Annotated in this window: 57 protein-coding genes and 1 tRNA gene (1 of these 58 only partly in view); 47 read left to right on the top strand and 11 right to left on the bottom strand. The window is 39.9% G+C overall.

The window, feature by feature from the left end:
- The 29 genes from B9Y87_RS02555 to B9Y87_RS02415 all read left to right on the top strand — a co-directional run.
- Window positions 1–563: the 3' portion of an LpxL/LpxP family acyltransferase gene (locus B9Y87_RS02555; RefSeq protein WP_072862273.1), read on the top strand. The gene continues 319 nt to the left of window position 1, outside the view; 563 of the gene's 882 nt are visible here — the last part of the coding sequence; its start codon lies beyond the left edge, outside the window; its stop codon occupies window positions 561–563.
- Between the two features lie 164 nt (window positions 564–727).
- Window positions 728–1,654: an NADPH-dependent FMN reductase family protein gene (locus B9Y87_RS02550; RefSeq protein ID WP_085495852.1), complete on the top strand. Its 927-nt coding sequence runs from the start codon at window positions 728–730 to the stop codon at window positions 1,652–1,654.
- A complete protein-coding gene (locus tag B9Y87_RS02545; protein ID WP_085495851.1) occupies window positions 1,654–2,784 on the top strand; it encodes a dialkylresorcinol biosynthesis protein DarB in 1,131 nt (376 codons plus the stop codon). Before B9Y87_RS02550 ends, B9Y87_RS02545 begins: the two co-directional genes overlap by 1 nt.
- A complete protein-coding gene (locus B9Y87_RS02540; protein WP_085495849.1) occupies window positions 2,785–3,222 on the top strand; it encodes a hotdog family protein in 438 nt (145 codons plus the stop codon).
- Window positions 3,223–3,290: 68 nt separating this feature from the next.
- Complete coding sequence (locus B9Y87_RS02535) at window positions 3,291–3,683, top strand: hotdog family protein (protein WP_245808626.1); 393 nt, start codon at window positions 3,291–3,293, stop codon at window positions 3,681–3,683.
- An 84-nt stretch (window positions 3,684–3,767) separates the two neighbouring features.
- A complete protein-coding gene (locus tag B9Y87_RS02530; RefSeq protein WP_031442859.1) occupies window positions 3,768–4,169 on the top strand; it encodes a flexirubin biosynthesis protein DarG in 402 nt (133 codons plus the stop codon).
- A gap of 3 nt (window positions 4,170–4,172) precedes the next feature.
- The gene (locus B9Y87_RS02525) at window positions 4,173–5,174 is read left to right on the top strand and encodes a BtrH-related acyltransferase DarH (RefSeq protein WP_085495845.1); all 1,002 of its coding nucleotides are present in this window, start codon (window positions 4,173–4,175) and stop codon (window positions 5,172–5,174) included.
- A gap of 8 nt (window positions 5,175–5,182) precedes the next feature.
- Window positions 5,183–5,926, top strand: a complete 744-nt coding sequence (locus B9Y87_RS02520; protein WP_085495844.1) for an ABC transporter ATP-binding protein — start codon at window positions 5,183–5,185, stop codon at window positions 5,924–5,926.
- The gene (locus B9Y87_RS02515; protein ID WP_085495842.1) at window positions 5,919–7,187 is read left to right on the top strand and encodes an ABC transporter permease; all 1,269 of its coding nucleotides are present in this window, start codon (window positions 5,919–5,921) and stop codon (window positions 7,185–7,187) included. The genes B9Y87_RS02520 and B9Y87_RS02515 overlap by 8 nt, the downstream gene beginning before the upstream one ends.
- Window positions 7,177–7,614: an acyl-CoA thioesterase gene (locus B9Y87_RS02510; protein WP_245808625.1), complete on the top strand. Its 438-nt coding sequence runs from the start codon at window positions 7,177–7,179 to the stop codon at window positions 7,612–7,614. The genes B9Y87_RS02515 and B9Y87_RS02510 overlap by 11 nt, the downstream gene beginning before the upstream one ends.
- On the top strand, window positions 7,607–8,755 hold the full coding sequence (locus B9Y87_RS02505; RefSeq protein WP_085495840.1) for a beta-ketoacyl-[acyl-carrier-protein] synthase family protein: 1,149 nt from the start codon (window positions 7,607–7,609) through the stop codon (window positions 8,753–8,755). The genes B9Y87_RS02510 and B9Y87_RS02505 overlap by 8 nt, the downstream gene beginning before the upstream one ends.
- Entirely contained in the window at window positions 8,752–9,375 is a 624-nt protein-coding gene (locus tag B9Y87_RS02500) for a 3-oxoacyl-ACP synthase (RefSeq protein ID WP_085495839.1), read from the top strand. Before B9Y87_RS02505 ends, B9Y87_RS02500 begins: the two co-directional genes overlap by 4 nt.
- Entirely contained in the window at window positions 9,372–9,629 is a 258-nt protein-coding gene (locus B9Y87_RS02495; RefSeq protein WP_031442852.1) for a phosphopantetheine-binding protein, read from the top strand. The genes B9Y87_RS02500 and B9Y87_RS02495 overlap by 4 nt, the downstream gene beginning before the upstream one ends.
- Window positions 9,630–9,725: 96 nt before the next feature.
- The gene (locus B9Y87_RS02490) at window positions 9,726–10,922 is read left to right on the top strand and encodes a beta-ketoacyl-[acyl-carrier-protein] synthase family protein (RefSeq protein ID WP_085495837.1); all 1,197 of its coding nucleotides are present in this window, start codon (window positions 9,726–9,728) and stop codon (window positions 10,920–10,922) included.
- 84 nt (window positions 10,923–11,006) lie between these two features.
- Window positions 11,007–12,071 carry a beta-ketoacyl synthase N-terminal-like domain-containing protein gene (locus tag B9Y87_RS02485; protein WP_085495835.1) on the top strand — a complete coding sequence of 355 codons (1,065 nt, stop codon included), beginning with the start codon at window positions 11,007–11,009 and terminating at the stop codon, window positions 12,069–12,071.
- The gene (locus B9Y87_RS02480) at window positions 12,065–12,841 is read left to right on the top strand and encodes a polysaccharide deacetylase family protein (RefSeq protein ID WP_085495834.1); all 777 of its coding nucleotides are present in this window, start codon (window positions 12,065–12,067) and stop codon (window positions 12,839–12,841) included. The genes B9Y87_RS02485 and B9Y87_RS02480 overlap by 7 nt, the downstream gene beginning before the upstream one ends.
- Window positions 12,834–13,463: a flexirubin biosynthesis/transport protein LolA2 gene (locus tag B9Y87_RS02475; RefSeq protein WP_085495832.1), complete on the top strand. Its 630-nt coding sequence runs from the start codon at window positions 12,834–12,836 to the stop codon at window positions 13,461–13,463. Before B9Y87_RS02480 ends, B9Y87_RS02475 begins: the two co-directional genes overlap by 8 nt.
- The gene (locus B9Y87_RS02470; RefSeq protein ID WP_085495831.1) at window positions 13,444–14,052 is read left to right on the top strand and encodes a flexirubin biosynthesis protein LolB2; all 609 of its coding nucleotides are present in this window, start codon (window positions 13,444–13,446) and stop codon (window positions 14,050–14,052) included. The genes B9Y87_RS02475 and B9Y87_RS02470 overlap by 20 nt, the downstream gene beginning before the upstream one ends.
- Before the next feature lie 2 nt (window positions 14,053–14,054).
- Window positions 14,055–14,648, top strand: coding sequence for a porin family protein (locus tag B9Y87_RS02465; protein WP_085495829.1), 594 nt, complete (start codon window positions 14,055–14,057; stop codon window positions 14,646–14,648).
- A 5-nt stretch (window positions 14,649–14,653) separates the two neighbouring features.
- A complete protein-coding gene (locus B9Y87_RS02460; RefSeq protein ID WP_085495827.1) occupies window positions 14,654–15,022 on the top strand; it encodes an ApeI family dehydratase in 369 nt (122 codons plus the stop codon).
- Complete coding sequence (locus B9Y87_RS02455) at window positions 15,023–15,511, top strand: hypothetical protein (RefSeq protein ID WP_085495825.1); 489 nt, start codon at window positions 15,023–15,025, stop codon at window positions 15,509–15,511.
- A 109-nt stretch (window positions 15,512–15,620) separates the two neighbouring features.
- Window positions 15,621–16,790 (top strand): DUF2062 domain-containing protein, encoded by a 1,170-nt coding sequence (locus B9Y87_RS02450; RefSeq protein WP_085496629.1) that lies wholly within the window; start codon window positions 15,621–15,623, stop codon window positions 16,788–16,790.
- Window positions 16,783–20,478 carry a 1-acyl-sn-glycerol-3-phosphate acyltransferase gene (locus B9Y87_RS02445; protein ID WP_085495823.1) on the top strand — a complete coding sequence of 1,232 codons (3,696 nt, stop codon included), beginning with the start codon at window positions 16,783–16,785 and terminating at the stop codon, window positions 20,476–20,478. Before B9Y87_RS02450 ends, B9Y87_RS02445 begins: the two co-directional genes overlap by 8 nt.
- A gap of 128 nt (window positions 20,479–20,606) precedes the next feature.
- Window positions 20,607–22,142: a phytoene desaturase family protein gene (locus B9Y87_RS02440; protein ID WP_085495820.1), complete on the top strand. Its 1,536-nt coding sequence runs from the start codon at window positions 20,607–20,609 to the stop codon at window positions 22,140–22,142.
- 1 nt (window position 22,143) lies between these two features.
- The gene (locus B9Y87_RS02435; protein ID WP_085495818.1) at window positions 22,144–23,016 is read left to right on the top strand and encodes a cupin-like domain-containing protein; all 873 of its coding nucleotides are present in this window, start codon (window positions 22,144–22,146) and stop codon (window positions 23,014–23,016) included.
- Window positions 23,017–23,030: 14 nt separating this feature from the next.
- Window positions 23,031–24,701 (top strand): C45 family autoproteolytic acyltransferase/hydrolase, encoded by a 1,671-nt coding sequence (locus tag B9Y87_RS02430; protein ID WP_085495815.1) that lies wholly within the window; start codon window positions 23,031–23,033, stop codon window positions 24,699–24,701.
- A complete protein-coding gene (locus tag B9Y87_RS02425) occupies window positions 24,701–25,990 on the top strand; it encodes a flexirubin biosynthesis putative acyl-CoA ligase FlxY (protein ID WP_085495813.1) in 1,290 nt (429 codons plus the stop codon). Before B9Y87_RS02430 ends, B9Y87_RS02425 begins: the two co-directional genes overlap by 1 nt.
- Before the next feature lie 220 nt (window positions 25,991–26,210).
- Window positions 26,211–29,117 (top strand): PEP/pyruvate-binding domain-containing protein, encoded by a 2,907-nt coding sequence (locus tag B9Y87_RS02420; protein ID WP_085495812.1) that lies wholly within the window; start codon window positions 26,211–26,213, stop codon window positions 29,115–29,117.
- 1 nt (window position 29,118) lies between these two features.
- On the top strand, window positions 29,119–30,378 hold the full coding sequence (locus tag B9Y87_RS02415) for a serine hydrolase (protein WP_085495809.1): 1,260 nt from the start codon (window positions 29,119–29,121) through the stop codon (window positions 30,376–30,378).
- On the opposite strand, the gene B9Y87_RS02410 is transcribed toward B9Y87_RS02415, so the two are convergent.
- A complete protein-coding gene (locus tag B9Y87_RS02410) occupies window positions 30,368–33,223 on the bottom strand; it encodes an Npt1/Npt2 family nucleotide transporter (protein WP_245808624.1) in 2,856 nt (951 codons plus the stop codon). The two genes, B9Y87_RS02415 and B9Y87_RS02410, sit on opposite strands and share 11 nt — an antisense overlap.
- Before the next feature lie 126 nt (window positions 33,224–33,349).
- Window positions 33,350–34,294 (bottom strand): serine hydrolase, encoded by a 945-nt coding sequence (locus B9Y87_RS02405; protein ID WP_085495808.1) that lies wholly within the window; start codon window positions 34,292–34,294, stop codon window positions 33,350–33,352.
- Window positions 34,295–34,663: 369 nt separating this feature from the next.
- Between B9Y87_RS02405 and udk the strand changes: the two genes are divergently transcribed.
- The 13 genes from udk to B9Y87_RS02340 all read left to right on the top strand — a co-directional run bounded on the left by udk (window position 34,664) and on the right by B9Y87_RS02340 (window position 47,874).
- On the top strand, window positions 34,664–35,272 hold the full coding sequence (udk, locus tag B9Y87_RS02400) for a uridine kinase (protein ID WP_085495806.1): 609 nt from the start codon (window positions 34,664–34,666) through the stop codon (window positions 35,270–35,272).
- A 6-nt stretch (window positions 35,273–35,278) separates the two neighbouring features.
- A complete protein-coding gene (locus tag B9Y87_RS02395) occupies window positions 35,279–35,611 on the top strand; it encodes an FtsB family cell division protein (RefSeq protein WP_085495804.1) in 333 nt (110 codons plus the stop codon).
- Window positions 35,604–36,986 (top strand): methylmalonyl-CoA mutase subunit beta, encoded by a 1,383-nt coding sequence (locus B9Y87_RS02390; RefSeq protein WP_085495802.1) that lies wholly within the window; start codon window positions 35,604–35,606, stop codon window positions 36,984–36,986. The genes B9Y87_RS02395 and B9Y87_RS02390 overlap by 8 nt, the downstream gene beginning before the upstream one ends.
- Window positions 36,987–37,065: 79 nt before the next feature.
- Window positions 37,066–39,240 (top strand): methylmalonyl-CoA mutase, encoded by a 2,175-nt coding sequence (gene scpA / locus B9Y87_RS02385; RefSeq protein ID WP_085495800.1) that lies wholly within the window; start codon window positions 37,066–37,068, stop codon window positions 39,238–39,240.
- A 359-nt stretch (window positions 39,241–39,599) separates the two neighbouring features.
- Window positions 39,600–40,373 carry a ParA family protein gene (locus B9Y87_RS02380; protein ID WP_072862220.1) on the top strand — a complete coding sequence of 258 codons (774 nt, stop codon included), beginning with the start codon at window positions 39,600–39,602 and terminating at the stop codon, window positions 40,371–40,373.
- Window positions 40,373–41,299: a ParB/RepB/Spo0J family partition protein gene (locus tag B9Y87_RS02375; protein WP_085495798.1), complete on the top strand. Its 927-nt coding sequence runs from the start codon at window positions 40,373–40,375 to the stop codon at window positions 41,297–41,299. The genes B9Y87_RS02380 and B9Y87_RS02375 overlap by 1 nt, the downstream gene beginning before the upstream one ends.
- The gene (locus B9Y87_RS02370) at window positions 41,292–41,939 is read left to right on the top strand and encodes a DUF5683 domain-containing protein (protein ID WP_245808623.1); all 648 of its coding nucleotides are present in this window, start codon (window positions 41,292–41,294) and stop codon (window positions 41,937–41,939) included. Before B9Y87_RS02375 ends, B9Y87_RS02370 begins: the two co-directional genes overlap by 8 nt.
- A gap of 3 nt (window positions 41,940–41,942) precedes the next feature.
- Complete coding sequence (dapB, locus tag B9Y87_RS02365) at window positions 41,943–42,644, top strand: 4-hydroxy-tetrahydrodipicolinate reductase (protein ID WP_085495797.1); 702 nt, start codon at window positions 41,943–41,945, stop codon at window positions 42,642–42,644.
- 84 nt (window positions 42,645–42,728) lie between these two features.
- A complete protein-coding gene (gene lepB, locus B9Y87_RS02360) occupies window positions 42,729–44,459 on the top strand; it encodes a signal peptidase I (protein WP_085495795.1) in 1,731 nt (576 codons plus the stop codon).
- 104 nt (window positions 44,460–44,563) lie between these two features.
- Window positions 44,564–45,196 carry a WbqC family protein gene (locus B9Y87_RS02355; RefSeq protein WP_085495793.1) on the top strand — a complete coding sequence of 211 codons (633 nt, stop codon included), beginning with the start codon at window positions 44,564–44,566 and terminating at the stop codon, window positions 45,194–45,196.
- Window positions 45,189–45,497, top strand: a complete 309-nt coding sequence (locus B9Y87_RS02350) for a DUF6122 family protein (protein WP_085495792.1) — start codon at window positions 45,189–45,191, stop codon at window positions 45,495–45,497. The genes B9Y87_RS02355 and B9Y87_RS02350 overlap by 8 nt, the downstream gene beginning before the upstream one ends.
- Before the next feature lie 198 nt (window positions 45,498–45,695).
- Window positions 45,696–47,033, top strand: a complete 1,338-nt coding sequence (locus tag B9Y87_RS02345) for a Gfo/Idh/MocA family protein (protein ID WP_245808622.1) — start codon at window positions 45,696–45,698, stop codon at window positions 47,031–47,033.
- 91 nt (window positions 47,034–47,124) lie between these two features.
- The gene (locus tag B9Y87_RS02340; protein ID WP_085495790.1) at window positions 47,125–47,874 is read left to right on the top strand and encodes a 3-keto-disaccharide hydrolase; all 750 of its coding nucleotides are present in this window, start codon (window positions 47,125–47,127) and stop codon (window positions 47,872–47,874) included.
- 97 nt (window positions 47,875–47,971) lie between these two features.
- On the opposite strand, the gene B9Y87_RS02335 is transcribed toward B9Y87_RS02340, so the two are convergent.
- The 7 genes from B9Y87_RS02335 to B9Y87_RS02305 all read right to left on the bottom strand — a co-directional run bounded on the left by B9Y87_RS02335 (window position 47,972) and on the right by B9Y87_RS02305 (window position 54,154).
- Window positions 47,972–49,006: an endonuclease/exonuclease/phosphatase family protein gene (locus B9Y87_RS02335; RefSeq protein ID WP_085495788.1), complete on the bottom strand. Its 1,035-nt coding sequence runs from the start codon at window positions 49,004–49,006 to the stop codon at window positions 47,972–47,974.
- 3 nt (window positions 49,007–49,009) lie between these two features.
- Complete coding sequence (locus B9Y87_RS02330) at window positions 49,010–49,882, bottom strand: rhomboid family intramembrane serine protease (RefSeq protein ID WP_085495785.1); 873 nt, start codon at window positions 49,880–49,882, stop codon at window positions 49,010–49,012.
- Entirely contained in the window at window positions 49,882–50,628 is a 747-nt protein-coding gene (locus B9Y87_RS02325; protein ID WP_085495783.1) for a rhomboid family intramembrane serine protease, read from the bottom strand. Before B9Y87_RS02325 ends, B9Y87_RS02330 begins: the two co-directional genes overlap by 1 nt.
- Window positions 50,629–52,482, bottom strand: a complete 1,854-nt coding sequence (gene mutL, locus B9Y87_RS02320; RefSeq protein WP_085495778.1) for a DNA mismatch repair endonuclease MutL — start codon at window positions 52,480–52,482, stop codon at window positions 50,629–50,631. It abuts the gene before it with no gap.
- Entirely contained in the window at window positions 52,482–52,772 is a 291-nt protein-coding gene (locus B9Y87_RS02315) for a riboflavin synthase subunit beta (protein WP_072862199.1), read from the bottom strand. The genes mutL and B9Y87_RS02315 overlap by 1 nt, the downstream gene beginning before the upstream one ends.
- Window positions 52,773–52,908: 136 nt before the next feature.
- Window positions 52,909–53,388, bottom strand: a complete 480-nt coding sequence (gene ribH, locus B9Y87_RS02310; RefSeq protein WP_085495776.1) for a 6,7-dimethyl-8-ribityllumazine synthase — start codon at window positions 53,386–53,388, stop codon at window positions 52,909–52,911.
- Window position 53,389: 1 nt separating this feature from the next.
- Window positions 53,390–54,154: a tetratricopeptide repeat protein gene (locus B9Y87_RS02305; protein WP_085495774.1), complete on the bottom strand. Its 765-nt coding sequence runs from the start codon at window positions 54,152–54,154 to the stop codon at window positions 53,390–53,392.
- Window positions 54,155–54,279: 125 nt separating this feature from the next.
- Between B9Y87_RS02305 and recF the strand changes: the two genes are divergently transcribed.
- The 3 genes from recF to B9Y87_RS02290 are packed head-to-tail and all read left to right on the top strand — an operon-like array spanning window position 54,280 to window position 56,076.
- Window positions 54,280–55,359 carry a DNA replication/repair protein RecF gene (recF, locus tag B9Y87_RS02300; RefSeq protein ID WP_085495772.1) on the top strand — a complete coding sequence of 360 codons (1,080 nt, stop codon included), beginning with the start codon at window positions 54,280–54,282 and terminating at the stop codon, window positions 55,357–55,359.
- A gap of 1 nt (window position 55,360) precedes the next feature.
- Window positions 55,361–55,777 (top strand): hypothetical protein, encoded by a 417-nt coding sequence (locus B9Y87_RS02295; protein WP_085495770.1) that lies wholly within the window; start codon window positions 55,361–55,363, stop codon window positions 55,775–55,777.
- Between the two features lie 2 nt (window positions 55,778–55,779).
- Window positions 55,780–56,076 (top strand): DciA family protein, encoded by a 297-nt coding sequence (locus B9Y87_RS02290; RefSeq protein WP_085495768.1) that lies wholly within the window; start codon window positions 55,780–55,782, stop codon window positions 56,074–56,076.
- Between the two features lie 72 nt (window positions 56,077–56,148).
- Here B9Y87_RS02290 and B9Y87_RS02285 read toward each other — a convergent pair whose 3' ends face one another.
- Window positions 56,149–56,568, bottom strand: a complete 420-nt coding sequence (locus B9Y87_RS02285) for a nucleoside-diphosphate kinase (protein WP_031442810.1) — start codon at window positions 56,566–56,568, stop codon at window positions 56,149–56,151.
- 229 nt (window positions 56,569–56,797) lie between these two features.
- Between B9Y87_RS02285 and B9Y87_RS02280 the strand changes: the two genes are divergently transcribed.
- Window positions 56,798–56,950 (top strand): SsrA-binding protein, encoded by a 153-nt coding sequence (locus B9Y87_RS02280; protein ID WP_072862188.1) that lies wholly within the window; start codon window positions 56,798–56,800, stop codon window positions 56,948–56,950.
- On the opposite strand, the gene B9Y87_RS02275 is transcribed toward B9Y87_RS02280, so the two are convergent.
- Window positions 56,947–57,459: an adenine phosphoribosyltransferase gene (locus B9Y87_RS02275; protein WP_085495766.1), complete on the bottom strand. Its 513-nt coding sequence runs from the start codon at window positions 57,457–57,459 to the stop codon at window positions 56,947–56,949. The two genes, B9Y87_RS02280 and B9Y87_RS02275, sit on opposite strands and share 4 nt — an antisense overlap.
- Window positions 57,460–57,544: 85 nt before the next feature.
- On the opposite strand from B9Y87_RS02275, the gene B9Y87_RS22065 reads away from it, so the two are divergent.
- Window positions 57,545–57,618 (top strand) — tRNA-Arg (locus B9Y87_RS22065).
- Window positions 57,619–57,671: the final 53 nt, after the last annotated feature.

Raw genomic sequence — 57,671 nt, 5'->3', positions numbered from 1 at the left:
TAAATGAAACCTTGGCCAACAAAAAAGGTGGAATTCTGATCAGTGCGCATTTGGGCAACTTCGAAATAGCAGAGTTTTTTCTGGACGAATTGGAAGGAAGCGCCACTATTAATTTACTTACCACGGATGCCGAGCATAGGGCTATCAAGGAATACCTTGACAGGTATATTAAGAAATCATCTACCAAATTTATCATCCTACAGGACGATCTTTCCCATATCTTTGAAATGAATGCCGCCTTGGCAAAAAATGAAATTATTTGCATGACCGGGGATAGATATGCAACAACCGCCAAGTTAATGACCGCTCCGATTTTGGGTGAACAAGCACAATTTCCTTCCGGTCCATTTTTAATGGGATCCAGATTAAACGTACCGGTCCTGTTTGTATATGTAATGAAGGAAACCAATAAACACTATCATCTTTACGCCAGAAAAGCAGATTTTAAGAAAAGGGATGCCGAAGGATTATTAGCCAATTATATTAAAAGTATGGAATGGATTATAGAACAATATCCATTACAATGGTTTAACTATTTTGATTTTTGGGGTTCAAAGAACTAAGTTCGGTTAGGATAACACCTAGTTTTGGTTGCACTATACAAATCTGGCACCGATCCAAAAATTAAAATTAAATTTGAACCATGCCAAAAGTCAAAATGAAAGCCTTACAGGTACTAAAATAATGACAATCTTGGCGGTGTTATAATGAATATCAATAGCTTACCATGAAAGAAGTTCTTATAGTTTATTATTCCCAATCCGGGCAGTTGTTGGATATTGTTCAAAATGTAGCCTCTTCTATAGAAGGTAAGAACGTAAATATCACTTATTATAGGATAAGTCCCGAAAATGACTATAAATTTCCCTGGAAACAGGAAGATTTCTATGATGCATTTCCTGAATCCTTCCTTCAAATACCCTGTGAGCTAAAGCCACCAAAGGCCGATATCCTTGAAAGGAAATATGACCTCATAATTCTCGGTTACCAGGTTTGGTACTTAACCCCTTCCATACCCATTAATTCTTTTTTAAAATCCGATGTTGCCAAGAAATTATTGGACCAGACACCGGTAGTTACGGTAATTGCCTGTAGAAATATGTGGTTAATGGCACAGGAAAAAATGAAACGCCTTCTGGTTGCCTGTAATGCCAAGTTAGTAGGCAATATAGCTCTAGTAGACCGCCATATAAATCACATAAGCGTTATTACCATAGTACATTGGATGTTGGGCGGAAAAAAAACCAAATACCTTGGCATTTTTCCCAAACCGGGGGTTTCCGACGAGGATGTAAAAGCTTCTGAAAAATTTGGAACGCCTATCCGGAAGGCGCTATTAACAAATGATTACGCCAACCTACAGGATGAATTGTTAGCATTGGATGCCGTTAAAGTAAAACCCTTGCTGATACAGACTGACATAAGAGGCAATGTTTTGTTTACGAAATGGGCCAACCTTATTATAAAGAAAGGACCTTCGGGCAATCCGAAACGAAAAAAATTGCTGGTTTTGTTCAAATATTATTTGTTATTTGCAATTTGGGCTATAGCTCCAATAGTTTTTATTGTATTTTTGGCGACTTACATACCTCGGTACAATAAAATTAAAAGGGATAAAGCATACTATTCATCCGTTAGTTTAAAGAACAATTAATGAAAGACGTTTACATTACCAGGATTGCCAAGTTCTTACCTAATGAGCCCATTGACAATGAACAAATGGAAGAAAAATTGGGCATTATCAATGGTAAGAATTCCAAGGCTAGACGTATAGTCCTGCGGAACAATCAAATTAAGACCAGATATTACGCCATAGACGCAGATGGAAACATTACCCATAACAATGCCCAACTTACCAAGGAGGCCATTGAGCTTTTATGTGACGACACTTTTACGACCAAGGACATAGAACTCCTTTCTTGTGGCACCAGTAGTCCCGATCAAATATTGCCATCACACGCTTCTATGGTTCACGGCTTTTTAAAAAACGGGAATTTAGAGGTTAATTCCCCATCTGGGGCTTGTTGCTCAGGAATGAATGCCTTAAAATATGGTTTCCTGGCCATAAAGGCGGGACAAGTGAGCAATGCGGTATGCACTGGGTCGGAAAGAACCTCAACTTGGATGAAATCCGATATTTTTGAAACTGAGGTGGAGCACCTGAAGGAATTGGAAGACAACCCTATTTTGGCCTTTAACAAGGAATTTTTGCGCTGGATGCTTTCCGATGGTTCGGGAGCAGTATTGTTGGAAAGCGAGCCTAAGGGCATTGCTTTAAAAATTGAATGGATGGAAGGGTATTCCTATGCCTTTGAAATGGAAACTTGTATGTATGCCGGTGGTGATAAATTGGAAAATGGCCATTTAAAACCATGGAGCGAATATCCTGCCGAAGAATGGGCCAACAAATCCCTTTTCGCCATGAAGCAGGACGTTAAACTCTTAGGAGAGAACATATTGGGCAAAGGAGTGGACAGTCTAAAAATGGCCATGAACAAACACCATATCACAACAGCAGATATTGACTATTATTTGCCACATATATCTTCCTATTATTTTAAAGAAAATTTATACGAGGAATTAAAAGGACAAGGGGTAGAAATACCTTGGGAGAAATGGTTTATGAATTTGAGCAAGGTTGGCAACGTAGGTGCAGCCTCCATATTTGTGATGCTCGAAGAATTGGTAAGTTCAGGACAATTGAAAAAAGGAGACAAAATATTGTTGCACGTACCGGAAAGTGCTAGGTTTTCTTACTCCTATGCATACCTAACGGTTTGTTAAATGAATTTATTAAAACATACAATAGACGACAAAGGGCTAATTGAAGAACTGATCCCCCAAAAGGCGCCTTTTGTAATGGTAGACAAGTTGATACACTTTTCTGAAGAAAAGGTAATTACCGGTTTTACACCGCCATTGACCAATTTGTTTGTGTACAATAATAAATTTATGGCTGCCGGACTAATTGAACATATGGCACAATCTGTAGCACTTCACACAGGGTACCAATATTTCCTAAAAAATGAGCCTGCTCCAACGGGTTATATCGGGGCCATTAAACTGGCTGAAATACTGGAGTTACCAACCGTAGATCAAGAACTAATAACAACCGTCACAATTCTACATGAGATCTTAGGCGTTACTTTGGTTAAGATCCAAGTAACCAGCAATGACAGAATTATGGCAAATAGCGAAATGAAAACCGTATTGGCAAACTAAACTCATTGAATACAGCCCGTTCACATATAAACATACATAAGTTTTTGCCCCATAGAGCGCCAATGCTCATGGTCACCAAAATAATCGACCTTAATAAGGAAACGGTGACCACGGAATTTAAAGTAACCGAAGATTGTATCTTTGTGAAGGACAATAATTTTACCGAATCAGGGATTATAGAAAATGCTGCACAGTCATGTTCCGCCATTGTTGGGCAAGATTTCTTTGCAGCGGATGATCTTGAAGGGGAAGGCAACAGCGTAATTGGTTTTATTAGCGGCATTAAAAGGGCAAACATTTTTCTATTGCCCAGAACTGGAGACACCTTAACTACCAAGGCCAAACTCCTATCCAATTACAGTTCTGGTAATTTTAGCATATGTACTATGGAATGCAAAATATATACGGAGAAGGAATTAGTGGCAGACTGCATATTAAATTTTCTGATCCAGGAAGTTTAGTTACCACTGAGGATCGAATTTGAAAATGTATTAATAACTTTATAAGCCAGCAACCGTGGCCTGTAAATTATAAAGACCTAAGGCATGAAAAAGAATGAAGTACCACAGGACAAAAGCAATCTTGAGTCGGCCAATTTCAAAGAACTATGCTATGCCGTTGATGAAAACGGAGAATACACAACAGAATTAAGTACAGGTTGGAGCCCCAAGACCATTGCCCTTAACAATGCTATAGAAGCTTTGAACGAGCGTATTTCAGCTTCAAAACAAAGGGTAAAGGACCATAAGGTAAGCCCCTTGGAATATTATATGGAACTCCACAAAATGGATCTCCCAATCCTTGCGAGCTATGTGGGGATTTGGAAGTGGAGGGTTAAAAGACATTTTAGACCAGCCGTATTTAAAAACCTAAATAACAAAACATTACAAAAATATGCAGATGTCTTCGATATTACGATTGAAGAGCTACAGCGTACCGATCTCTAAACAATGGAAATAGATTTTAAACACAAGCAAGCTGCACACTGCGAGAACGGTGTAGTAGCCAACTTAATGACGTACAATGGGTTTACGGTAAGCGAACCCATGGTTTTTGGAATAGGCTCTGGGCTCTTGTTTACCTATATCCCCTTCTTAAAAGTTAACCATGCACCCGTAGTATCCTATAGGGCAATGCCAGGTATTATCTTTACCCGATTCGCCACAAGGGTCGGAATTAAAATAAAACGTGAAAAATTTCGAAATGCCCAAACTGCAAAGGCCAGATTGGACGAAAACCTACAAAGAAATAATCCGGTAGGACTTCAGGTGGGCGTATACAACCTACCCTACTTTCCGGATGAATATCGCTTCCATTTCAACGCCCACAATATGGTAGTATATGGTAAAAGGGATGGCATTTATTTAATAAGTGACCCTGTCATGGAAACCGTTACCTCGCTTACCGAAAAAGAACTGGAAAAAGTAAGATTTGCCAAAGGTGCCTTTGCCCCTAAAGGACATATATATTATCCAACCGCTTTCCCAAAAGAATTACATCTCGAAAAAGCTATCGTTAAAGGGATAAAACACACCTGTAGGGATATGTTGGCGCCCGTCCCGGTAGTTGGGGTTAAGGGAATACGGAAAATTGCCAAACTTATTCGCAAATGGCCAAAAGCCAAGGGTACCAAAATTGCCAATCATTATCTGGGACAAATTGTGCGTATGCAAGAAGAAATAGGTACCGGAGGCGGTGGGTTTCGGTATATTTATGCCGCATTTTTACAAGAAGCAGGAAAATTATTGACGAACAATCAACTTTTGGAATTATCCAAAGAAATGACCTTGATAGGTGACCAATGGCGCGATTTTGCAGTGGAGGCATCACGCATATATAAAAATAGGAGCAATTCCGTGGCTGTTGACCAGTATGATCATGTAGCCACCCTTCTTGAAGATATAGCCAACAAAGAGGAAGTTTTTTTTAAAAAACTTAAAAAGGCAATATAAAGCATCCCATGATCCAAGTATCCCATCTCTCCAAAAAATATAAAAATAACGCGGAATATTCGGTGGTAGACCTTGATCTAAAAATAGACGAGGGGGAAATTTTTGGGCTTTTAGGGCCCAATGGGGCCGGGAAAACAACACTGATCTCTATGTTAAGTTCCTTGATAAAACCTACCTCTGGCAGCTTTTCCATCAACGGGCTCACCTTTCAAAAGAATGCCAACCAACTAAAACAACTAATTGGCATAGTACCACAGGAATATGCCCTTTACCCTACCCTAACTGCCTATGAAAACTTGTATTACCTAGGTAGTATGTACGGCCTAAAAGGGAAGCAACTAAAGGAAAAGATCAATTACCATTTGGAAGTATTAGGGTTGGAAAAATTTTCCAACAAAAAATTGGACACTTTTTCTGGCGGAATGAAGCGCCGTGTCAACTTAATTGCCAGCATACTGCACGACCCAAAAGTGCTGTTCCTGGACGAACCCACAGTTGGGGTGGACGTACAATCCAAAAATGTAATTATTGAAAATTTAAAAAAATTGAACGCCCAGGGAACCACCATTATCTATACGTCCCACCATTTGAACGAAGCAGAACAATTTTGCTCCAAAGTGGCCATTATTGACCATGGTAGGATAATTATTGAAGGGGCTCCACAAGATCTTATTTCCCAATATCCGGAATCGCACAATCTAGAAGACGTCTTCCTGACCTTGACCGGAAAAGCACTAAGAGATCATGCATAAACTTTGGGCCTCCACATATAAGGAATTTCTTCTCCTATCCCGGGACATAGGGGGATTGGCCATCCTATTTGTAATGCCTTTGGTGCTTGTGATCACCATTACCTTAATTCAGGATAGTACCTTTAGGTCTATCAATGATAACAAGATCCCCATTCTTTGGGTGGACTATGACAAGGGTGAGGTTTCCAAAAATATTTACGATGGGCTGGCCGAGTCCCAATCCTTTAATATTATTGACAAAGAATCCGGCAGCGAGGCCAAAGAATTGGTTTTCAAAGGCAAGTATCAATTGGCCATTGTAATACCAGCCAACCTCAGCTCGGAACTTGAAAAAAAGGTAAATCTGAATGTAGAAGGCTTGCTATCCAAATTTGGTTTGGAAGAAGAAACGCCACCATCCCAAAAATCGGATTTGGAAAGAAAAGAGGTCATACTTTATTTTGACCCCGCAACACAAATGGCCTTCAAAAACTCCATAAAGAATGGAATAGACAAGATGATCTTTAAAATAGAGACCCAAACCATTTACAAGGCCTTCCAATCGCAAATAACGGATGATGAAGCCGAAGCCATATTCGACACCGAAAGTTTTATCACTTTTAAAGAAATTACGCCTAGTATTGGTGAAAACGAAATAATTCCCAATTCGGTGCAACACAATGTACCTGCCTGGACCTTGTTCGCTATATTTTTCATCATAGTTCCCCTGTCCATTAATATGGTCAAGGAGAAAAGCCAGGGTACCTTTGTCCGCCTAAGGACAAATCCCGTTTCCTATCTAACGGTATTAGGGGGCAAAACTGCAATATACCTTGCCGTATGTCTAATACAATTTGGGCTAATGTTGGGAATAGGAGTTTATCTTTTCCCTATCTTAGGCCTTCCCAGTCTTGAGGTCTCTGGAAAAATTCCACAATTATTCCTCGTAGCCATATTTGCAGGACTTGCGGCTATTGGCCTTGGATTGCTATTGGGGACCATAGCAAGAACCCAGGAGCAATCTGCTCCCTTTGGGGCTACTTTCGTGGTTATTTTGGCGGCATTGGGAGGGGTATGGGTGCCCGTCTTTATAATGCCCAAGTTTATGCAGACACTTTCAAATTTATCTCCAATGAATTGGGGCTTAAATGCCTTTTATGATGTTTTTTTGAGAGATGTAGGCCTAATGGATCTTGTACCTGAACTAACATTATTATTTTTATTTTTTATAACAACCACCGCAATTTCTATTGTGTATAATGAAAGAAAAAATGCCGTCTAATAACAAACCAGAGATAAGCTTTACCAGTGAAATTAGGGTTCGCTTTGCAGAAACAGACCCTTTGGGTATTGTGTGGCATGGGAATTATATCCAATATTTTGAGGATGGCAGAGAAGCCTTTGGCAGACACCATGGGATTGCCTATCTGGATCACAAGGCAGCCGGGTACACCACCCCGATCGTTAAATCATGTTGCGAACATAAACTTCCATTGCGCTATGGCGATGTTGCCACTATTAAAACAATTTTTGTAGATTCACCAGCGGCCAAAATGGTTTTTAAATACGAAATTTATGACCCGCAAAACAAATTGGTATGCACCGGGGAAACCATACAGGTTTTTGTGGAAGACGAAGGAGGTTTATCCCTGACCATGCCGACATTTTTCCTGGAGTGGAAACAAAAAGTTGGATTGTTGAATGAATAAGACCTATCTCTCATATAACAATATTGTATCTTCCTTAGGCTTTGATAGCCCTACGGTGGTACAGAAAATTCATGAGGGCTTATCCGGGGTAACATTAATTGAGGATGAAACGCTATTTCCCAATCCGTTCTATGCCTCGGTCATAGATTCCGATTACCTAGGAAAGGCGTTTGAAAAATTGCAACCAGCTGGTGGCTATACCCGTTTGGAGCAGATGATGATCCTATCCCTAGACAAAATCATTAAAGCATCAGGAGTAGCACTGACGGATAGGGTCGGCCTAATTCTGTCCACAACCAAAGGAAATATAGATACCTTGGACCCAAGGAATCCCATGCCTGCAGAGAGGGCCTATTTAGGAACTTTAGGGCATATAATCAAAAACCATTTTGGGTTTTCTACAGAACCCATAGTACTGTCCAACGCCTGTGTTTCAGGGATATTGGCCATTTCAACGGCCAAAAGATTCATTTCGCAAGGAACGTTCGATCAAGTTTTTATAGTTGGAGGGGATATTGTTTCCAATTTCATTCTTTCTGGCTTCAATTCTTTCCAGGCCATGAGCACCCTGCCTTGCAAACCCTATTGCAAGCAAAGATCAGGAATTAACATAGGGGAGGTGGCCGCCAGTGTATTGGTAAACAAGGACCAGGACAATTTACCTCCCGAAGCAGTGGAAATATTGGGCGAAGCTTCCTGTAATGACGCCAATCATATTTCCGGACCATCAAGAACAGGGGAAGGCCTTTATCGGAGTATTCTTTCGGCCTTTAAAGAAGCCAATGTAGGTCCCGGTGATATAGATTATATTTGCGCCCATGGCACTGCAACCATTTTCAATGATGAAATGGAGGCAATTGCCCTGAACAGATTAGGTCTGGACGCTGTTCCATTGAACAGCCTAAAAGGCTATTTTGGACACACCCTGGGGGCATCGGGCCTTTTGGAAACTATTGTTAGCATGCATTCCCTTTACCACAATACTTTATACCCATCCAAGGGGTTCACCGAGTTGGGAGTTTCACAACCCCTCAATATAATTACGGCACCCATTGCCAAGGATTTAAATTGTTTCTTGAAGACGGCTTCCGGTTTTGGAGGCTGCAATACGGCCGCCATATTTAAAAAGGTTAGATCATGAAGGCCCAACATCTCAAAATAAAGGAATATTGTAAAATATCCAACAACAGGGTACTGTTGAACGATCAGTTGCTTTATGAAGACCAAGGCAGCGATTTCACCACTTTTATAAAACTTGCCTATAAGAAGATGGATACCAATTATCCCAAGTTTTTTAAAATGGATGACCTTAGCAAACTTGGGTTTCTGGCCTCGGATATTTTGCTTAAGCCAATGACCCAAGATGCTGAAATAACTAAAAACATTGCCTTGGTATTTTCCAATAGTGCCTCGAGCCTGCAAACCGACAGAAAGCACCAAGAGTCCATTGTGGATAAGGAAAATTATTTTCCGAGTCCCGCCGTTTTCGTCTACACCTTGCCCAATATTTGCCTTGGAGAGATAAGTATTAAACATAGACTATATTCTGAAAATAGTTTTTTTATCTTTAACCACTTTAACGCGAAATATCTACACGACTACGCGAGCAGTTTAATTGAATCCGAAAAAGCGGACGAAGTGTTGTGCGGGTGGATAAACTGTGACGTGGAGGACTATGAAGCATTTTTATACCTAGTTTCCAAGAAAGGAAGCATTGAACATAATAAAGAAGAAATAATAAAATTGTACACAACCAAATGAGCGATTTAAAACAAGAACTAAAAGAAAAAATTATTACTCAATTAAACTTGGAGGATATTGCAATTGAAGAAATTGCAGATAACGATCCCTTGTTTGGTGATGGCCTTGGACTGGACTCCATTGACGCATTGGAACTTATAGTAATGTTGGACAAGGACTATGGTATTAAACTCACCGACCCCAAAGAGGGAAAAAAAATATTTGAATCCATTGAAGTAATGGCTAATTATATTGCTGAGCACCGCACAAAATAATTCTGCTACCATCAACAGTAAAAACCAAGGTGTTTATTCCCTGAATAACGCAATTGGTTAGATGCGAGGAAATCTATACCTTAAAATAAAAAATTCATGTCCACAGGAGTTGCTATAACGGGAATGGGTATAATTTCGGCTATTGGAAACAATGTGGCCGAGAATTACAGTTCACTTTTGGAGGGTAGAACAGGAATTTCCCATATCTCCAAAATAGACACCGTACACAAAGGCAGTATTATGGTTGGTGAAATTATATTCACCAACGCGGAATTGGAAGCGAAATTGGGTTTGGGCCCCAACAACAATTACTCCAGGACGGCCTTATTGGGAGCCATTGCAGCTAAAGAAGCCATTGAAGATGCCAAAATAACCAATATAAAAGCCTACAGGACAGGCCTTATTTCTTCCACCAGTGTGGGAGGCATGGATATGACCGAAAAGTTTTATTACGATTACTTGGAAAGCGAGGCTAATAGGAGATACATTGAAGGCCACCATGCTGGGGACTCTACGGAAAAAATAGCGGAACAATTGGGCATAGACCAAAGCCTGGTCACGACCATCAGCACAGCCTGTTCCTCTGCTGCGAACGCCATAATGTTCGGGGCAAGATTAATTAAAACCGGAAAATTGGATAGGGTAATTGTTGGTGGTGCAGACTGTTTGTCCAAATTCACTATCAATGGTTTTAATACCTTAATGATATTGTCCGACACCTACAATACACCTTTTGACGAAAATAGAAAAGGACTCAATTTAGGGGAAGCTGCTGCGTATTTAGTGTTGGAATCTGAATCCCTAGTAAAAAAGGAAAAGAAAAAAGTCTTGGGATATGTCGTCGGATATGGCAATGCCAACGATGCATATCACCAAACGGCCTCCTCCGAAAATGGGGATGGTGCCACCTTGGCCATGGAGAAGGCTCTTGCCGTTGCAGGATTGGAGCCAAAGGACATAGACTACATCAATGCCCATGGAACCGCCACCGGCAACAACGATTTATCCGAAGGAAGGGCAATTATCCGTGTATTTGGAGAAGATGTACCAGAATTTAGTTCCACAAAAGCTTATACCGGGCATACCTTGGCCGCAGCTGGTGCTATTGAGGCCGTGTATTCAATATTATCACTTCAAAACAACATTATCTATCCCAATTTAAATTTTAAAACTCCAATGAAGGAGTTTTCCCTGATCCCTCAAACCTCCTTAAAAGAAAAAGCATTGAACACCGTTCTGTCCAATTCCTTAGGGTTTGGAGGAAATTGTTCCACACTTATTTTTTCAAAATAGCCTTAAGAAGGATTTGTTATATTTACATTTGGACCATTTGATCTTTTTAGATAATATATTAGAAATCGGCATTCCCAACAACTAATGGAAAAAGTTTATATTAACAGTATCGGTTCCATATCTGCCCAAAAAACATTTGACAACAGTGATTTTTTGGAAGAAATAGTTACGTACGAAGACAATATCATCCCTGTAATAGAACCTAACTATAAGGACTTTATTCCCCCGGCAGCCGCTAGAAGAATGGCAAAGGGTATAAAAATGGGGGTAGTTGCCTCTAAAATAGCCTTGGAAGAGGCAAATCTAACAGATATAGATGCCATTATTACCGGAACGGGAATGGGATGCGTTAGGGATTCCGAAAAATTTGTAACCGCCATTTTGGACAACAATGAGCAGTTCCTTACCCCTACTTCGTTTATACAGTCTACCCATAATACGGTTGCAGGTCAGATTGCCCTAGGGATTGGCTGCAAGGGATATAATTTCACCTATGTACATAGCAGTGTTTCCTTTGAATCGGCCCTCATCGATGCCTTTATGCAGTTAGAACAAAAGGAAGCAGAAAACATACTTGTTGGTGGTGTTGATGAATCCGGGGAACATACCAATGCCATAAATAAACTAATACACCATATAAAACCGGAGAAAATAAATTCCAAAGAGTTGCTGCATTCCAAAACCGGTGGCGCCGTATTTGGGGAAGGGGCCAATTTCTTTGTGTTGTCCAATAAAAAACAAGATTACAGCTATGCCCAGCTACTGGGTGTAAAGACCTATAATACCTTGGCCAAATCAGATCTTTTGGCCAATCTTGAGGTGTTTTTAAAGGAAAACAATCTATCCTTCGCCGATATTGATGTGTTGATAATTGGCAATAATGGAGACATTGACTATGACAACTATTATTCAGAGCTTACCAATGGCCCTTTTAAAGACACCCAACAAGTGGCTTACAAACATCTAAGTGGTGAATTTAACACAGCCTCGGCATTTGGGTTTTGGTTGGGAGCCAAAATTCTTAGGACCCAGCAAATACCAAGCCCAGTTGCCCTAAACGCCATTAAAAACAAAGGATTTGAAAATGTTTTACTGTACAATCAGTACAGAGGTAAAAATCATAGTTTCACCCTTCTTCGCCGATGTTGAAGTATCCTATTATAAATGGTCTTATTAGTGCAGCTTTCGCCACCCTTCTTATATTGGATTTTATATGGGTAATACCTTGGTGGGCATATATACTGCTTGTTGCTGTTTGGGCAACCTTAACCATTATAGGCTCTTTCCACATCCGTTGGGACTATCATCTCCCCGCCTTACATTTCAACAAAAAAATTCGCGACAATTTGGTTGCCATTACCTTTGACGATGGCCCCCATCCCAATTTTACCCCCAGGGTATTGGAGCTACTTCAAAAATATAATGCCAGAGCATCTTTTTTTTGTGTGGGACAACAGGTAAACCAATATGGTGCAATTGCAAAGAAAATAGTGGATAGCGGGCATACTATTGGGAACCACACCTATACACATTCCAATAAATTTGGCTTTTTTGGAACACATAAAGTACTATCGGAACTCCAAAAAACTAATACTACCATAAAAGAAGTAACAGGTCTAGAACCCAAATTATATAGACCAGCCTTTGGGGTAACAAATCCTAGCATAAACAAGGCGGTCAAAAAATTGAACCTTACAACGGTGGGCTGGAATATTCGATCTTTGGACACAACCCAAAGATCTAAAAAAGTAATCCTGGAACGCATCACCAATAAAATAAATAAAGGAGACATTATCCTGCTGCATGACAGTAGTGAAAAAACAGTTGAAGTATTGGAACAGTTATTGCTATTTTTACAGCAGCACAAAATGCAGTCTGTAACCGTGGACCAATTGTTAGATATCGAAGCCTATGCGTAACCTTTTATTTTTAGCCGTCCTTATTGCCCATACTTCCCTATTGTTCGCTCAGGAAAGTAATATGAACAATACCGAAATTGCGGAGTTCAAGGCCAAGATCAACGAGACGTCCAAGGTCACCAGCACTATCCAAAGTAATTTTACGCAGTACAAGCATCTGGACTTTTTATCCAACGATATTACCACACAGGGAAAAATGGCATTTAAGGCTCCCAACCTGGTAAAATGGGAATATACAGAACCCTTTAAATACAGTATTATTTTTAAGGACGACAAATTATTAATAAACGATTCCGGAAGCAAAAGCAATATGGATCTGGGAAATAGTGCCTTGTTTAAAAAGATAAATCAATTAATTGTCAATAGTGTAAAAGGCAACTTGTTCCAAGATTCGGATTTCACAATGAGCTACTTTAAAAGCCCTGATTTTTACAAGGTCATCTTTGTTCCTAAAGACGAAAAAATAAAAAGTTATATAGCCTCTTTTATTTTGTTCTTCGATAAGAAACAGGCCGATGTTATGGAGGTTAAAATGGTGGAACCCACTAATGATTATACCAGAATTGTCTTTGAAGACCGTCAGATCAACAAACCTTTGGACAATGAAGTATTTTCTAATTAGCCTAACACTCTTGCTGTTTGGCTGTGCCTCCTTTCCAAAAAAGAATAATCTAGAAAGTATATCCGGCCATACGCCAACTATAATCAATCCATACTTTTCGGACCTTGCTATGGATTATATCTACAAGGCCAAAATAAATTTCGCCGATAAATCCTTTGGTGGAATATTTGTTATTAAAAAAATGGGACCAGAACACCATAGGGTAGTGTTCACCACTGAAATGGGAAATAAGTTATTCGATTTTTCGTTCTTCAAAAACGAATTCAGAATTAACTTTATTCCTAGTGAAATGAATAAAAAGATTCTTATTAATCTACTGAGGCAGGATTTATTTGTTCTGATCAATGAAAATCCAAAGATCTTGAATCAATACCGAAAAATGGGCGATAGTATATTCATAGAGACCAAGCTTAAGAACAACACTTACTTTTACCTCACGGCTGATGAACGACTATATAAAATATTGAAAACAAAAGGAAATAAGGAAAAATCAAGCTATATTTTTGCCGAAATAGAAAACGATCATGCAAAGGAAATTAAAATACGGCACAAAAACATTAAGTTAACCATTGATTTAAAAGCCATTTAGAAATGAAAAAATTACTGCTTACCAGTCTTTTGCTCACCATTTCCTATACCATATTTGCACAAAGCAAGTCGCAACTAGGAGTAAGGATGGGACTGAACAATGCCAAGGTCCTGAATTCGGGACTGGACAACAAATCCGGATTATACACAGGATTGTTTTTAGCGGTTCGTTTAACGGATAGCTATACTATGCAACCAGAAATCATATATTCCAACCAAGGGGGTAAGGCCAGCTATAGAAATGGGGAAGACCTAAATATAAATTACGTATCCATTGCCCTAGCGAATAAATTTTTTGTTAGTAAAAATCAGGGATTCCATTTTATTTTGGGGCCTAGTCTAGATATTAATTTCGATGACAATTTTATCAACCTTATTAACGACAACGGTGCTAATTTAGAAATCACTCCAATTGACCTAGCCGTATTTGGAGGGATTGGATATGAGTTCGATTTTGGTTTGGCATTGGAATTGAGATATAAACAAGGATTGATAGACCTCGATTTTAATGACTCCGGAGAATATGGAGGCAATGCGGAGGAGAATCAATTGAACAGGGTATTCCAAATTGGACTGGCCTATAAATTTAATATGTGACCATAATGTTAATAGAAGGACTTTATACAACCGAATCTTTTGATACAAACGAAGAAGGCATCTCGGCCCAAATCAAGTTGAATCCAAAGCATGAAATATTTAAGGGCCATTTCCCCGGAAAACCAATTATGCCTGGGGTTTGTATGATTCAAATCATAAAGGAATTAACGGAAAAAAGTCTCGGAAAGGATTTGTTTATATCCGTAGCCTCCAACGTAAAATTCATGGCCATTATAAATCCTGAAACCGACCCAGTTCTTTTAATAGATATCAGCCTTTCTGAAATAGATGGCCTGTTCAAGGTAAAAAGTACGACCATTTTTGGGGAAACAGTGGCCTTAAAATTAAGTGCAACCTTTAAAAGCGCGGCCTAAATGAAATTGATCTGTTTTCTCCTGTATGTAGTGTTCATTGGGCCTGCCACACCGGATCTAGACCAGATCCGCAAAGATTTTACATTGGCCACCAACGACCGTGAATCGGCCCTGGCCTTAAGGGATAAACTGAAAACTGTCTCAAAGGAAGACAATACCACATTAGTCGCTTACAAGGGTGCAGTTTCTGCATTAACGGCAAAATACACCAAGGATAACGCGGAAAGAAAAGACCTTTTCAAAAACGGGGTATTACTACTGGAATTTGCGGTATCCCAAAAACCGGAAAATATAGAAATTAGATGCCTAAGATTGAGTATACAGGAAAATTCCCCCAAGTTCTTAAAATATAGATCCAACATTGAGGAGGACAAAACTTTCATTTTAAACCACTACGAAAAGACCAATTCCAAAGCGGTCAGGGATTTTGTGAAATCATATATATTACAATCCCCAGGATTTAATACTGAAGAAAAGCAACGGTTTTAACTTCAGTAATTCCTATTTTTGCGAACCATGTCTTGTAATATTCTACAGGATGGAACAACCAAATTGCAATAAAACCGTGTCACAATCTACTACATCCACAACTAAAGCTATGGATCAGCTTAAATGCTGTGTGATAATACCTACCTACAACAATCATAAAACCCTAAAAAAAGTCGTTGAAGGGGTGCTGCAATACACCCAAAACGTTATAGTCGTTAATGATGGGTCTACCGATACCACTTCCGACCTTTTGACCAAATTCCCCGATATCCATACGCTTACCCTTCCAAAGAACATAGGGAAAGGTTATGCCTTGAGGAAAGGTTTTGAACTGGCCCTGGAACAGGGTTTTCACTTTGCCATCACTATTGATTCCGATGGCCAACATTTTCCGGATGATATACCCCTGTTTGTTAACAACCTCAGTAAGGAGAAGTCCAAAGTTGTACTGTATATAGGGGCAAGAAATATGGGACAAAAAGACGTTCCCAAAAAAAGTAGCTTTGGCAACAAATTTTCCAATTTTTGGTTTTGGGTCGAAACTGGGATTAGACTTCAGGACACCCAATCCGGATATAGGCTATATCCAATACTCGCCTTAAAGGATATCAAATTTTTCACAAAAAAATTTGAGTTTGAAATCGAAGCCATCGTAAAGGCGGCATGGAACGGCATAGAAGTGAAGAATATTCCCATAAAAGTAACCTATGATGTTACTGAAAGGGTATCCCATTTTAGACCCTTCACCGATTTTTCAAGAATCAGCCTTTTAAATACCTACTTGGTAATTCTGACCCTGTTATATATTTTTCCACGAGACTTAATCCGCAAAATAAAAAAAAAAGGGGTTAAAAGGTTTTTCCATGAAGACTTTCTTGGCAGTAACGATTCCCATGAAAAAAAGGCGATGTCCATTGCACTGGGAGTGCTGATAGGCCTATCACCATTATGGGGTTTCCAGACCCTGATCGTCATTTTCTTAGCCGTGTTATTCAAACTAAATAAGACCATTGCCTTCGCTTTTTCCAATGTCAGCTTCCCTCCTTTTATCCCTTTTGTGCTGTTTATCAGCCTTAAAATAGGCCACTGGGTCTTGGGTACAGAGTTCAATTTTACCTTTGAGGAGGCAGGGGCCAATTTTGAAGTAATTAAGCATTTAAAATCCTATATAATTGGTAGCATAGCCCTTTCCCTTATTGGAGCTTTTGCCGCGGGCATATGCGGTTATATTATTTTGAATATTTTTGATAGAAAAAATATGGCACTTAAAAATGGGTAGTTTTTTATATAGGTTTTATGAATATGTGGCCAAGAAAAGACTGCTGTCCGGCATTGGGCTCCTAGCCCTTTTTTTAATCCTTTTATTTTTTGCTTTCAAAATTGAATTCGAGGAAGACATTACTAAGCTTATACCCAGCAATAGCAAGACCGAGGAAGTTCAAAAAGTATTAAAATCGGTAAATTTTTCAGATAAGATCATCGTCAATATTGTGCGACAACCAGGGGCACCTATTGAAGAACTAACAAAGTACGCAAATGATTTTCTGGATAGTATATCCAAAAAATCGTCTTCACATATAAAAAAAATCCAAGGCAAAATAGATGACTCAGATCTAGGAAATACCCTGGGGTTTGTCTATGATAATGCCCCTCTACTGCTGGATAGGGAAGACTACAATACCATTTCAAAAAAACTCGACAAGGACAGTATTGCCAAAATGACCCAAAAAAACTATAGAACACTAATTTCCCCCTCCGGCATAGTTGCCAAGGAAATGATACTGAAAGACCCCCTAGGCATTTCTTTCATAGCCCTAAAAAAATTAAGTCGGCTGGGCATAGGGGATCAGTTTACCCTTAAGGATGGCTTTCTACTAAGCAAGGACCTTCAAAACATTTTACTATTTATTACCCCTACCCACCCTTCCAGTGAAACCGTTGAAAACACCAAATTTGTGACGGAGCTTTATGAGACCCAGAATCAGTTGGACCAGTTGTACAAGGACAGGGTAAAAAGTGAATATTACGGGGCCACCCTAATAGCCGTGGCCAACGCACAACAAATTAAGAAGGATATACGCCTTACGGTCACCATTGCCTTATCCATATTAATGGGGATTCTTATCCTATTTTATAGAAAATTAACCATTCCCATTATTCTTTTCACCCCTACCCTTTTTGGCGCTATTCTATCCGTTGCCATACTGTATTTGACCAGAGGGAAAATTTCTGCCATTTCCTTGGGCATAGGCTCTGTCCTGCTAGGGGTTACCCTGGATTATTCCTTACATATTCTTACCCAAATAAGAAATAACCCGTCTGTGAAGACGCTCTATTCAGATGTGGCCCAGCCTGTTATCATGAGCAGTATTACCACTGCCCTGGCCTTTTTGTGCCTTCTGTTCCTAGACTCGCAAGCCCTACAGGACCTTGGTATTTTTGCCGCCGTTAGCGTCATTGGTTCCTGTATTTTTGCCCTTCTGTTTATACCACATGTTTATAGGAATACCGATACTCTTAAGGTAAAATACACCCTCTTGGATAAGATAGCCTCCTATAACCTACACAAGAACAGATGGAGCATTGCAATCCTAGTAGGTCTTTTGATTGCCAGTATTTTTTTTCATGACAAGGTAATCTTCAATAAGGATATTGCCAAGCTCAACTATGAGCCTACAGCCTTGGTACAGGCTAGGGAAAGATTGGATGCACTTACCAATTTATCTTCCAAGTCCATCTATTTGGCCGTCTATGGGGACGATAGCGAAAAGGTCCTCCAAACCAACAATACCATATCCTATGCACTGGACAGCCTAAGGAATAATGGGGAAATACTTAGTTTTAGCTCTATAGGCAACCTAGTCCTATCCAAAGAAAAGCAGCAAGAAAAAATTGAACTTTGGAAGGAGTTTTGGAACAAGGATATCATTGAAAACACAAAAAATAATCTTGTGGAAACCGGCACTGAATTAGGATTCAAGCCCAATTCCTTTGACAAATTCTATTTGTTTCTCAATAAAGATTTTAGGCAGTTGAATATTGTGGATTACCGTAGTGCCGCAGCCTTGCCCGTTGATGACTACATGGTTACCGACAATAATTTTACCACGGTAACCTCATTGATCAAATTAAAGGAGGATAATGGAGAAAAAGTAAAAGAAATTTTCAGAGCTTACCCCAAAACATTGGTCATCGATAGACAGGAAATGAACGAAATGTTTTTAGGCAATCTCAAAAACGATTTCAACAAACTAATTGGTTACTCCCTTGGTATAGTAGTCCTGATCCTGTTCTTTTTCTTTAGGAGTTTTTCCCTAGTTTTGGTGACCAGTATCCCCATCCTTTTGACCTGGTGGCTCACCATTGGTATTATGGGCATGTTCCATATAGAATTCAACATCTTTAATATCATTATCTCCACCTTTATCTTTGGATTGGGCATAGATTATAGCATATTCATAACAACGGGACTGCTCAAGGAATACGGTAAGGGAGAAGAAGTTTTGAGCACCCATAGAACCTCCATCCTGCTTTCGGCCATTACAACGGTTTTGGGAATTGGTGTTCTTATTTTTGCCAAACACCCCGCCTTACATTCCATTAGTCTTGTATCGCTTATAGGTATCCTATCAGCTGTTTTTGTAGCATTTGCCATACAGCCATTATTATTTTTACTCTTTATTGGGAGTAAGGAGAAACGCCCCATTAGCTTTCGATTACTTGTCCATTCCGTCCTTTCCTTTGGTTATTATGGTTCGGGTGGTCTATTCTTGTCCATATGGAGTGTTACCTTTATGAAAATACTGCCCTTTAAGAAAAAAGTTAAAATGAAATGGTTCCATAGGACCATTTCAAAATTTATGAAATCGGTACTGTATACCAATCCCTTTGTAAGTAAAAAAATAATCAATCAATCCGGGGAAGATTTTGACAAACCTGCCATTATCATAGCAAACCACACCTCTTTTTTAGATATTTTGGCGGTCGGCATGCTACATCCAAAGATCATATATTTGGTAAACGACTGGGTGTACAAATCCCCTATTTTTGGAAAGGCCGTACAACTGGCCGGATTTTATCCGGTGTCCGAAGGAATAGATAATGGCCTTGAACATTTAAGAAACAAGGTTGCCCAAGGGTACTCATTAATGGCTTTTCCGGAAGGCACAAGGTCCCGGACCAACAAAATAAGACGATTCCATAAAGGGGCCTTTTATTTGGCGGAAAAGTTTAATTTGGATATAGTGCCTGTATTGATACACGGAAATTCGGAAGTGCTTCCCAAAGGAAGTTTTGTTATAAAAAATGGCAGTATAACCGTAAAGATCTTGGATAGAATTTCACCCGAGCAACTAGACTACGGCAAAACTTACAGGGAGCGCAATAAAAAAATCGCAGCCCATTTCAGATCTGAATTTCAGACATTGAGAAATGAGGTGGAAGGCGACACCTATTTCATCAGAACAATTCTCGAGGATTATCGATATAAAGGAGATACCATCTACCGTACGGTAAAAAAAGATTTAAAAAACAATTGCAAAATTTACGCCCAGATATCAAAACGTATTGGATCATCCGACTCCATAATTCATCTTTCAAAAGATTTCGGGCAACTGGATTTTCTATTATCTTTAAATGCCGTAGATCGTAAAATTTTTGCCTACTTGGCAGATGAAGAAATAAGGCCAATTGTAAAAAACAGTTTTATTTCCCAGCAAATAGCCAAGTTAACCTTATCCGAAACCATTGAAGAGGCTATGGCAATGCCTGCGGATATAATGATCATTGATTTGGAAATACAGGACTTGCATAGCCTGGCACCAACAATAAACAATAATATTAGGCTACTGATATTAGTAAAGGACGGAGCAAAATTGTTGGAAAGAATTATATTGTCCACAGGTTTTAAAAATGTCCTGGAAAATGAAAATCTTATTATCTTAGAAAAAAACATGGGCCTAGAATAAGCCAAGTTTGGAGGAGTCTAAAAACCCTCGTATTAAATTAGGAAGCAATATTAATTATTATAAGGGAGCAAGACCTGCCAAAAGCCAATTTTGAACATTGGTTTTGAAAATTGTAAAGAATACCATTTATGAAAGAACATTACGACATTGTAATTGTTGGAAGCGGATTAGGGGGATTGGTTTCTGCCCTGATAATGGCCAAAGAAGGTTATAGTGTCTGTGTCTTAGAAAAAAACAATCAATTTGGAGGCAACCTACAAACCTTTGTCCGGGACAAAACCATCTTTGATACAGGGGTGCACTATATTGGCGGACTATCAGAAGGCCAAAACCTGAACCAATATTTTAAATATCTGGGCATCATGGACCAGTTGAAACTTAAAAAATTGGATGAAGACGGTTTTGATGTGATCACGTTTGAAGGGGACCCAACGGAGTACAAGCACGCCCAAGGTTATGAGCGGTTCGAAAAAAGTCTACTGAGCCAATTTCCGGAGGAGGAAAAGGCAATAAAAACCTACAGTAAAAAATTAAGGGAAACCTGTTCCAAGTTTCCCTTATACAATTTGAACAACGGCAATCCTTCCTATGGACAAGACGATGTTTTTAAACTGAATGCCAAAACCTATATCAACTCCCTTACCAACAACAAGAAATTACAAGCCGTGTTTGCAGGGACAAATTTCCTATATGCAGGTGACGGGGAACGCTCCCCTTTCTATGTACATGCCCTATCCGTAAATTCCTATATTGAAAGCGCCTACAGATGTGTTAATGGGGGAAGTCAGATTACCAAAGTTCTTATTAGACAATTAAAGAAATTTGGGGGCGACACCTTCAAACATCATGAAGTTTCCAAATTTAATGTAGAAAACGGGGAAATCACTTCGGTGGAAACCAAAAATGGAAAACAGATAAACGGTGATATATTCATTTCGAATATAGAACCCAAGCTTACTTTAAAAATGGTCGGTGAGGAAAATTTTAGAAAATCCTACACCAACAGAATAAACAATATTGAAAGTGTTATTTCGGCCTTTAGCGTATACATTGTCCTAAAACCCAAATCCTTTAAATATCACAATAAGAATTTTTATCATTTTAAATATGGAGATCGGGTTTGGGATGCACAGAATTATACTCAGGAAAGTTGGCCAGAGGGATATATGGTCTCTATGGGCATTAATAAAAAGGATGATGGATGGGGAGATAGTTTAATAGCTATGACCTATATGAATTTTGATGAGGTTAAGTATTGGCAGGACACTTTTAACACGGTAGCCTCCAAAAATGATAGAGGACAAACATATGAAGAGTTCAAGGCCTATAAAACAGAGATTTTTATTGCGGAACTGGAAAAAAAATTCCCCAACCTTAGAGATTGTATTCAAACCGTATATGCCTCCACCCCATTGTCCTATAGGGATTATATAGGATCCCATAATGGGTCCATGTACGGTTATGTAAAAGACGTAAACAATCCACTACACTCCTTTGTTTCCCCTAGGACAAAAATCAAAAACCTGCTATTTACCGGTCAAAGTTTAAACATGCACGGAATCTTGGGAGTGACCATTGGAGCAATTATTACCTGTTCCGAGTTAGTGGGAAAGGATTATTTATTGGAAAAAATTTTGGAAGTCAATAAAGCGCAAGAAGTTTAATATGGGACAGATTAAAACCATTCCTATAACAAGGGTCAGTTCTATTAGCAAAGAGGATTTTATTAATCAGTATTACAAAACCCAACGCCCTGTTTTAATTGAAAACCTCACCTCGGACTGGCCTGCACGCCAGAAATGGAATATAGATTACATACAGAAAAAGGCGGGCGACCAAGTGGTTCCCCTGTACAACAACGAACCTACCAAAGGCAAACAAAACTCTGCTGCCCCAGTAACGGAAATGAAGTTGTACGACTACCTGGAAATTCTTAAAACCAAACCAACGGACCTGCGTATTTTTTTCTATAATATCCTGGATAAAATGCCAGAAATTATTAAGGATATACATTACCCGGATATTGGATTGAAATTTTTTAAACGCCTGCCAGTTATGTTTTTTGGAGGTGAAGGTTCTGTGGTGCTTCCCCATTATGACATGGACTTGTCAGACCTGCTTCATTTCCATTTTCACGGACACAAAAGTGTGCTTTTGTTTCCGCCCGAACAGACGAAATACCTGTACAAGGTTCCATTTGCTGTCCATAATTTGGAATCCATAAATATGGATGCTCCTGATTTTGATCGCTATCCAGCCCTAAAAAAGGCAGAAGGGTTATATGTGGAGATGAAACATGGGGACGCCCTTTATATGCCCAGTGGTTACTGGCACTATATTAAATATCTGGATGGTGGATTTTCCATTACCTTAAGGGCCTTGCCAAAACATCCCGTATTGTTGTCCAAAATGTTTGGAAATCTATTTTTTATGAGACCTTTTGAGAATACCATGAGGAAAATTTGGGGTCAGAAATGGGTAGATTTCAAGGAGAACAGGATGCTGGTAAAAACCAATAACAGGTTTGGAAAAGAATAAATTAAGCAATTAGGATGTACCGGATTAGATGGATTGTACGTATTGCTATTTTAATTGGGCTTTTTAGTTCTTGTGGTGTTTCAAAATCGCTAAAGGATAGGCCCAATTTAAGCACCTACAACCCTGAAATTCCGGAAATAACAAAAACCTCGGATTCTTCCTATATTTATTCCAACAACTCCCTGACCAAAAACAAACAAGGTCTGTGGGAACTTTATGTATCCGGAGATCCATTGCAAAGGGGATTAATTACCGGAGCCTTGACGGAAGACCTGTTTCAAGAACAGGAGGCAATATTTTTATCCAAGGTAGAAGAATTGGTCCCTTCCAAAACCAAAAGATATTTCCTGAGAAAATTCTTGGCTTGGTACAATAGAAAAATGTACAAGAACATTCCCGAGGAAATTAAAGCCGAAATTTGGGGACTTTCCCGATATGCATCCCAAAACTTTAATGACATAGCAGATCCCTATTCAAGGGTACTTTACCTTCATGGCGCCCATGATATAGGGCATGCCCTTCAGGATTTAGCCCTTGTTGGCTGTTCTTCCTTTGCCGTCTGGGGCGATAAATCTGAGGATGGAAGTCTGATCCTTGGTCGCAATTTTGACTTTTACGCAGGGGATGATTTTGCCAAAAATAAAATAATTTCCTTCCTAGACCCTACAGAAGGCCACAAATTTATGTCCGTTACCTGGGCGGGCATGACGGGAGTGGTCTCTGGAATGAACGAACATGGTCTAACAGTTACCATCAATGCGGGAAAATCCAAAATTCCCTTGGTTGCCAAAACACCTATCAGTATTCTTACCAGGGAAATTTTACAATATGCCGCTACTCTGGAGGAGGCTGTGTCCATCGCAAAAAAAAGACAGGTTTTTGTATCAGAATCTATTCTCGTTGGCAGTGCCAGGGATAAAAAGGCCATGATAATCGAAGTCTCCCCGCACAATTTTGGTGTATATGAAGTTCCCAATTCCACTCAATTGATCTGCTCCAACCACTTTCAGAGCAATGCCTATGCAAATGACAAAAACAACCAGAAACATATATTTGAAAGCCATACCCAATACAGATATGAACGCATGGAAGAACTATTGGGAGACCATAAGAAAATAACCCCAGCAATTGCTGTTGACATCCTTAGAAACAGGGAAGGACTTAAGGATAACGATATTGGCTATGGCAATGAAAAGGCGTTAAACCAACTATTGGCACATCATGGTATTGTGTTTAAACCAGAGCAGCGATTGGTTTGGGTGTCCTCCAATCCCTACCAATTAGGGGAATTTGTGGCCTATGACCTAAACAAAATTTTTAAGGACAGCTTAAATAGCAGAATAGGATCAACGCTTTCCATCCCTAATAAGAATATTGAAAAAGATAGTTTTCTGTATACCCAAGCCTACCAAAACTATGAAAAGTACCGTGTTGAAATTCACCAAATTAAACTAGCCGTTGCAGACAACAAACACTTGACTCCCCAATTTCTTGAGGAATTCAAAAGATTGAATCCCCAATTTTGGGAAACGCATTATTGGATAGGCCTCTATAATTACAAAAGAAAATATTTTAGAGCGGCCCTAAACAACTTTATGGAAGCTAGTACAAAAGAAATTACAACAGTTCCAGAGAAAGCTGTGGTACATTCGTATATTCGAAGACTAAAACGTAAATTAAAATAATGATTCCTGAAATCGAAAAAGCATCGGCAGAGGCAATTCAACAGTTACAAGAACAGCGTTTAAGGGAGCTCATCAACTATATTACCCAGAACTCTGCCTATTATAAAAGAATTTTTAGGGAACATAATTTACAGGCCAGCGATATAAAAACCTTGGCAGACCTTGCCAAACTCCCTACTACCTCCAAAGAGGATCTACAACAATTTAACGATGATTTCTTATGCGTGGATAGGCGCAAGATTATAGATTATGTAACTACTTCCGGCACCCTGGGCGAACCTGTTACCTTTGCCCTTACAGACAATGACCTTAATCGTTTGGCCTATAACGAGGCCATTTCTTTTGATTGTGCCGGAGTTACGGCAAACGATATTTTGCAATTGACCACAACAATAGACAGACGATTTATGGCCGGATTGGCCTATTTTTTGGGAGCAAGGGAGCTAGGCGCTGGAATTATAAGGGTAGGCGCCGGAATTCCCGAACTTCAATGGGATTCCATCCTTAAGTTTAAGCCCACCTACCTTATCGTGGTTCCTTCATTTTTGTTGAAGCTCATAGAATACGCCCATCAACACGGCATTGACCCCAATAAGGCCGGGATAAAAGGGGCTATTTGTATAGGGGAATCACTACGAAATGAAGATTTTTCGTTAAACACCCTTGCGGCCAAAATTAAGAAAGATTGGAACATTCCCCTCTACTCCACTTATGCCTCCACGGAAATGAGTACGGCCTTTACAGAGTGTTCGGCAATGCAAGGCGGCCACCATCATCCGGAATTGATCATCATCGAAATTTTGGACGACGAAGAAAAGCAAGTGGAAGAAGGAATGCCTGGAGAGCTTACCATTACCACCTTGGGAGTTGAAGGTATGCCCTTGCTGAGATTTAAAACCGGCGATATTGTCCAGGCACACACTTCCAAATGTTCCTGTGGAAGAAATACGCCTCGCTTAGGCCCTGTTATTGGCAGGAAGAAACAAATGATAAAATACAAGGGGACCACGCTATACCCTCCGGCCATGTACAACGTACTCAACTATTTTAATGAAATAGACGCCTTTGTAATCGAAATAGACCATAATGACATTGGAACCGATGAAATATGTATTAAAATAGCTACCTCCAATCCTACAAATGATTTATTACAGACCATCAAGGATCACTTTAGGGCAAAACTAAGGGTGCTCCCCAAAATTGAATTCCACGATTTTAAAACCCTTCAGGAGCTGCGATTTCCCAAAATGAGCAGAAAACCAGTTATTGTAATAGACCATCGACTCTAAGTGACTGCTTGGGCATGTTAACCGCCAAAAAAAATCAATTTGTAAATCTTCCATCAATTGCTTACATTCTAAGGCCATACAGGCTATATACCACAACATTTACCATTTCCCGCCTATATGTATAGTTTTTTAATTAAGGAATCGAAACTTAACTCAAACATATATTTGCATTAAAATTGGTATTACATTTGATTACACTTTATACTGCCATTACAACGCTATGAAAAAACATATATTTATATATATCCTACTATTCTGCTTTCCTTTAATAAGTCCCGGACAAAAATTGGGCAATCAGGAAATAAAGGATTTGATCAACTCTTACAAAAAAGATATCCGTGGACCATATAAAGAAATCCGCTGGTTCTGTACCGATGGAAGCATTCGCCAACCCAAAGACCCATGTCCAGATAATATAGGTCCTGGAGTGCAGCACGCTACCTATAAAAATTCTATTATCGATTTAGGAAAGAGCAACCACCTCTTTTTGGGACAAATTTTGGCCTACACTTCCAAGGAGGAATTTTGGGACGCAGAAAACAACCATTCCCGTCTTAAACAGTATCAATTGGACAAATATTTAAAAACTGTTGATAATGGCTGGATCCTAGAAAAAGGGCAGTTCTATCGCGGTGCCATACAGGCAGAGGACGAAGAGGCATGGGGGGTGAATTTTTATAAATGGCTATTATCCGATACTCAAAATGTAGTTCAAAATTTTTATCTTATTCGACAGTCCTTAAAGGATATACCCCATAACGGTGACGACAATCTATCCCAAAAAATAAGGAGCGATTCAAAGGTAATTTCGGACATGGTCCCGGAATTTATGGACTTAAGGGTTAAAATCCATAGTCAGCCCGATGCCGGGGATATAAATAAAGTAAGGGATTTTAAGTCCAAATACAGTAACAAACTGAACAGCGAGGTAAAAGTAAAAATTGATGCCCTGGTGTCTACCATGGCCAATTTCTACAAACCGGTTGATATTGCGCAAATACAAAAAAACACAGCTCTTGTAGAGGATAGCCCTATTGGAGTTGCCATAAAAAACTTTGCTACCAGCTATAGTGGGGAAGCAAATGCAGCTGTGCTCATACCCGCTACTGCAGAATTGCTATTAGAGATAAGGCAGGCCATTCTAAAAGAAGTAAGTGCGGCCGCACGGCTTCAGTTATTGGACGCCTCACTAAAATTGGAAGAAGTAATATTTAAGAATTCTCCCCAATGGCAACCGGAGGACCTAAATGGTTTATTGGACAAAGTCTGCTATTTGGGTATGGCGAATGCCGGTGCCGGATATATAGAACTGGCCGAATGGGAAGAATTGGACCTATCCCTAAGGGGAACCAATAGTGGAAGCATGTCTCTAGGACAGCTTACCACCGTATTGGAAAATGCGCGTAGGGAAGTGGAATGGAGCTCTTCCATGGTAAAGGCCAATTATCAGGAAATTGTGGATATTTACACGGCATTTGAACCTAAGGCTTATGGATTTATTGATGATAAAATTCGAGGTTCCATTGCACTATATTTGGGTCAAACCGTAGGAGAATTGGGCGATATCATTGCCCAAGAATCCTCTCTGACCAATAAGGTGATGGACATTGAAAATCAAAGTAGCCTAAGAGGCCTAAATCCAGGATATGCCCTAGGGGAATTGGTAGTGGTAGGGGGTTCTCCAGATGACATTGAGGTAACTTCCGATAAAATCTATATTTTTCAACGTCCACCATCAGATCTTAAGCCAGTTGCCGGAATTGCTACGGTATCCGAAGGGAATATGGTGTCTCATGTGCAATTATTGGCACGAAATATGGGTATCCCCAATGCCGCGCTGAGCGATGAAAATCTTAAAAGTCTTCAAAAATTTAACGGGGAAAAGGTGTTTTATGCAGTGTCCAACAAGGGCAATGTTATTATGAAGCCGGAAATAGACATGTCCGAGGAAGAACGCAGTTTATTTACTAAGGTAGAGCGCAAAGAGGAAAGAATTGAAGTACCCATAGAGAATATACGATTGGACGAAAATGCCATACTTAACCTTAGGGCAGTAGACGCTGAGGATTCCGGTAAACTTTGCGGTCCAAAAGCGGCCAATTTGGGACAGTTAAAAAAAATGTTCCCGGAAATGGTGGTCGAAGGTCTGGTAATTCCCTTCGGAATCTTTAGGGACCATATGGACCAACCCATGCCCGACCAACAGAGAAGCTATTGGGATTTTTTAAACTCCACCTTCAAAGAGGCCGAGACCATGCGCACCCAAGGCATTGCGGATGGCGAGGTAGAAAACTATCAGCTTAGGCAACTGGAAATCCTAAGGGAGGCCATAAAAAAAATTCCAATGAAGGCCGAATTCATTGCCCAACTGGAAGAGGGGTTTAAGGATGTATTGGGAAAAGCAATTGGCGAAATCCCAGTTTTTCTAAGAAGTGACACCAACATGGAAGATTTAAAGAATTTTACAGGGGCCGGATTGAACCTCACTATTTTCAATGTTGCTGCCAAGGAAAAAATTATTTCAGGAATCAAGGATGTTTGGGCATCCCCTTATTCTGAACGCAGTTTTAAATGGCGTCAGAAATACCTTCTAAACCCTGAAAATGTATTCCCTTCCATTTTGGTAATCCCCAGTGTGGATGTGGATTATTCGGGGGTATTGATCACCAAGGGGATAAGTTCCGGCAATCCGGAGGACCTTACCATTGCCTTTAGCCGGGGGGCCGGTGGCGCTGTGGATGGCCAATCGGCAGAAACCTACTTGGTCAAGGAAACTGGAGGAACCCAACTTTTGGCACCCGCGAGGGAAATGTACCACAATCGACTTCCAGCAGCGGGGGGAACCGAAAAAAGCATGTCAACCTTTGAGAATTTCATCCTAAACCAAAAAAACATTGAGGAAATAAGGGTATTAGCCAAAACAATTCGCGAAACTATGGCTACCGAAACCAAATCGGATTATGAAGGGGCTTATGATGTGGAATTGGGATTCCAAAACAATAAGTTATGGCTGTTTCAAATTCGCCCTTTTGTAGAGAATAAAAAAGCCTTAAGTTCCAATTATCTGGAATCTATTACGCCAAAAATCGATTTGGACAAAAACATTCCGCTTTCTAAAAAAATATAAGATGCAAAAGAATATTAAATATGTTGTTTTAATAGTGATATGTTCGGCCTTTACCACCATGAGCTATTACCCCATTGATGGGTATTTGCATACTGGGATAAAACGGTTGAGGTATCTGGAGCTCGTTAAAAGTGGGGAGCTAAAATCTACCACCGTTATTCCTCCAGGGGCCCAAAAGTCCTACATGGACATTGAGCTTAACCTAATATCCAAAAAAGAGGACAGCACTGCCGCCTTTCTAAGCGTGGATGAACAATTCCAAAAGGACATCAATGCGCTCTTTAGGGGATTGGACAAGAGTTACTCCATCACCGTATTGGATATTTCGGATATTGACAGCATTAGATATGCCAAGCGAAACGAAACTGCCGGATATCAACCGGGAAGTGTTGGTAAACTGGCCGTAATGGTAGCTTTGTTTACCCAATTAAAAAAAATATATCCGGATTCCTTTGAAAAGCGTTTGGACCTTTTACGATCCAAATCCGTAAAATCTGGCGTGTGGGGATTAACGGATGAGCACACTGTGCCCATTTTTAATTTGGAAACGAACAAACTGCTTAAAAGACAGGTAATAGCAAGTGATGTTTTTACCTTGTTTGAATGGGCAGACCATATGCTTTCCGTTAGCAATAACGGTGCGGCAAGCATTGTATGGCGGGAAGCCTTATTGATGGCCGCCTTCGGGGAATCCTATCCCACCCTAACACAGGAAGAAGCGGATACCTACTTCACCACAACCCCAAAAAAGGAATTGACAGATTTGGCCAATGACGTGGTAAACCTACCCTTACGGGAACTAGGAATTACAAGTGACGAATGGCGTTTGGGCAGCTTTTTCACCTCGGGTCCCAACCGCTATGTAGGAGATAAAGGCGGAAGTATAGGGTCTCCCTTAGGGTTGATGAAATTCTTGATCCAGTTGGAGCAGGGCAAGGTGGTAGACGAAGAATCCAGCTTGGAAATGAAACGCCTTATGTATATGACGGACCGCAGGATAAGGTACGCACAATCCCCTGCCCTGAAGCCTGCTGCGGTATATTTCAAATCCGGGAGTTTATATAAATGTGATAGAAGCACAGGAGAGGCCTGTGGAAAATATATGGGCAATGTTACCAACTTCATGAATTCTGTAGCCATTGTAGAACATCCGGACAATTGCAGGTATATGGTGGTACTTATGACCAACGTACTGCGAAAGAATTCGGCAACGGACCACATGACCTTGGCCAGTAGCATCGACAAGATTATTAAGCGCTAATCCTTTTAAAATTACGCAGGATTTCGGCCGCCTTTTTTCTGGCCTTCTCATTGGAATCCTCCAAAACCATTTCCAATAGGGAGGTAAATTTGGGGTCTCTGGTTTTTTCAATCAGGTAAAGCACCGCCAGTTTCAACTTAATATCCTTACGTTTCAATAAGGCCAAATAACTTTCGGATTCACTAAGTACCTTTACGTTCAAATTTTTCAGATTTTCTTCGGAAATAACACCAACTTGTATAATGCTTTCGGCAACAGGAATCAATTCCTTTTTGAGTTGTATGTCCAGGATATTGTCCAAAAATTCAATGGCATGTATACGTTGTTCCTCCTGACCTTTAAGTATGGCATTTAAGATGGGGTCCACATCCTGCGGCGGGTATTTTACCCCCAAAAATTGAAAAATTCGTTTTAATTGCCTGTCCAACCTCAATTCCAATAAATGGATAAGTCCATTTCTGGCCTCATTTTCCTCCTTGGTCTCCAGTTTTTCCGGGTTCTTTTTATACTGTAGTACTATTTGGGTGTGGATTACGGACAGGGTACTTTGGTACAGGTGACACTCGTCCAAAATCTTATCTACAATAAACCTATCCCTGATTTTAAGGTGGGGATGTTTCCATTTAAGGTGTTTTAAGGCTTCAATAGCTTCAATTTTTACCGTATGTTCCATATCATCGGTAAGTTTCATCAAGGTATTGATGGCCTTTTGTGAATCGAACTTACCAATAACCATGACCACGTAGGCGCTATCGTCGGGATCAATGCTATCCGTTTTTAAACCCTCGAACAAAATATCTATGATGGGCTCCCCGTAAAAGTAGAGGGCTTCCGTTGCCGATTTTCTGGTATCCTTACCAGATAATCTGGAAATTATTAGGTCTATAAACTGTTTGTCCAAGGTTTTTGATGCCGCCAAAATAGCGGTATTTGCAATTGGAACATTATCGGAATATATATGTGTCTTGATTACAGGGTAGAATCTTTCAACCTTGGCATTCCCAATGGTTTCAAGAATGGCCAGAATCTTGTTCGTCCTTTCCAGCTCTATACTGGTTTGCGATAATTGGGCAAGGGTATTTTCAATTCTTTGTTCCAAACCAAATCGATCCTGCAGTACCCTATTATTTCGCAATTCCATAGACAAGCCAACCAGGGTGGCATTGGCAATGGTATTGTCTTCTACCGACAAATATTTGTCCAAAAGTTCCACAGGGTTTTGTTGATAGCGCTTCAATAAATACCGAAACGCAGAAGTGGTCACTTGTTGATCCTTATCATAGATCATGGGCTCTACAACAGGACATAAATTTTCCGTATTCAAAAAATATAGATTTTCAATGGCCAAAGCCCTTACCTTGGCAGACGGATTGTTCAACAAGGCCTTAATCCCATAAAAGAAACGTTCATCCTTTACTTCCAATGTTTTATGCAACATATGCAATATCTGATTCTCGTTCCCGGCTTCAAACACCCGGATTACAGTTTCTATAATAGAGGTAACCTTTATTTCAGATTTGGCAGCCTTCTCTTTTCTTGCGGGGTTATATTCCAACAAGCTCTTGAAAGAAATGATATATTCGTTCCTCAAATGATATATAAAGTACAACCAGATTAAAATTAGCCCTATAATAATGATACTAATGTAGGTAGATGAAATATCCAGACCATTAATAAAAAAGATCAGAATAAAGCCCGCCATCCCTGTGGCTATACTATCTACGACCACATCTGTAAATGTCTTGGTCTTCTTTTTAATTTCTATCGGAATGGGTATGGAAAGTAATTCCGTGGCAGCCTTGTTAACGGACTGCTTTAAACTTCCGTCCACAATTTTGATAAATACCACCACCCAAAGTTGTGGCACGATCAACAAAAGAAAAGACCCCAACAATATGCCCGAAGGCAACCAAAGTAGGGATTTGCCTACGCCAAAGGTTCCTACAATACGTTTGGTGAGAAACAATTGTATCAGTAGTGAAATAACGCTCAAAGTGGAAAACCAAAAACCAAAGAAGGATGTTAATTCATCCTGGTCCTTAATGAACCTGGAGGCGTAATCACTGTACTGGTAATCTACCAATTTGGCCACCAAAACACTTATTCCTATGACTACCGCAATTAAGCTAAGTAATTTGGATTGCTTGATCAACCTAAAAGGGGACTCGGCCTTGGGGTTGGAGCGGCTGGAAACTTGAAAAGGGTTGAGTTTCAATACTTCGTTTTTCCAGATATAACGGGTAATGGGCAAACAGCATATCAATAAGGTTGCAGCAACAAACAACAGGTCCTCAGTGTTAAGAATATTGGTCAACAAAGAGGTTAAATACCCCCCAAATATTCCCCCGCCAATGGCACCGGCACCGATAAACCCAAATACACGCTTGGCTTCCCTAACGTTATAGACCAGATTTGCCATTACCCAAAACTGGGAAGCGGTCAACAAGCCAAAAATAGCCACCCAGATATAAGGTATATACAATGCAAATCCATAGCCGAGGTCGAAATTTAAGGCCAATCCAAATATGACCAAAGAAATAACGGACCCGATCAAGGTACGATCCACAATAATATTCAAAGGATACTTTTCCAAGGCCCTGTCGTAAAAAAATGAACCCAACACCGCCATTACAGCAGTTAAAACATAGCCCAACGGAAGTGCATCCGAAGAAAGTTCAGAAAGAAAAAGTGAATTTATAGTAGGTTTTACTATCAATAAAACCGTAATAATGAGGAAAATATTTAATTGAAGCAGAAGTGTTTTGGTGAGTTCCTCCTCTTTTAAATCAAATGCCTTTAGAATATAGGTTTGAAACGTTTTAATAAATGAAATAAGGTAGTTCAATTTTCATGCGTTTTAGTAATATCCAACAGCACTCCTATCTAAAACCAATCCATAGAAGATCAGGGCCAAAATTAATTCATTGGCAAACATTATACGAATAAACAAAAGGAAATATACTAAAGGAACCTAGTTAACGGCAAAATGTATACGCTCTGCCTTCAATACCTTTTCTACAGGCCTCACCAAGTCCCTAATAATTTGCTCACCTCCTGCATCGTCTATCAAAGCGACCAAAATATAACGGCGATTGGGATTATTTCCCCAAACCAAAATTGAATCTGAATGAAAGGTTTTCCAAGAGCCGGACTTTCTATACAATCTGGCATCGGGAGCGATATTGTCCAAAGTATTCACAAATTTGTGATGTAATTCAGGATCTCCCATGATATCCAACATTTGTTTGGACCTGCCCTTATTCACCAATTTTCCATTGGCCAATAGATAATAATACCTACATACTTGGTTTACAGTGGCAGCATGGGACAAATTCTTTAAGGGCTCCCTATTGGTATCCCCTCCACTTCCGTATCTTTTACCAACCCATAATCCTCCGCCCCGACTCTCGTCATAGAACATATATTTTGGATCGGTCATAACGGACTGTATTTTATCATAACCCAAACGATCTATCATTCGGGTAGTGGCCTCGTTGTTGGATTTGCTAATCATGGAGCGCATATCCTTCTTTATTTCCGGTGTTTCCTTTAATTCCCCTTTTTCTATAGCGTCCATTGAGGATAAGAGCACCGCTATTTTAGGCAAACTGGCGGCATACATCATATAATCCCCATTTATACTGGCATATTTTGCGTTTTCGGGATTGGACAGGTCCACTATTCCAACAGCCATTTTGTTGTTGTTCATCAATGACTTCCAGTTGGGGTTGGACATGAGCTCCTTTTCCAAGCTTTTCTGCAAATCGCTATTTACCAAACTGGGGAGGGGCTTTACTTTAGAATCGTCTATATTTATGGGCAAATCTTTTTGAGAGTATGCCAAACCACAGCAAAAAAAGACGCCCAACATTACCACCAGGCGTGCTTTGAATATAAAATTAGTTCTACCCGTCATAAATGAATAATAAAATACTGTTTAAAAAGAAAAATAATACGAATCACTATAAAAAAGAACTACCCAAAAAACGATCAAATATATTCCATATTTGTGTTGGATATCTGTTAATTTTTAAACTTCAATAAAAAAATTACACCTAAAGAATATAACGCTAATTTTATCATTATCTGATTTTTAACTGTTAAATTAATTACAGATTGATAAAAAATTGATCCAACAGGTCGCAGAATAAATATACAAATTACCAACGGTTCTTATACCTACGTTATAGGCGGATAAAAAGTTTACGCTTATATGGGCAAGGCATCTATTTTAATCATTAAGGTTTGCTTGCAAATTGTTATTTTTGGAACAAATTAGAAATACATGTTGGTTATTGGGATTGCCGGTGGAACAGGTTGTGGAAAAACTACGGTGGTAAATCAAATTATAAATGAATTGCCATATGAGGAAGTTGGGGTTATTTCCCAAGATTCCTATTATTGCGATCTTTCACATTTAAACTATGACGAGCGTACACAGGTTAATTTTGACCATCCCCGTGCCATAGATTTCGATTTGTTGGGAAGCCATCTACAGGATTTAAAAAAAGGTATTCCAATTCACCAACCCGTTTACTCTTTTGTTAAGCACAACCGTACCAACGATACCATTCTAACCCATCCAAGAAAGGTAATGATCGTAGAGGGTATCCTCATCATGACAAACCCCCAGATCAGGGAGATGTTCGACATTAAGATCTTTGTACATGCAGATTCGGACGAACGTTTGATAAGACGTTTAAAAAGAGACATCACCGAACGTGGCAGGGATTTGGACGAAGTTTTAACGCGTTATCAAAATACGCTTAAACCTATGCACAATCAGTTTATTGAACCCACTAAGGAATATGCGGACATTATAATTCCTAACAATAAATACAATACTGTAGCCATAGACATTGTAAGGACCATAATCAATGAAAAGTTAAGTTAGTCACCAATGGGAATAAAAGGGATAAGAAAAAAAAAATGGTTTGGGGTGGTTACCAATATGTATGTACTGGTACTCACGGTTTTTGTGGTCTGGATGGTTTTTTTTGACACCAACTCCCTCCTTATACACTGGGAGCTTAAAAAACAAATAAACAACTTGGAAAAGCAGAAAGAATTTTTACATGAAGAAATAGCCAAGGATAAAAAAATTATAGAAAAGCTATCGGACCCTGAAGAGTTGGAAAAATTTGCAAGGGAACAATACTATCTAAAAAAGAAAAATGAGGAAATTTATTTAATAGAATATGAGGATAGTGTAAAAACCAAGGACGATGAGTAAATCCGAACCCTTTAGCGATTTTCACGAGATTTCTTCCAAAGCTTGGAAGCAAAAGATCCAGTACGAGTTGCAAGGTGAGGATTACAACAAGAAATTGGTATGGGAGTCTCCCGAAGGCATTAAGGTAAAACCCTTCTACAACTCCGAAGACCTAAAGTCGCTTGAGCTATCCGAATTGCCAAAAGGAAATGGTTGGAGCATAGCACAGGGCATATACGCCGGGAACGCCAAAATGGCCAACAAAAAAGCCTTGGATGCCATAGCCAAGGGAGCTGAAAGTATTTATTTTACCATTCCTTCCACAGAAATAAATATTCCTGAACTGCTTTATGAAATTGACCTAGGCAAAACATATATCCATTTCAATCTACAATTTCTATCTTTTGCCTTTGCAAGATCGCTTTTGGCGGCCACGAAAAACCAACATAAAAAAATCTTTACCAACATTGATATTATTGGGCATCTGGCCAGAAATGGCAACTGGCACTACAAGTTGGATCAGGACCACAAAATACTAGAGGAAATTCTAAATTTAAATCACGACCAAACCTTGGGAGTTGATGTGGCACTTTACGGAAATGCCGGAGCTAATATGGTGCAGCAATTGGCCTATGCCCTTTCACATGCCAATGAATATTTGAACCACTTAAACGACCACCATAAAGACAAGCTAAAAAGCGCAGTGATGACCTTTAAGGTTCCTATTGGTGGCAATTATTTCTTTGAAATAGCAAAATTAAGGGCCTTACGCATTTTGTTCGCAACCTTAGCCAATGAATATGGGGCTTTGGAGCATTGTCATATTATGGCTACCCCCACTTTGAGAAATAAAACCTTGTACGATTACAACACCAATATGCTTCGCACGGCAACGGAATGTATGTCGGCCATTCTTGGGGAAGCAGACACAGTGTTAAACACACCCTATGACGCCATATACCATAAGGATAATGATTTTGGGGAGCGAATGGCCAGAAATCAACTGTTGATCCTAAAAAATGAAAGTTATTTTGACAAGGTGAACAATGCAGCCGATGGGGCCTATTATATTGAAACAATAACCCATCAACTCTCATCCAAAGCATTGGAATTATTTAAACAAATTGAAGCAGGTGGTGGATTTCTTGTCCAATTAAAGGAACATCTCATTCAGAAAAAAATAAAGGAAAGCGCCACCAAAGAACAGCAAAGTTTTAACCGGCGCGATAAAATCCTCGTAGGTACCAACAAATATGCCTCCAGATTGGATAAAATGAAGGATGAATTGGAATTATACCCCTTTGTAAAAACCAATACCCGCAAAACCTTGATAGAACCAATATTAGAAAAAAGATTGTCCGAAGAATGGGAACAGGAGCGATTAAAAACGGAATAAAAGCTTCCCGCTACTGTTTTTAAAAAGTAATATTAATTCCAAACGAATAGGTAAAGTTTAGGACAAGACGAACTATAACATGGCAAGAAAAAATCTTCAACATATTCAACTGAAGTCCGTTCCGGAAAAGAGTATTCCGGATCAGGATTCCGTTGTGCCATACGAGACCGCGGAAGGAATACTCCTGAAAAAAAACTATACCAAGGAAGATGCCGAGGATTTGGAACATTTAAATTTCGCTGCTGGTATACCGCCATTTCTTCGTGGGCCCTACTCCACTATGTACGTTACCAGACCTTGGACTATAAGGCAGTATGCAGGATTCTCTACTGCAGAGGAAAGCAACGCATTTTATAGAAGAAATCTCAAGGCCGGACAAAAAGGGTTATCAGTAGCTTTTGATCTACCAACCCATAGAGGATATGACAGCGATCATCCCCGGGTGGTGGGCGATGTTGGTAAAGCCGGCGTTGCCATTGATTCCGTGGAGGATATGAAAATTTTATTTCAGGATATTCCATTGGATGAGATGTCGGTTTCCATGACCATGAACGGAGCAGTGTTGCCCATAATGGCATTTTATATTGTTGCAGCGGAGGAACAGGGAGTTTTACCAAAAAATCTCTCCGGAACTATACAGAACGATATTCTTAAGGAATTTATGGTAAGGAACACCTACATCTACCCTCCTGCCCCATCCATGAAGATCGTAGCCGATATTTTAGAATATTCCAGCAAGTTTATGCCCCAATTCAATAGTATAAGCATATCTGGCTATCACATGCACGAAGCTGGGGCCACTGCCGATATTGAATTGGCATATACCCTGGCCGATGGACTGGAATATATAAGAACAGGCTTAAAAGCCGGATTGAATATTGATGATTTTGCCCCAAGATTATCCTTTTTTTGGGGAATCGGGATGAATCATTTTATGGAAATCGCCAAAATGAGGGCCGGCAGAATGCTCTGGGCCAAATTGGTAAAACAATTTAACCCAAAAAATGAGAAGTCGCTTACCCTAAGGACCCATTGCCAAACCAGTGGATGGAGCCTAACCGAACAGGACCCTTTCAACAATATTACCAGAACGACCATAGAGGCGGCCGCAGCAGTTTTTGGCGGCACCCAAAGCTTACATACCAATGCCTTGGACGAGGCCATAGCCCTGCCAACGGATTTTTCTGCGCGTATTGCCAGAAACACCCAATTATATTTACAAAACGAGACCGAAATCACCAAAACCGTAGACCCTTGGGCCGGCAGTTATTATGTGGAAAAGTTGACTGAGGAAATGGTACACAAGGCATGGGTTCTGATAAAAGAAGTGGAAGAATTGGGGGGAATGACCAAGGCCATCGACGCAGGAATTCCAAAATTGAGGATAGAGGAGGCAGCCGCAAAAAAACAAGCCCGTATAGATAGTGGCAGGGATATCATTGTTGGCATTAATAAATACCAGTCCAAAACAGAGGATGACCTTCAAATACTGGAAGTGGACAATGCCGAGGTAAGAAAACAGCAATTGGCACGTTTGGAAATGGTCAAGGCCCATAGAAATGAACAAGAAGTACAACGATCACTTTTAGCACTTACCAAAGTTGCAAAAGAAAGAATGCATCCCAATTCCACCAAAACTACCAACCCAAATGCCATAGAAGAGGAAAATTTCTTAGCTTTAGCTATTAAGGCTGCCAGGGCAAGAGCTACGCTGGGCGAGATCAGCTCAGCGTTGGAAAATGCCTTCGGGAGGCATAGGGCAATTATAAATTCGATTACCGGGGTGTATTCAAAGGAAATAGAAGGAGATGACAGTTTTGGCATAGCCCGGCAAATGGCCGACAGTTTTGCCGAACAGGAAGGTCGTAGACCTAGAATAATGATTGCCAAAATGGGGCAGGACGGTCACGATCGTGGTGCCAAGGTTGTGGCAACGGGATATGCCGATCTTGGTTTTGACGTAGATATTGGTCCCCTCTTCCAAACCCCGGCCGAAGCAGCAAAACAAGCTGTTGAAAACGACGTCCATGTGCTGGGGATCTCTTCCCTAGCAGGAGGACATAAGACTTTGGTACCTCAGGTACTGCAGGAATTGAAAGCTTATGGGCGAGACGATATAATGGTTATTGTGGGCGGGGTTATCCCTAAACAGGACTACCATTTTTTATATGAAGCAGGAGCAGCAGCTATTTTTGGACCCGGAACAAAAATAAGCGATACGGCCATCGAAATTTTGAAAATCCTAAGCTCATAATGTCCATAGTTCCCCATAGGAAATAACAGGTTTACCCTTCATATCATATTGCATCTTGAATCACAATTTGAAAATAGGTCCAAGGGCTATGGTATTGAACCAACAGCCCCTACTTTCCGGGACTTTATGCTTCAATTTTGCCACAAGCTGACTGAGGCTAATAAAATTGGGGTTCCATTAATAAGTTGTGTATAAGTGGTCCGCAAAAAAACAATAAACCTCTAATAGCCTGAAAACAAATCCCATATAACTTTAACGCACTTTAACGCTAAAGACTATAGTTATTCACCCAGTGTTAACAAAATACATTTTATAACAACTTAAATAATCGTATTTTTACCCCCTAACTTACTATGATAATGGGCAAAATAATTGCTATTGCTAATCAAAAGGGTGGTGTAGGAAAAACTACTACTTCGGTAAATTTAGCCGCCTCTTTGGGTGTTTTGGAAAAAAAAGTATTACTAATAGATGCTGACCCCCAAGCTAATGCAACTTCCGGACTAGGTTTGGATGTAGACAGTATAGAATTGGGAACGTACCAACTATTGGAACATACCAAGACCGCCGAAGAAACCATCATTAAGACCTCCTCCCCAAATGTAGATCTTATCCCGGCACACATTGATCTTGTAGCCATCGAAATCGAATTGGTGGACAAGGACGATCGGGAATATATGATGAAGAATGCCATTCGTGGCCTTAAGGACAAATACGACTATATCCTTATAGATTGTGCGCCTTCCCTTGGACTTTTAACATTAAATGCCCTTACTGCGGCAGATTCTGTTATGATACCTATTCAATGCGAATATTTTGCATTGGAAGGATTGGGCAAATTATTGAACACCATAAAAAGTGTCCAAAAAATACACAATCCCGAATTGGATATAGAAGGAATGGTGCTCACCATGTACGATTCCAGGCTTAGACTTTCCAACCAAGTTGTGGAAGAGGTAAAAAAACACTTTTCCGAAATGGTGTTCGATACTATTATTCAAAGAAATGTGAGGTTGAGCGAAGCCCCTAGTTATGGTGAAAGCATTATTAAATATGATGCCAGTAGTAAAGGAGCTGCCAATTATTTAAATTTGGCAAATGAAGTAGTTGTGAAAAACAAGGAGACAGCATAATGGCGAAAGCGATAAAAAAACAAGCGTTGGGCCGCGGATTATCGGCCCTATTAAAAGACCCGGAAAACGATATTCAGTCGGCCACCGACAAGAATGCCGATAAAGTTGTAGGCAATATTGTGGAATTGGATATGGATTCCATAGATGTGAATCCTTTTCAGCCCCGTTCCAATTTTAATGATGAAGCATTACAGGAATTGGCCTCTTCCATCAAGGAATTGGGAGTAATACAGCCAATAACCGTAAGAAAGCTAGATTTTAACAAATATCAATTAGTTTCAGGAGAACGCAGGTACAGGGCATCCAAACTAGTTGGACTTGAGACCATACCTGCCTATATCCGTATTGCAAACGACCAGGAATCCCTGGAAATGGCCCTGGTTGAAAATATTCAACGTCAAGATTTAGATCCTATTGAAATTGCCCTGTCCTACCAAAGGTTAATCGATGAAATTCAATTGACCCAAGAAAAAATGAGCGAAAGGGTAGGCAAAAAGCGCTCTACCATTACCAACTATTTGCGATTGCTGCGATTGGATCCCATAATACAAACCGGTATACGTGATGGCTTTGTAAGTATGGGGCACGGAAGGGCATTGGTAAATGTGGAAAAAAAACAGGACCAGATTGCATTATACGAAAAAATTGTTGGGGAAAATCTATCCGTTAGGGATACAGAAAAAGCAGTAAAGGATTATCAGGAAGGCAACACTAATGCAACTACAGTTGAGGCCCCTTCAAGCAAAGAACCAAAGAAAGCCACCATAAATCCTGATTTTATCAGTAAAAACCTTGGTGCCTTCTCAGAATATTTGTCCGTTAAAGTAGATATTAAAGCCTCAGAAAAAGGTAAAGGAAAAATAACCATCCCCTTTCACTCCAAGGAAGAATTCAATCGATTAAAAAAATTGATTACGGGTGAATAAATATCTTGTATCACTGGCTATATATTTTCTTGTTATCACTTTGGGACAAGCGCAGGAGGAAGAAAAGAATACCCAAGCATCAGATTCCATAAAAACCACTCTTAACAAGGAGGGGGTTAAAGTGGTAGACACCCTAAAAGTGAAAAAAAAAGCCATCAACCCCCTGGCTCCCAGTAAAGCCGCCTTTTATTCTGCTGTATTTCCCGGCCTTGGACAAATATACAACAAACGCTATTGGAAGGTTCCTATAGTCTATGCCATTATAGGCGGTGGTATATATGGCTACATCTATAATGACGACCTATATGACCGTTTTAGAACAGCATTTAAACGCCGCCAGGCTGGTTTTACCGATGACGAATTTTATGATCTTGGCGCACCCAATGCACCAGGGGCCGATCCTGACTTTTCTGAGGCAGCATTGGAAAGTGCTCAAGAAAGATATCAGGAAGATCGGGATTTATGGCTTTTAGTTACCATAGGAATGTACGCCCTGAATATTGTGGATGCCAATGTGGATTCGCATTTAAAGCAGTTTAACGTGGATGATGACCTAAGCATGGATTTTAAACCATTTTTGGACATGGACGCTATTACCGCCAAACCAGTATATGGTATGGCATTAACCATTAAGTTTTAATTTATGAATATTGCCTTATTCGGATATGGTAAAATGGGTAAGATGATTGAAAAGATCGCCCTAAAAAGAAACCATGATATTGTAGCTAAAATTGATTTGGACGCTACCGATATAAATTTTTCCGAAATTGATGTTGCCATCGATTTTAGTATGCCCAACGCAGCTTATGGAAACATTAAGAACTGTTTGGAACACAATGTTCCCATAATTTCCGGTACTACCGGTTGGCTTCAGGATTACCAAAAGGCCGTAGCGCTGTGCGAAAAAAATAACGGAGCCTTCATATACGCTTCCAACTTTAGCTTGGGCGTCAACCTTTTTTTCGAACTTAACTCCTATCTGGCAAAATTAATGGCCCCCCAAGATCAATATAGGGTTGCCATGGAAGAAATACACCATACCCAAAAATTGGATGCCCCGAGTGGAACTGCCATCACCTTAGCCGAAGGTGTAATTGAGAATACCAATTACACGAAATGGAAGTTGGATAGTGCCGGGAACATGGAAATCCCCATCACAGCCAAACGAATTGGCGATACTCCAGGCACCCATACCGTTACTTATGAAAGTGAAGTGGACAGCATTGAAATTAAACATACCGCCCATAACAGGGAAGGTTTTGCACTGGGAGCAGTGATCGCTGCGGAGTGGATCGTTGGAAAAACAGGCGTTTTCACTATGAAAGATGTGTTAAACCTTAGTTAAACAACGTAACAAAGTAAACCTTAAAATGACTTAATGTTTGATAGGCTCTTTATAACCATCAATCCTTAACTAAAAATTACCAATATGAACGGCACACAGTGGATTATTTTTATTTTAATTATTCAGGTAATTCATTTTTTAGGCACCTGGAAATTATATGTAAAAGCAGGACGTAAAGCTTGGGAAGCTGCAATCCCTGTTTACAATGCCGTAATTTTGATGCAGATAATCAATAGGCCTAAATGGTGGGTCATCCTGCTTTTTATTCCAATCATTAATTTATTGATGTTTCCCGTAGTCTGGGTCGAAACCCTTAGAAGTTTTGGCAAAAACAGTTTACTGGATACTTGGTTGGCTCTATTGACCCTAGGACTATATATTTACTACGTAAACTACTTTGAGGACGTAAAATACATTGAAAACAGGGACATCCATCCCAAAACAGCGCTCGGAGAATGGGTCAGTTCCATTGTATTTGCCATTGTGGCCGCTACATTGGTCCACACTTATTTAATTCAACCCTTTGTTATCCCTACCAGTTCCTTGGAAAAAACCCTATTGGTGGGCGATTTCCTTTTCGTAAGTAAATTTCATTATGGGGCAAGGATTCCAATGACCACCGTGGCAGCCCCCATGGTACACGATACCCTGCCGATATTTAAATCGAGGTCCTATATTGCGGACGTGGACCCTGCCACTTATAAAACTTCCATATGGAATAAATTACAACTTCCATACTTAAGGCTTCCCGGGTTTAAGAAGGTAAAAAGAAACGATATTGTGGTATTTAGTTGGCCCGCAGATACCGTTTACCAGTTCTTTAAAAAACAGCAAGGGGTGCGCAAACCCATCGACAAAAAATCCAACTATGTAAAACGTTGTGTTGGGGTACCGGGAGATTCGTTGACCATTAAAGACGGCTATGTATATATCAATAGTGAAAAAACCGTTTTACCTTATAGGGCAAAGCCAGAATTTCTTCATACCGTTACGGTAGACGGACAATTTTCCAATGCGGCCATAGAACTCTTGGGTAGGGAGAACCTTTCGGGGAATGTAATACGTGTTCCCAATAGCTCCCTTCAACAGGAACGCGCTACCGAAGTAATACAGGCCATGAATCTGGAACAAATAAAATCCGATTCGTCCTACACCTATTACGCAGGTAATGTTGGCAACCAAAAGGTAAAGGACTATTTAAAGTCGGAGGACATGAAGAATATGGCACTCTTTAATCTAACCGAAGAGGAAGCCAAAAATTATACTGGTAAGGATGGAATTACGTCTATCAACAAATTTTCCTATAAAAATGCCGATACTTCCATATTTCCGCAAAATGCAGCATATACAGGTACCGTAGACAATATGCGTACGATCTACATTCCAGAAAAAGGAAAAACGGTTCCGCTTAACGTTGATGTACTTCCCATTTACGAAAAGATCATTAAGGAATATGAAGGAAATGACATTAAGGTAAACGGAAATCAAATCCTCATTAATGGCGAAGTTTCCGATACCTACACTTTTGAACAGAATTACTATTGGATGATGGGCGATAACAGACATAGATCCGAAGACAGTAGATTCTGGGGTTATGTTCCCGAAGACCATATTGTGGGGACGCCCATTTTTATCTGGATGAGTATTGATGGTATCAACGAAGGCATAGGTAATTGGAAGGTAAGATGGGACAGGGTATTTACCACTGTAAACGGAGATGGCGAGCCCACCTCCTACTTTAAGTATTTCTTGATCTTATTGGCGGCCTGGTTCATATTTGATTTCTTTCGGAAAAAGAAGAAAGTAGATGCTTAAAAAGCAATTCATCAATAATTAAATGTGCCCATTGTTCCATAAGAACTTTTCATATACCGCATTGATACATTAAGCAATTTTTACATTGATCAATCATAGGAACCATGACTCTTCTGCTGCATCCAGGTTATTTTCCCAATATCGCCAATTTTGGCGCTATTGTCCAAAATGATGTTTGTTGGGAAGTAATGGACAATTTTCAAAAACAGACCTATCGCAATCGGTGCTATATCTGCACGGATCTAGGAAAGCATATGCTCAATATTCCCATAAAACATGTTGGGAACAAAAAGGGTAAACAACGTTATGCAGAGGTAAAAATTGACAATGACTATCCTTGGCAAAGACAACATTGGCGAACCTTGGAAACTGCTTATAGAACCTCTCCCTTCTTTGAATTTTATGAAGATGATATTGCCCCTTTGTACCACAATACATTCCACTCATTAATGGATTTTAATTTGAAAACGATCGAGACCGTATGCGAATGTCTGCAAATTAAAATGCCCCAGGAAAGGACGGAAGTCTTTGAGGTTGATGTTACCGACAAAATTGATGGAAGGATACTAATAAATTCCAAAGCAAATTTTCAATTTCAACAGCCGGAGTATGTACAGGTATTCGAGGACAGAAACGATTTTATTCCCAATCTAAGTATTTTGGACCTTTTGTTCAATGAAGGCACCAATGCCTTGAACTATCTAAAAAACTTAAACCTAAACCTAACCAATGCTTAGGTTTTGCATGCACTATGGCATTCATTTTATACTTCCAATTATTATTGGTCTGTTTTTTTTTAAAGAACACCGACTAAAAATAATCTTGATCCTTTTGGCCGGTATTGTTTTGGATTTGGATCACCTCTGGGCAGATCCTATTTTTGACCCTGATCGCTGTAGCATAAACTTTCATCCCTTACATCAATATTGGGCCATAAGCGGTTATTTCATATTGCTGTTTTTTTCAAAAACCAGAATTTTTGGAATCGCCTTTCTAATACACATATTGGCAGACACGGTAGACTGCTATTTAATGTAAGGTAGTTTCGGGCCATTTACCCTCCCGTTCCCGGTAATTTACGGTAATAGGACAATATTACCATTTATGGCTTTTTAACTTTAGCACCTTGCTTATATTAGCTTACCAACAACATACAATTGGTCATGCCGAGATCCAGGGAAAACCTGCTTTAAAGACTTAAAGAAATTATTGCTATTTTGTATATTATTTTTATTAATGGAAAACCTAATTGACAATTATAAAATGAAGGATCACACCTCTGCGCAGTCACCTACCCCAGGAAGAAGGGATTTCATAAAAAAGTCGGGGATAGCTATTATTGGGGGATCGCTAACCTATCCTGCTATTTCCTTTGGTGCAACAACCTATAAGGACTCCCCCCTAAAGGTAGGCCTTATAGGTTGTGGAGGACGGGGCACAGGGGCTGCCGCCCAAGCCCTAGAAGCCGATCCCAATGTAATCCTATATGCCATGGGCGATGTTTTTGAAGATCGACTGGAAGAAGCATATTCAGCGCTTTCTAAGATTGCCGGCGACAAAATAAAGGTAGAAAACAAAAACAAGTTCATTGGTTTCGATGCCTATCTAAAGGTAATTGAATCTGGTGTGGATGTAGTCTTATTAACGACACCTCCTGCATTTAGACCAGACCATCTTACCGCTGCAGTAAATGCCGGAAAGCATGTTTTCTGTGAAAAACCGGTGGCAGTGGATGCTCCCGGAGTGCACAAAGTCCTGGCTGCAGCAAAAATAGCCAAAGAAAAAAACCTCTCCTTGGTATCAGGATTCTGTTTTAGGTATGACTATCCCAATAGGGCCATATATGGTCGTGTTTTGGATGGAGCCGTTGGAGATATCAGAACTGTTACCACTTTCCGTCATGGAGGGGAAGCTTGGTACAAGGAACGCCAACCAGATTGGACCGATATGACCTACAATATGCGCAACTGGTATTATTACAATTGGTTGTCTGGCGATTTTGTTGTGGAACAGGCCGTTCACAGTTTGGATATGATGTCCTGGGTAATGGGAGACAAAATGCCCATAAGTGCCACTGGCACGGGTGGCCGACAGGTTAGGGTAGACAAAAAATACGGCAATATATTCGATCACTTTGCAGTGGAGTTTGAATACGAAAACGGTGCTAAAGGGTATCATTTTACTAGGCAACAAAGCGATACTTCGCATAAAAATAGTGTTGAAGTTTTTGGTAGTGAGGGAAGTGCCATAGTACATATTGGTCGTAGATATGAAATAACGGGAAAGAACAAATGGACCTATGATGGTGAGAGAAACAATATGTTCCAGACAGAGCATGATGAACTTTTTGCTTCTATAAGAAATGGAAACCCGATCAACAATGGCGAATGGATGGCCACCAGTACCATGTTGGCCATATGGGCGCGCATGGTTGGCTATACCGGCCAAACCATTAGTTGGGAACAGGCCTTTAATTCCCAAGAAAGCCTAGGCCCCAAAGTGGATGAATATCATTGGGATTTAAAATGGCCCACACAACCTGTGGCAGTTCCCGGTAAGACCAAATTTATATAATTCATACAGACCTAGTCAAGGCGCTACAACCAATCAAATTAGCAACTTAAGTCATGACATACATCCAGTCATAACCCATACACGCGTACAAATGAAGATATTTACAAACCTTATTCTGTTATGTTCCTTGGGAACATGTCTCAATACCTTGGCCCAGAGCAAACCATTAAGCTTTGGTACCGAAATTACCTTGGAACAATTGGCCAACAACGATAAGGGCAAGGAGAAACCCATTAAATGGATCAATGTAAATACAGATCCGGAAACATGGCGAAAAGAAAAGGACATCTTAATTTGCTCTGGTCTTCCCATAGGCGTTATGCGCTCCGAAAAACAGTATGAGAACTTTATTATGTTAGTGGAATGGCGCCATATGGAAGCTGGTGGTAATTCTGGGGTATTTGTATGGAGCGATGCCATACCGGGCGAAAAAGATCGCTTACCTGGAGGAGTGGAAGTACAAATGCTGGAACTGGATTGGGTAAACCAAAATATTCGTGATGGCATAAAGCCCCCAATAGCATACGTACACGGCGAACTTTTTGGGGTGGGCGGGGTTAACACCTTACCGGACAACCCTAGGGGCACTAGAAGTAAATCCATTGAAAATAGGGCACTTGGCAAGGGAGAATGGAACAGTTACCAAGTGGTATGTGTGGATGGAACCATAAAACTCTCTGTAAATGGAAAATTTGTCAATGGTATAAGCAAGTCATCCATCAAAAAAGGCTACTTATGCCTAGAATCTGAAGGTGCAGAAATCCAGTTTAAGAATTTTAAAATAATAGAATTACCTCCGGGGGTTACCTCGGAGGCACAAACTGCCAAGAAAGTATTTTAATGGTTGATAGATTGACGTCCGGATCAATGGCAAGCTTCTATACCAAGAAGGAAACTTAGGGTTAAAATGTTGGGAATCCCTTTACTACAAAAACAAACTAATTGGAGTCCATTTTAATCGATGCCATTACCGGGAAATGATCCGATAATTTTATATCGAAATTTTTATGGGCCGCAATTACAAAAGCTTCATCGGCCAAAATAAAATCTATTCTAACCGGATAATATCTAAAATTAAAGGTCCGGCCATAACCTGTTCCCTGCTCCGAAAAGGAATCCTTCATATCCCCTTTGATCACTTTATATACATTGGAAAATTGGGTATTATTAAAATCTCCACATACGATTTTCCTATAGGACGTGTCTTCCATATGCTTCTCTACCAATTGCGCCTGTTCACCTTGCTTAGCAAAGGATTTGCTCAACCTTTTCAGCAACCTGCCCTTGGGCTCATTTGATAATCGCCTTACGCTGGGAGAGACTCTATGCGACTCCAGATGAAGGTTATACAGCCTTAAGGTATCCTGTTTAACAACAATATCGGCAAATATGGCATTATTTCCACTATCGGGAAAATCCAAGGATCCACTGTTAATAATGACAAATTTTGAATAGATAGCCTGAATGGATCTCCTTTCACTTGATTTATAACCTGTAATATATTTAAAGGGATACATCTTCTTAAGCTGTCTATCCTTGATTCGGCTAAACTCCTGGATACACAATATATCAGGGTCTTCGGAGGAAATAAAATCCATGATACGCCCTTCGGCCGAAGGATCATTAAGCAAATCGTACTTATTGAACCCCCTAACATTGTAGCTCATAATACTCAGATCCTTTTCCTTGATCTCCTTTTCGGCCAATTGAAACCTGAAAAAATTCCCCAAACTGAAATAACCAAGAACCAATACAAAGGCGGATAACAATAATTGCCTCTTTCTTTTAGAAAGCCAGTAGGTCAAAAAAAGTAAATTAAAAAGTACCAGAACGGGTACCGTAAGGCTAAGAATGGAGAAATAAGCAAAATGTGTCACTGAAATTTGTGGCACAAAACAAGAAATAAACAATAGAAGTGCAAAGATCGCATTTATGAAAAACAGAAATTTATCAATAAAATTAAGGTTCTTCACGCTCTATTCTTTTCCCGCCTTAAATAAAAAATCCTTTTCAGCCTTGGAAAGGCTTTCATAGCCAGACTTGCTAATCTTATCCAAAATAGCGTCTATTTTACGCTGCCGACTTTCTTTATCGTAATTGTCAGTACTTGAAGTTCCACGGTTCTCTTTCCTATAAACCGTTTTTAAGGGTGCTTTTCGTTCACTACGCTTAAACAAATTGGCAATGGCGTCCAAAAACTTGGCAAAACCGCTACCAATATCGTTGCCATTAATAAGCTGTCTTGCATAAAAATATCCCAATGCAGCACCCCCCAAATGGGCCAAACGCCCCCCTACATTGCCTCCCATTGATATTTGTATAAGGTCCAATAGCACTACAAAGACCCCAATATGCCAAAGTTTTACATTAAAAAATATAACCCGCACCTCCTGATTGGGCAAATAGGAACAAACAAATATCAATACTGCCGTAACCCCCGCCGAGGCACCGATCAAGGATGTATTTATACCTAATAGGGCAGGAAATATATTATAGCTCAATAGGAATAACATCCCACCAAGAATTACCCCTAAAAAATACACATTGAGAAACCTGCGATTATCAAAAAGGTTCAAAACAATCCTTCCTGCAAAATACAGCATAATCATATTCCAAAAAATATGGCCAAAGCCGGAATGGAAAAAGGAGTAGGTAACAATAGACCACGGCTGGGTAAGAAAATGAAAAAAGTCCTTGGGTAGTTCAAACCATCCAATAATACTGCCTCCAGATATACCAAACAATATCTTTAGCAGGCCACTTAGAATAAATATCGCTACATTAATGACTATAAGCCTTTCTGCAATATTTAACCTATTGAAATAATATCTAATGTTCTGATTGCGCATTATCTGTCCCAGCGATTGTTGTTGAACTGATTTTTTTTCCAATACCACATCATAATAAACCCGAACAGCGCCCCGCCCACATGGGCAAAATGCGCTATTCCATTGCCAAAAATTGAATAGCCCGTTACCCCTGAGAACAGATCAAGTCCGATGAGTACCGGGATAAAGTACTTGGCCTTTACGGGCACTGGAATAAACATTAGGAAAAGCTCACTGTTGGGGTAAGACATACCAAAGGCAACCAAAACACCATATATGGCACCAGAGGCTCCTACCGCGGGAGTATTAAAGGCTCCCAAAAAATTATCTATGGTACTCTTGGAGGCCACATCGTACCAGCTGGGGCTGTATTTACCCCCTGTAATAATTTCTATTATCTGTTCTTTTGGAATACCGGCGTTAATCAGTGCATCCATTCCCTGATTAAAGTAATAGTAATTTACGCCTGTATGGATCAACGCGGCCCCAATTCCGGCCGAGAAATAAAAGAAGAAAAATTTATTTCTTCCCCACATGCGTTCCAGCGGGGAACCAAAGGCCCATAGCGCATACATATTGAACAAAATATGCATAAACCCACCATGCATAAACATATGGGATATAACCTGCCAAAATCCAAAATTTTCATTCTTCGGAAACCAAAGTGAAAACCATTGGTACATTTGATCCCCATATAACTGGGTTGCCACAAAAAACAACACATTTATTATTATCAAATGTTTTACTGCGTCCGTAATTCTACCCATTTATATAAATTTTTTATCAATATCGTCCTCTGTAATGGTGACGTATATTGGCTTATTAAAAGGACTTACCCCAGATTCCTTACAGGCAAACAGATCGTTTACCAAGGCCAATTGGGAATCACTGTCCAATATCTCCCCTGTTTTAACCGACAAGGATTTGGCCAAGGTTTTTGCCAGTATATCTGTCTGCGAAAAGCCATCGACCACAAAATCCTGCTGATAATCCGATATCAATTGATCTAGTATAATACCTACCTCACTTTCGGGGACGGACAAGGGCACCCCTGTAACCGTCACCTCTTCTTCACCGATATTATCAAAAACAAAACCTACCGTGGTTAAGCTATCCTGGATTTCCTCGATAATAGCACAATCGGATTTGGAAAATGTCAAAGATAAGGGAAATAACAATTGTTGGCTAACTGCCTCCTTGATGGTGATGTTCTTCAAAAACTTCTCATAGAGTACCCGTTGATGGGCCCTACTTTGATCTATGACCACCATACCGGATTTTATCGTGGTCACCACGTATTTTCTCCTTAATTGAAAAGTGGTGGTACCGGTGTCTATAAGCTCTTTTTTATTCTCAAAAATAGAACCTGTAATAGTATCTGATTCAAAGCTTACACTGCTAAATCCTGAATTCTTCCCTAAATTGGATTCCATACCTACATAGAGGCTGTCCCAACTTTTTGTATGCTGTTTATGAAAGGTGGGCCTCTGTGCGGTTCCGCTTCCCGAACTTTCCTTAAAAGGATTAAAACTGGAATCTACGTTAATTCTTGGCAATTCTGCCGATTTATCCTTGTAGCTATATGGAGTTTCCAGATTTTGGTCCTGCTCAAAATCCAAGGACGGGATTACATTGAATTGTCCCAAACTGTGTTTCACGGTAGACCTTAAGATGGCATACAGGGTATGCTCGTCATCAAATTTAATTTCCGTTTTAGTGGGATGGATATTGATATCGATAGAACCAGGGTCCACGGTTAAATACAAAAAATAACCTGGATGGTTCTCTTTTTTAATAAGTCCATCAAAAGCTCCCAAAATAGCGTGATGCAAGTATGGGCTTTTTATAAACCTGTTGTTTACAAAAAAGAATTGCTCTCCCCTACTCTTCTTGGCATATTCCGGCTTACTTATATAACCGCTAATCTGTACGACCTGGGTATCCTCGTTTACCGGCACCAACTTTTCATTGGTCTTGGCACCAAATATATTCACTATACGCTGTCTATTGTTGGAAGTAGGCAGGTTGAACAATTCACTACCGTTATTGTAAAAATGGAAATTGATCGATGAATGGGCCAAGGCCACTCTGTGAAATTCATCCATAATATGACGAAGTTCCACATTGTTGGATTTTAGGAAATTTCGTCTGGCAGGAATATTAAAAAACAAATTCTTCACCATCATGGATGTCCCCTTTGGGGCCACGGTCACTTCTTGTGAAATAATCTTACTGCCCTCAATCTTTATATGCGTGGCCACCTCATCCTCCGCTGTCCTTGTTTGCATTTCCACATGGGCAATAGCAGCAATGGAGGCCAAGGCCTCTCCCCTAAAACCTTTGGTATTCAACTGAAATAGATCCTCCGCCTTCTGTATCTTGGATGTTGCGTGTCGCTCAAAACTAAGTCGGGCATCGGTAACGCTCATCCCTACGCCATCATCAATTACCTGAATAAGTGTCTTTCCACCGTCCTTTACCACCAATTTTATGGTAGAAGCCCCAGCATCGATAGCATTTTCCATAAGCTCCTTCACTACCGAGGCAGGACGTTGAACTACTTCCCCTGCGGCAATTTGATTGGCAACATGGTCTGGCAAAAGCTTAATAATATCTGCCATTATCGAGTTGTAAAGATAGATAGATCGAAATCTATGATATAAAGAAAAATAAGAATCAGGATGGCAATTATTATAAGGGTTCTAATTTTTTGATTTCGGCTTCCGGATCGTTTTAAATCGTCCATAGCCCTACCGAACTTGCCTTTAAGCCCACTACGACCATCCATAGTAGGTCTGAATTTGTCCAGTTTATGCTCTATTTTGTACGGACTTCCCTCACCTTTATCATCGTAGTAGCGAGGTGTATAATTGAACTTTTTATTTTTACGTAATTTCGAAAACTTTCCCATAATGCTTATAGTTTCAAAGTTACTCAAAAACAAAAAACATGCCTTAAATCCCTTGCTAAAAAATGTTAACAATTATAGGAAAGACGCCTATTTTCCGTCATAAACAACAAGCTCAATAAAGAAAATTACAAGAGCGCTAGCCTAGGCTTGCCATCTTTATGGCCGCTATAGCTGCCTCGGCGCCTTTATTGCCATGTTTACCCCCACTTCTATCTATAGCCTGCTGCATATTGTTGTCCGTTAGCACACAAAAAATAACAGGTACTTGGGTCCTTACATTTAAGTCCATTATCCCTTGGGCAGTAGCACTACAAACAAAATCGAAATGCTTGGTCTCCCCCTGAATTACGCTTCCAATAGCAATTACCGCGTCGACCGGCTTGGTTTCGATCAATTTCTTGGCACCAAAGGGCAGCTCAAAACTTCCCGGAACGTTCCATCGAATAATATTTTCCGTCTTGGCGCCACAATCCAAAAGTGCCTCCATTGCACCTTCATAAAGTCCTTCCGTAATTGCCTCGTTCCATTCTGAAACAACAATCCCAAACCGAAGATCCTTCGCATTTGGGATTGTTGTTTTATCGTAAGCCGATAAATTTTTATTAGCCGTAGCCATACTAGTTGTTTTTTGCCTTACCTATAAAAGCATCTATTGTCCTAGCCTCTTCAGAGCTTGGATATTCATCCTTTATCCTTTGGAAGTATTTAAGAGCCTTGCTATTTTCTTTTAATTCCAATGCAGTAACACCCGCTTTGTATAAGAATTTTGGCGTAGTAAAATCGTTGGCACTATGGGCAAAGGCCTGTTCGTAGTACCCCAATGCATCACCTGGTTGGTTCAATTGCAAGAAAGCATCTCCCAATCCCCCTTTGGCCAATGCACCCAAGACCATATCATCTGAAGAAAAACCTTCCAAATACTTAATGGCCTCATCGTACTTTTGCATGTTTAAAAACGCCATGCCTGCAGAATATTTGGCTAAATTGGCGGCAGGAGTACCGTTGTACTCTTCTATGATATCCAAAAACCCATACTTACCTTCTGCCCCGTTCAAGGCCAGGGTAAAGAGGGAATCCTTTTCGGCCGTAGCCGATAAAGCCTGGTCAAAATATTGCTGGGGATATAACATTTCATTGGCAGCACTTGCCTCCTTTGGCTTCTCCACAAACTGAAAATATGCCAAATAGCCCAAAACGGCCACGGCAATCACCCCAATGACACCAAGAATATAATTTTGATTTCTGGAAACCCATTCCTCCGATCTGGAAGCACCTTCATCCAGCGAACTAAATACTTCTGCAGTTGTACTTTCCTGCTCATCCAACAAAATCTCCTCCTCTTTATTTTTAGGTTTAAAACCTCTTTTCTTGTATGTTGCCATTTTTGAATTTTATTAATCGCGCAAAAATAAAGTTTTTATCCAAAACCGAACGGGTATTTATTCGTTATTTTTGGATAATTTATAGTTTCCGGGAGGATTAAAAAATAAATATTTTTCAAGCCAGAATGTTTCTAAAGAAATTATCACTTATTAATTATAAAAACTTTGCATCCGAAAATTTCGATTTCGATGCTAAAATAAATTGTTTTGTGGGCGACAATGGGGTAGGCAAAACCAATGTTTTGGATGCCATTTACCATCTTTCCTTTGGAAAAAGCTACTTTAATCCCGTGGCCACCCAAAACATAAAACACGAAGAGGATTTTTTTGTGATAGATGGGGAATTTCAAAAAAATGACAGGGAAGAAAGGATTCTCTGCAGCCTTAAAAAGGGGATGAAAAAAATCATCAAACGCAACGGAAAGGCTTATGACAAATTCTCCGACCATATTGGTTTTTTACCCTTGGTCATTATTTCTCCGGCAGACCGCGATCTTATCATTGAAGGTAGTGAAACCAGACGCAAGTTTATGGATGGTGTAATTAGCCAATCCGACAAGGAATACTTACACAGTCTCATCAAATACAACAAAACCCTTAGTCAGAGAAATTCCCTTCTAAAGTATTTTGCGGTTAACCAGACTTTTGACAAAACCACACTGGCTATCTATAATGAGCAACTACAGGAATACGGAAGTATCATATTCCATAAAAGGTCCGAATTCCTGGAAGAGTTCATCCCTATTTTCAAGGAACAGTATCTCGCCATTTCTGGTGGAAAAGAACCCGTAAATTTAACATATGACAGTAAATTATTGGATGACGAACTCTTAACTTTATTGGAGCGGAATCTAGAAAAAGATAAGGCCCTCCAATACACCAGTGTGGGCACGCATAAAGACGACCTGAACTTTGAGATAGATGGTCACCCTATAAAAAAATTTGGGAGTCAGGGGCAGCAGAAATCATTCTTGATCGCCCTAAAACTGGCACAATTCTATTTTATAAAAAAACAGGCGGGTACTACCCCCTTGTTACTTTTGGATGATATTTTTGACAAATTGGACGAAAACCGGGTGGCCCAAATCATTAATTTGGTAGATGAAGAAAATTTTGGTCAAATATTCCTGAGTGATACCCATGCCGACAGAACCGAGGAAGTTGTAAAAAAAATACATCAATCCTATAAAATATTTAAGTTGTAGTATGCGATATGTTTATATTTTAGTTGCCTTAATTGGCCTGGCTGCCTGTAAAAATAAGGTGGAAAAATTGGATTTACCCTATTTGAACGGCTACTGGGAGATAGAAAAAGTTACTTTTCCAGACGGTTCCGAGAAGGAATATGTGGTGAATACCAGCATAGATTATATTGAAATAAACGACCTAAAGGGATATCGAAAAAAGGTACAGCCAAATTTTAGTGGCACCTACATTACTTCCAATGATGCAGAATTGTTTACCATTTATGAAAACAATGGGGTTTTCACCTTAAACTATAAAACAGAACTAAGTGAATGGCATGAAAAAATTGTGAATCTATCGGAGAATAATTTTACAGTTCTAAGTGAGGAAAACATAAAATACCACTACAAAAGATTTCAACCCATTAATATTGAGTAAAAATGGCTAAGAGAAAAAACGACAACCTTCGGCTTGGGGAAGCCTTACAGGAATTTATTTCTGAAAATAAATTACAAAAAGGAATGGACCGCGTTAATGCACGGGAAGCCTGGAAAAATCTCATGGGTAATGGCGTTAACAACTATACCACCGCCATAGAATTGCGGAACGACACCCTTTTCGTATCGCTTTCTTCCTCCGTACTAAGAGAGGAACTAAGCCTGGGCAAATCAAAGATCATAAAATTATTGAACGAGGAATTGGGCAAGGATCTAATCACAAAAATTGTTCTTAGATAAACTTCCTTTATAATAGAACAAAAAAAACCACGCCCAAGGGCGTGGTTTTTTTGTTCTACATGTATAATGTCCTTAAAAGATTTCCCTTCCAGCAAAATGAAAGGCACCCTCAATGGCAGCATTTTCATCACTATCAGAACCATGCACTGCATTCTCTGCTATTGATGTAGCGAACAATTTTCTTATAGTCCCTTCTGCTGCATCAGCAGGGTTTGTTGCCCCGATCAAGGCACGAAAATCTTCTACCGCATTATCCTTTTCAAGGATAGCAGATACAATGGGCCCTCTGGTCATAAAATCGACCAATTCCCCAAAAAAAGGACGCTCCTTATGTATTGCATAAAACGCCTGTGCATCCCTTCTGCTCAATTGCGTATATTTCATTGCCACGATTTTGAATCCGGCCGAAGTTATTTTATCCAAAATTCCACCGATATGTCCATTCTCAACGGCATCGGGCTTAATCATGGTAAAAGTTCTGTTTGTGCTCATTACTCTATAATTTTGCGCAAAAATACGTTTTATTCTAAAACTCACAATATTTGGGGAATATCTTATGGTCCATAACGCACTTTATCGATGATGCCCTCCATTTCAAAGTGCTTTTTAACCACTACTGCATAACCATATCCCTTATATACCACATAGTCCCTATATTTGTAACACGATAAACACAGGCCTTTAACTTTCGGAGTTAACCCAAAAAAAATAATTGTATCGGATGAAAAAAGCTTTCTTTAAACTTTTGGCAAAATTGAACAAGTTGGTATTGCCCTCCTATTCAAAAAAACAGCTGGACCTTTCCAAAGCCACAAAAATGCAGATGGCAATTATAGGTTGGCGTTACTTGGTAACCACCAATGCCTTGGACTAATATTGTATTAGGGCCTCTACACTATAGCCGGATAATTTGTCCCTGCCCTTTAAAAATTTAAGTTCCAATAAAAAGTTGCACTGTACAACCTCTCCGCCCAACTTTTCTATTAGTTTACAAACGGCTTTTGCTGTCCCTCCGGTAGCCAGGACATCATCATGAATAAGTACTTTCTCCCCTTTCAATATACTATCCACGTGAATTTCCAGTACATCCGTACCATATTCCAAGGCATAGGGTTCACTAATTATTTGATGCGGTAATTTTCCACGCTTTCTTACCGGGACAAAGCCGGCATTAAGACGGGTTGCCAATAGGGGTGCAAAGAAAAATCCCCGACTCTCCATACCCACCACTTTATCTACCTTTTTATTTTTGATCAGTTCAAAAAGGGCATCGGCCGCGCTCGCCAAGGCGTCAGCGTCTTGTAACAGGGGAGTAATATCTTTAAAGGAGATTCCTTCTTCCGGGAAATCCGGGATATCCCGAACATATTTCTTTAAATCCATTTATTTTGGTTGCTGTAATTTTGTGGTAAATTTAAAAAGAAATATATTTGCAGCCCGTTAAACGGGAAAAATGAATTTTTATAATGGCCTCGTGGCGCAACTGAATAGCGCATCTGATTACGGCTCAGAAGGTTACAGGTTTGAATCCTGTCGAGGTCACTACAAGCAAGAAACCACGTCTTTTTAGGCGTGGTTCTTTTTTTAAGGAAAAA

The organism is Arenibacter troitsensis, assembly GCF_900177645.1.
Lineage (GTDB): Bacteria > Bacteroidota > Bacteroidia > Flavobacteriales > Flavobacteriaceae > Arenibacter > Arenibacter troitsensis.
The sequence above is the reverse complement of the archived record's forward strand: the minus strand, read 5'-3'. Positions and strand labels throughout refer to the sequence as shown.

Bases quoted from the DNA above. Each gene is read 5' to 3' on its own strand.
- recF (WP_085495772.1), top strand. From the start codon at position 54,280: ATGTTTCTAAAGAAATTATCACTTATTAATTATAAAAACTTTGCATCC.
- B9Y87_RS02525 (WP_085495845.1), top strand. From the start codon at position 4,173: ATGGAAATAGATTTTAAACACAAGCAAGCTGCACACTGCGAGAACGGT.
- B9Y87_RS02550 (WP_085495852.1), top strand. From the start codon at position 728: ATGAAAGAAGTTCTTATAGTTTATTATTCCCAATCCGGGCAGTTGTTG.
- B9Y87_RS02380 (WP_072862220.1), top strand. From the start codon at position 39,600: ATGGGCAAAATAATTGCTATTGCTAATCAAAAGGGTGGTGTAGGAAAA.
- B9Y87_RS02355 (WP_085495793.1), top strand. From the start codon at position 44,564: ATGACTCTTCTGCTGCATCCAGGTTATTTTCCCAATATCGCCAATTTT.
- B9Y87_RS02530 (WP_031442859.1), top strand. From the start codon at position 3,768: ATGAAAAAGAATGAAGTACCACAGGACAAAAGCAATCTTGAGTCGGCC.
- B9Y87_RS02275 (WP_085495766.1), bottom strand. From the start codon at position 57,459: ATGGATTTAAAGAAATATGTTCGGGATATCCCGGATTTCCCGGAAGAA.
- B9Y87_RS02420 (WP_085495812.1), top strand. From the start codon at position 26,211: ATGAAAAAACATATATTTATATATATCCTACTATTCTGCTTTCCTTTA.
- B9Y87_RS02475 (WP_085495832.1), top strand. From the start codon at position 12,834: ATGCGTAACCTTTTATTTTTAGCCGTCCTTATTGCCCATACTTCCCTA.
- mutL (WP_085495778.1), bottom strand. From the start codon at position 52,482: ATGGCAGATATTATTAAGCTTTTGCCAGACCATGTTGCCAATCAAATT.
- B9Y87_RS02425 (WP_085495813.1), top strand. From the start codon at position 24,701: ATGATTCCTGAAATCGAAAAAGCATCGGCAGAGGCAATTCAACAGTTA.
- B9Y87_RS02460 (WP_085495827.1), top strand. From the start codon at position 14,654: ATGTTAATAGAAGGACTTTATACAACCGAATCTTTTGATACAAACGAA.
- B9Y87_RS02445 (WP_085495823.1), top strand. From the start codon at position 16,783: ATGGGTAGTTTTTTATATAGGTTTTATGAATATGTGGCCAAGAAAAGA.
- B9Y87_RS02465 (WP_085495829.1), top strand. From the start codon at position 14,055: ATGAAAAAATTACTGCTTACCAGTCTTTTGCTCACCATTTCCTATACC.
- B9Y87_RS02375 (WP_085495798.1), top strand. From the start codon at position 40,373: ATGGCGAAAGCGATAAAAAAACAAGCGTTGGGCCGCGGATTATCGGCC.
- B9Y87_RS02510 (WP_245808625.1), top strand. From the start codon at position 7,177: ATGCCGTCTAATAACAAACCAGAGATAAGCTTTACCAGTGAAATTAGG.
- B9Y87_RS02540 (WP_085495849.1), top strand. From the start codon at position 2,785: ATGAATTTATTAAAACATACAATAGACGACAAAGGGCTAATTGAAGAA.
- B9Y87_RS02470 (WP_085495831.1), top strand. From the start codon at position 13,444: ATGAAGTATTTTCTAATTAGCCTAACACTCTTGCTGTTTGGCTGTGCC.
- scpA (WP_085495800.1), top strand. From the start codon at position 37,066: ATGGCAAGAAAAAATCTTCAACATATTCAACTGAAGTCCGTTCCGGAA.
- B9Y87_RS02290 (WP_085495768.1), top strand. From the start codon at position 55,780: ATGGCTAAGAGAAAAAACGACAACCTTCGGCTTGGGGAAGCCTTACAG.
- B9Y87_RS02450 (WP_085496629.1), top strand. From the start codon at position 15,621: ATGGATCAGCTTAAATGCTGTGTGATAATACCTACCTACAACAATCAT.
- B9Y87_RS02520 (WP_085495844.1), top strand. From the start codon at position 5,183: ATGATCCAAGTATCCCATCTCTCCAAAAAATATAAAAATAACGCGGAA.
- udk (WP_085495806.1), top strand. From the start codon at position 34,664: ATGTTGGTTATTGGGATTGCCGGTGGAACAGGTTGTGGAAAAACTACG.
- B9Y87_RS02430 (WP_085495815.1), top strand. From the start codon at position 23,031: ATGTACCGGATTAGATGGATTGTACGTATTGCTATTTTAATTGGGCTT.
- B9Y87_RS02495 (WP_031442852.1), top strand. From the start codon at position 9,372: ATGAGCGATTTAAAACAAGAACTAAAAGAAAAAATTATTACTCAATTA.
- B9Y87_RS02305 (WP_085495774.1), bottom strand. From the start codon at position 54,154: ATGGCAACATACAAGAAAAGAGGTTTTAAACCTAAAAATAAAGAGGAG.
- B9Y87_RS02435 (WP_085495818.1), top strand. From the start codon at position 22,144: ATGGGACAGATTAAAACCATTCCTATAACAAGGGTCAGTTCTATTAGC.
- B9Y87_RS02280 (WP_072862188.1), top strand. From the start codon at position 56,798: ATGAAAAAAGCTTTCTTTAAACTTTTGGCAAAATTGAACAAGTTGGTA.
- B9Y87_RS02500 (WP_085495839.1), top strand. From the start codon at position 8,752: ATGAAGGCCCAACATCTCAAAATAAAGGAATATTGTAAAATATCCAAC.
- B9Y87_RS02390 (WP_085495802.1), top strand. From the start codon at position 35,604: ATGAGTAAATCCGAACCCTTTAGCGATTTTCACGAGATTTCTTCCAAA.
- B9Y87_RS02340 (WP_085495790.1), top strand. From the start codon at position 47,125: ATGAAGATATTTACAAACCTTATTCTGTTATGTTCCTTGGGAACATGT.
- ribH (WP_085495776.1), bottom strand. From the start codon at position 53,388: ATGGCTACGGCTAATAAAAATTTATCGGCTTACGATAAAACAACAATC.
- B9Y87_RS02485 (WP_085495835.1), top strand. From the start codon at position 11,007: ATGGAAAAAGTTTATATTAACAGTATCGGTTCCATATCTGCCCAAAAA.
- B9Y87_RS02505 (WP_085495840.1), top strand. From the start codon at position 7,607: ATGAATAAGACCTATCTCTCATATAACAATATTGTATCTTCCTTAGGC.
- B9Y87_RS02315 (WP_072862199.1), bottom strand. From the start codon at position 52,772: ATGGGAAAGTTTTCGAAATTACGTAAAAATAAAAAGTTCAATTATACA.
- lepB (WP_085495795.1), top strand. From the start codon at position 42,729: ATGAACGGCACACAGTGGATTATTTTTATTTTAATTATTCAGGTAATT.
- B9Y87_RS02545 (WP_085495851.1), top strand. From the start codon at position 1,654: ATGAAAGACGTTTACATTACCAGGATTGCCAAGTTCTTACCTAATGAG.
- B9Y87_RS02490 (WP_085495837.1), top strand. From the start codon at position 9,726: ATGTCCACAGGAGTTGCTATAACGGGAATGGGTATAATTTCGGCTATT.
- B9Y87_RS02515 (WP_085495842.1), top strand. From the start codon at position 5,919: ATGCATAAACTTTGGGCCTCCACATATAAGGAATTTCTTCTCCTATCC.
- B9Y87_RS02455 (WP_085495825.1), top strand. From the start codon at position 15,023: ATGAAATTGATCTGTTTTCTCCTGTATGTAGTGTTCATTGGGCCTGCC.
- B9Y87_RS02330 (WP_085495785.1), bottom strand. From the start codon at position 49,882: ATGCGCAATCAGAACATTAGATATTATTTCAATAGGTTAAATATTGCA.
- B9Y87_RS02440 (WP_085495820.1), top strand. From the start codon at position 20,607: ATGAAAGAACATTACGACATTGTAATTGTTGGAAGCGGATTAGGGGGA.
- B9Y87_RS02405 (WP_085495808.1), bottom strand. From the start codon at position 34,294: ATGACGGGTAGAACTAATTTTATATTCAAAGCACGCCTGGTGGTAATG.
- B9Y87_RS02480 (WP_085495834.1), top strand. From the start codon at position 12,065: ATGTTGAAGTATCCTATTATAAATGGTCTTATTAGTGCAGCTTTCGCC.
- B9Y87_RS02395 (WP_085495804.1), top strand. From the start codon at position 35,279: ATGGGAATAAAAGGGATAAGAAAAAAAAAATGGTTTGGGGTGGTTACC.
- B9Y87_RS02325 (WP_085495783.1), bottom strand. From the start codon at position 50,628: ATGGGTAGAATTACGGACGCAGTAAAACATTTGATAATAATAAATGTG.
- B9Y87_RS02345 (WP_245808622.1), top strand. From the start codon at position 45,696: ATGGAAAACCTAATTGACAATTATAAAATGAAGGATCACACCTCTGCG.
- B9Y87_RS02535 (WP_245808626.1), top strand. From the start codon at position 3,291: ATGGTCACCAAAATAATCGACCTTAATAAGGAAACGGTGACCACGGAA.
- B9Y87_RS02295 (WP_085495770.1), top strand. From the start codon at position 55,361: ATGCGATATGTTTATATTTTAGTTGCCTTAATTGGCCTGGCTGCCTGT.
- dapB (WP_085495797.1), top strand. From the start codon at position 41,943: ATGAATATTGCCTTATTCGGATATGGTAAAATGGGTAAGATGATTGAA.
- B9Y87_RS02415 (WP_085495809.1), top strand. From the start codon at position 29,119: ATGCAAAAGAATATTAAATATGTTGTTTTAATAGTGATATGTTCGGCC.
- B9Y87_RS02350 (WP_085495792.1), top strand. From the start codon at position 45,189: ATGCTTAGGTTTTGCATGCACTATGGCATTCATTTTATACTTCCAATT.
- B9Y87_RS02285 (WP_031442810.1), bottom strand. From the start codon at position 56,568: ATGAGCACAAACAGAACTTTTACCATGATTAAGCCCGATGCCGTTGAG.